The organism is Teichococcus vastitatis (assembly GCF_003604215.1).
Taxonomy (GTDB): domain Bacteria; phylum Pseudomonadota; class Alphaproteobacteria; order Acetobacterales; family Acetobacteraceae; genus Pseudoroseomonas; species Pseudoroseomonas vastitatis.
Genome location: NZ_QXGS01000007.1, coordinates 1 through 56,649, shown reverse-complemented (window position 1 = coordinate 56,649; position 56,649 = coordinate 1). Strand labels below are relative to the sequence as shown.

General features: G+C 71.0%; 49 protein-coding genes (1 of these 49 only partly in view). 29 read left to right on the top strand and 20 right to left on the bottom strand.

Annotated features, from left to right (window positions below; translation table 11 throughout):
* From mtaB to D2K64_RS11680, 4 genes are all read left to right on the top strand, one after another.
* On the top strand, positions 1-1,273 hold the 3' portion of the coding sequence (mtaB, locus tag D2K64_RS11695) for a tRNA (N(6)-L-threonylcarbamoyladenosine(37)-C(2))-methylthiotransferase MtaB (RefSeq protein ID WP_120008544.1). 11 nt of this gene lie to the left of the window's left edge; only the last 1,273 of its 1,284 coding nucleotides appear in the window; its start codon lies beyond the left edge, outside the window; its stop codon occupies positions 1,271-1,273.
* A 672-nt stretch (positions 1,274-1,945) separates the two neighbouring features.
* Entirely contained in the window at positions 1,946-2,911 is a 966-nt protein-coding gene (gene ftsY / locus D2K64_RS26445) for a signal recognition particle-docking protein FtsY (RefSeq protein ID WP_306418943.1), read from the top strand.
* 159 nt (positions 2,912-3,070) lie between these two features.
* A complete protein-coding gene (locus D2K64_RS11685; protein ID WP_120008543.1) occupies positions 3,071-3,982 on the top strand; it encodes an endonuclease/exonuclease/phosphatase family protein in 912 nt (303 codons plus the stop codon).
* On the top strand, positions 3,979-5,457 hold the full coding sequence (locus tag D2K64_RS11680; RefSeq protein WP_120008542.1) for a phospholipase D family protein: 1,479 nt from the start codon (positions 3,979-3,981) through the stop codon (positions 5,455-5,457). Before D2K64_RS11685 ends, D2K64_RS11680 begins: the two co-directional genes overlap by 4 nt.
* A gap of 42 nt (positions 5,458-5,499) precedes the next feature.
* On the opposite strand, the gene D2K64_RS11675 is transcribed toward D2K64_RS11680, so the two are convergent.
* Together D2K64_RS11675 and D2K64_RS11670 are read right to left on the bottom strand one after the other, a co-directional pair.
* Complete coding sequence (locus tag D2K64_RS11675) at positions 5,500-6,501, bottom strand: D-2-hydroxyacid dehydrogenase (protein WP_120008541.1); 1,002 nt, start codon at positions 6,499-6,501, stop codon at positions 5,500-5,502.
* A 13-nt stretch (positions 6,502-6,514) separates the two neighbouring features.
* Positions 6,515-7,504 (bottom strand): Bug family tripartite tricarboxylate transporter substrate binding protein, encoded by a 990-nt coding sequence (locus D2K64_RS11670; protein WP_120008540.1) that lies wholly within the window; start codon positions 7,502-7,504, stop codon positions 6,515-6,517.
* A gap of 175 nt (positions 7,505-7,679) precedes the next feature.
* On the opposite strand from D2K64_RS11670, the gene D2K64_RS11665 reads away from it, so the two are divergent.
* Positions 7,680-8,474 (top strand): creatininase family protein, encoded by a 795-nt coding sequence (locus D2K64_RS11665; RefSeq protein WP_238384149.1) that lies wholly within the window; start codon positions 7,680-7,682, stop codon positions 8,472-8,474.
* A 195-nt stretch (positions 8,475-8,669) separates the two neighbouring features.
* On the opposite strand, the gene D2K64_RS11660 is transcribed toward D2K64_RS11665, so the two are convergent.
* From D2K64_RS11660 to D2K64_RS11650, 3 genes are read right to left on the bottom strand one after another with little or no spacing between them, the layout of a single operon-like run.
* Positions 8,670-9,119 (bottom strand): DNA polymerase III subunit chi, encoded by a 450-nt coding sequence (locus D2K64_RS11660; protein ID WP_120008539.1) that lies wholly within the window; start codon positions 9,117-9,119, stop codon positions 8,670-8,672.
* A complete protein-coding gene (locus D2K64_RS11655) occupies positions 9,116-10,435 on the bottom strand; it encodes a leucyl aminopeptidase family protein (RefSeq protein WP_120008538.1) in 1,320 nt (439 codons plus the stop codon). Before D2K64_RS11655 ends, D2K64_RS11660 begins: the two co-directional genes overlap by 4 nt.
* Positions 10,436-10,444: 9 nt before the next feature.
* Positions 10,445-11,926: a leucyl aminopeptidase gene (locus D2K64_RS11650; RefSeq protein ID WP_120008537.1), complete on the bottom strand. Its 1,482-nt coding sequence runs from the start codon at positions 11,924-11,926 to the stop codon at positions 10,445-10,447.
* A 173-nt stretch (positions 11,927-12,099) separates the two neighbouring features.
* Between D2K64_RS11650 and cysQ the strand changes: the two genes are divergently transcribed.
* The 12 genes from cysQ (at position 12,100) to D2K64_RS24375 (ending at position 24,937) form a co-directional block, all read left to right on the top strand.
* Positions 12,100-12,864, top strand: a complete 765-nt coding sequence (cysQ, locus tag D2K64_RS11645; protein WP_120008536.1) for a 3'(2'),5'-bisphosphate nucleotidase CysQ — start codon at positions 12,100-12,102, stop codon at positions 12,862-12,864.
* Between the two features lie 7 nt (positions 12,865-12,871).
* Positions 12,872-13,858 (top strand): L-threonylcarbamoyladenylate synthase, encoded by a 987-nt coding sequence (locus D2K64_RS11640; RefSeq protein WP_120008535.1) that lies wholly within the window; start codon positions 12,872-12,874, stop codon positions 13,856-13,858.
* A complete protein-coding gene (locus tag D2K64_RS11635; protein WP_120008636.1) occupies positions 13,851-14,963 on the top strand; it encodes a glycosyltransferase family protein in 1,113 nt (370 codons plus the stop codon). Before D2K64_RS11640 ends, D2K64_RS11635 begins: the two co-directional genes overlap by 8 nt.
* Before the next feature lie 46 nt (positions 14,964-15,009).
* Positions 15,010-15,747, top strand: coding sequence for a trypsin-like peptidase domain-containing protein (locus D2K64_RS11630; RefSeq protein ID WP_120008534.1), 738 nt, complete (start codon positions 15,010-15,012; stop codon positions 15,745-15,747).
* A gap of 107 nt (positions 15,748-15,854) precedes the next feature.
* The gene (gene lptF / locus D2K64_RS11625; RefSeq protein WP_120008533.1) at positions 15,855-16,994 is read left to right on the top strand and encodes an LPS export ABC transporter permease LptF; all 1,140 of its coding nucleotides are present in this window, start codon (positions 15,855-15,857) and stop codon (positions 16,992-16,994) included.
* A 4-nt stretch (positions 16,995-16,998) separates the two neighbouring features.
* On the top strand, positions 16,999-18,114 hold the full coding sequence (gene lptG, locus D2K64_RS11620) for an LPS export ABC transporter permease LptG (protein ID WP_120008532.1): 1,116 nt from the start codon (positions 16,999-17,001) through the stop codon (positions 18,112-18,114).
* Positions 18,115-18,198: 84 nt separating this feature from the next.
* A complete protein-coding gene (locus D2K64_RS11615; protein ID WP_120008531.1) occupies positions 18,199-20,610 on the top strand; it encodes an LPS-assembly protein LptD in 2,412 nt (803 codons plus the stop codon).
* A gap of 68 nt (positions 20,611-20,678) precedes the next feature.
* Positions 20,679-22,004: a peptidylprolyl isomerase gene (locus D2K64_RS11610; protein ID WP_120008530.1), complete on the top strand. Its 1,326-nt coding sequence runs from the start codon at positions 20,679-20,681 to the stop codon at positions 22,002-22,004.
* On the top strand, positions 21,964-22,830 hold the full coding sequence (gene rsmA / locus D2K64_RS11605) for a 16S rRNA (adenine(1518)-N(6)/adenine(1519)-N(6))-dimethyltransferase RsmA (protein WP_370764764.1): 867 nt from the start codon (positions 21,964-21,966) through the stop codon (positions 22,828-22,830). The genes D2K64_RS11610 and rsmA overlap by 41 nt, the downstream gene beginning before the upstream one ends.
* Positions 22,827-24,089: an MFS transporter gene (locus D2K64_RS11600; RefSeq protein WP_120008529.1), complete on the top strand. Its 1,263-nt coding sequence runs from the start codon at positions 22,827-22,829 to the stop codon at positions 24,087-24,089. Before rsmA ends, D2K64_RS11600 begins: the two co-directional genes overlap by 4 nt.
* Positions 24,086-24,673 carry a histidine phosphatase family protein gene (locus tag D2K64_RS11595; RefSeq protein WP_120008528.1) on the top strand — a complete coding sequence of 196 codons (588 nt, stop codon included), beginning with the start codon at positions 24,086-24,088 and terminating at the stop codon, positions 24,671-24,673. Before D2K64_RS11600 ends, D2K64_RS11595 begins: the two co-directional genes overlap by 4 nt.
* Before the next feature lie 102 nt (positions 24,674-24,775).
* Positions 24,776-24,937 carry a hypothetical protein gene (locus D2K64_RS24375; protein WP_157985820.1) on the top strand — a complete coding sequence of 54 codons (162 nt, stop codon included), beginning with the start codon at positions 24,776-24,778 and terminating at the stop codon, positions 24,935-24,937.
* A gap of 74 nt (positions 24,938-25,011) precedes the next feature.
* Here the strand turns inward: D2K64_RS24375 and D2K64_RS11590 are convergent, their stop codons facing one another.
* The 4 genes from D2K64_RS11590 to D2K64_RS11575 form a co-directional block, all read right to left on the bottom strand.
* Positions 25,012-25,449, bottom strand: a complete 438-nt coding sequence (locus D2K64_RS11590; RefSeq protein WP_120008527.1) for a PaaI family thioesterase — start codon at positions 25,447-25,449, stop codon at positions 25,012-25,014.
* Between the two features lie 31 nt (positions 25,450-25,480).
* The gene (locus tag D2K64_RS11585; protein WP_157985819.1) at positions 25,481-26,203 is read right to left on the bottom strand and encodes an aspartate/glutamate racemase family protein; all 723 of its coding nucleotides are present in this window, start codon (positions 26,201-26,203) and stop codon (positions 25,481-25,483) included.
* A 130-nt stretch (positions 26,204-26,333) separates the two neighbouring features.
* Entirely contained in the window at positions 26,334-26,678 is a 345-nt protein-coding gene (locus tag D2K64_RS11580; protein ID WP_120008525.1) for a hypothetical protein, read from the bottom strand.
* 116 nt (positions 26,679-26,794) lie between these two features.
* Positions 26,795-28,189 carry a helix-turn-helix domain-containing protein gene (locus D2K64_RS11575; protein WP_120008524.1) on the bottom strand — a complete coding sequence of 465 codons (1,395 nt, stop codon included), beginning with the start codon at positions 28,187-28,189 and terminating at the stop codon, positions 26,795-26,797.
* 156 nt (positions 28,190-28,345) lie between these two features.
* Here D2K64_RS11575 and aceA point away from each other — a divergent pair, with 156 nt between their 5' ends.
* From aceA to D2K64_RS11520, 12 genes are all read left to right on the top strand, one after another.
* Positions 28,346-29,683 (top strand): isocitrate lyase, encoded by a 1,338-nt coding sequence (aceA, locus tag D2K64_RS11570; RefSeq protein WP_120008523.1) that lies wholly within the window; start codon positions 28,346-28,348, stop codon positions 29,681-29,683.
* A 29-nt stretch (positions 29,684-29,712) separates the two neighbouring features.
* Positions 29,713-29,874, top strand: coding sequence for a hypothetical protein (locus D2K64_RS24370; RefSeq protein ID WP_157985818.1), 162 nt, complete (start codon positions 29,713-29,715; stop codon positions 29,872-29,874).
* A gap of 152 nt (positions 29,875-30,026) precedes the next feature.
* Positions 30,027-30,908: a DMT family transporter gene (locus D2K64_RS11565; RefSeq protein ID WP_120008522.1), complete on the top strand. Its 882-nt coding sequence runs from the start codon at positions 30,027-30,029 to the stop codon at positions 30,906-30,908.
* 159 nt (positions 30,909-31,067) lie between these two features.
* Positions 31,068-32,981 (top strand): DNA/RNA helicase domain-containing protein, encoded by a 1,914-nt coding sequence (locus tag D2K64_RS11560; protein WP_238384148.1) that lies wholly within the window; start codon positions 31,068-31,070, stop codon positions 32,979-32,981.
* 94 nt (positions 32,982-33,075) lie between these two features.
* Complete coding sequence (locus D2K64_RS11555; RefSeq protein WP_120008521.1) at positions 33,076-33,846, top strand: SDR family NAD(P)-dependent oxidoreductase; 771 nt, start codon at positions 33,076-33,078, stop codon at positions 33,844-33,846.
* 132 nt (positions 33,847-33,978) lie between these two features.
* The gene (locus D2K64_RS11550; RefSeq protein WP_120008520.1) at positions 33,979-34,935 is read left to right on the top strand and encodes a sugar-binding protein; all 957 of its coding nucleotides are present in this window, start codon (positions 33,979-33,981) and stop codon (positions 34,933-34,935) included.
* 6 nt (positions 34,936-34,941) lie between these two features.
* Entirely contained in the window at positions 34,942-36,462 is a 1,521-nt protein-coding gene (locus D2K64_RS11545) for a sugar ABC transporter ATP-binding protein (protein WP_120008519.1), read from the top strand.
* On the top strand, positions 36,459-37,442 hold the full coding sequence (locus D2K64_RS11540) for an ABC transporter permease (RefSeq protein ID WP_120008518.1): 984 nt from the start codon (positions 36,459-36,461) through the stop codon (positions 37,440-37,442). The genes D2K64_RS11545 and D2K64_RS11540 overlap by 4 nt, the downstream gene beginning before the upstream one ends.
* Before the next feature lie 111 nt (positions 37,443-37,553).
* Entirely contained in the window at positions 37,554-39,338 is a 1,785-nt protein-coding gene (locus D2K64_RS11535) for a thiamine pyrophosphate-requiring protein (RefSeq protein WP_120008517.1), read from the top strand.
* A gap of 121 nt (positions 39,339-39,459) precedes the next feature.
* The gene (locus D2K64_RS11530; RefSeq protein ID WP_120008516.1) at positions 39,460-42,207 is read left to right on the top strand and encodes an FtsK/SpoIIIE family DNA translocase; all 2,748 of its coding nucleotides are present in this window, start codon (positions 39,460-39,462) and stop codon (positions 42,205-42,207) included.
* Positions 42,200-42,703, top strand: coding sequence for a GNAT family N-acetyltransferase (locus D2K64_RS11525; protein WP_120008515.1), 504 nt, complete (start codon positions 42,200-42,202; stop codon positions 42,701-42,703). Before D2K64_RS11530 ends, D2K64_RS11525 begins: the two co-directional genes overlap by 8 nt.
* A gap of 83 nt (positions 42,704-42,786) precedes the next feature.
* On the top strand, positions 42,787-42,984 hold the full coding sequence (locus D2K64_RS11520) for a hypothetical protein (protein ID WP_120008514.1): 198 nt from the start codon (positions 42,787-42,789) through the stop codon (positions 42,982-42,984).
* A gap of 5 nt (positions 42,985-42,989) precedes the next feature.
* Here D2K64_RS11520 and mdoH read toward each other — a convergent pair whose 3' ends face one another.
* From mdoH to D2K64_RS11465, 11 genes are all read right to left on the bottom strand, one after another.
* Positions 42,990-44,687, bottom strand: coding sequence for a glucans biosynthesis glucosyltransferase MdoH (gene mdoH / locus D2K64_RS11515; RefSeq protein WP_120008634.1), 1,698 nt, complete (start codon positions 44,685-44,687; stop codon positions 42,990-42,992).
* A gap of 143 nt (positions 44,688-44,830) precedes the next feature.
* Positions 44,831-45,919 (bottom strand): malate/lactate/ureidoglycolate dehydrogenase, encoded by a 1,089-nt coding sequence (locus D2K64_RS11510; RefSeq protein ID WP_202910638.1) that lies wholly within the window; start codon positions 45,917-45,919, stop codon positions 44,831-44,833.
* Positions 45,920-46,020: 101 nt separating this feature from the next.
* Positions 46,021-46,788 carry an SDR family oxidoreductase gene (locus D2K64_RS11505; protein ID WP_120008512.1) on the bottom strand — a complete coding sequence of 256 codons (768 nt, stop codon included), beginning with the start codon at positions 46,786-46,788 and terminating at the stop codon, positions 46,021-46,023.
* Positions 46,785-47,885: an ABC transporter ATP-binding protein gene (locus D2K64_RS11500; RefSeq protein ID WP_120008511.1), complete on the bottom strand. Its 1,101-nt coding sequence runs from the start codon at positions 47,883-47,885 to the stop codon at positions 46,785-46,787. Before D2K64_RS11500 ends, D2K64_RS11505 begins: the two co-directional genes overlap by 4 nt.
* Positions 47,886-47,930: 45 nt before the next feature.
* Entirely contained in the window at positions 47,931-48,827 is an 897-nt protein-coding gene (locus tag D2K64_RS11495; protein ID WP_120008510.1) for a carbohydrate ABC transporter permease, read from the bottom strand.
* 1 nt (position 48,828) lies between these two features.
* On the bottom strand, positions 48,829-49,764 hold the full coding sequence (locus tag D2K64_RS11490; RefSeq protein ID WP_120008509.1) for a carbohydrate ABC transporter permease: 936 nt from the start codon (positions 49,762-49,764) through the stop codon (positions 48,829-48,831).
* 90 nt (positions 49,765-49,854) lie between these two features.
* Positions 49,855-51,210 carry an ABC transporter substrate-binding protein gene (locus D2K64_RS11485; protein ID WP_120008508.1) on the bottom strand — a complete coding sequence of 452 codons (1,356 nt, stop codon included), beginning with the start codon at positions 51,208-51,210 and terminating at the stop codon, positions 49,855-49,857.
* A 142-nt stretch (positions 51,211-51,352) separates the two neighbouring features.
* A complete protein-coding gene (locus D2K64_RS11480; protein ID WP_120008507.1) occupies positions 51,353-52,480 on the bottom strand; it encodes a helix-turn-helix transcriptional regulator in 1,128 nt (375 codons plus the stop codon).
* Between the two features lie 95 nt (positions 52,481-52,575).
* Complete coding sequence (locus D2K64_RS11475; RefSeq protein WP_120008633.1) at positions 52,576-53,730, bottom strand: GNAT family N-acetyltransferase; 1,155 nt, start codon at positions 53,728-53,730, stop codon at positions 52,576-52,578.
* An 80-nt stretch (positions 53,731-53,810) separates the two neighbouring features.
* Positions 53,811-54,848, bottom strand: a complete 1,038-nt coding sequence (locus tag D2K64_RS11470) for a DUF697 domain-containing protein (protein ID WP_120008506.1) — start codon at positions 54,846-54,848, stop codon at positions 53,811-53,813.
* Positions 54,845-56,272: a YcjX family protein gene (locus tag D2K64_RS11465; protein ID WP_120008505.1), complete on the bottom strand. Its 1,428-nt coding sequence runs from the start codon at positions 56,270-56,272 to the stop codon at positions 54,845-54,847. The genes D2K64_RS11470 and D2K64_RS11465 overlap by 4 nt, the downstream gene beginning before the upstream one ends.
* Between the last annotated feature and the right edge of the window lie 377 nt (positions 56,273-56,649).

Below are 56,649 nucleotides of genomic sequence, written 5' to 3'. Positions count from 1 at the left end.
CGAGGCGCTGGACCAGGGCCCGCTCCGGGTGCTGAGCTTCGGCTGCCGCCTCAACACCTCCGAAAGCGTCGCCATGCGCGACCTGGCCCGGCGCGGCGGCCATGCCGAGGCGCTACTGGTCAATACCTGCGCCGTCACCGCCGAGGCCGAGCGCCAGGCGCGCAAGGCGATCCGCCGCGCCGCGCGCGACAATCCCGGCACCCCCATCCTGGTCACCGGCTGCGCGGCGCAGCTGCGCCCCGCCGAATGGGCCGCCCTGCCCGGCGTGTCCCGGGTCATCGGCAATGCCGACAAGCTGACGCCCGAGGCGTGGAATGCCGCGGCGCCGCCCGCCCCGGTCAGCGACGTGATGGCGGCGCGGCAGGCGGCGGCGCACCTGGTCACTGAATTCGCCGGCCGTGCGCGGGCCTTCCTGCAGGTGCAGCAGGGCTGCGACCACCGCTGCACCTTCTGCGTCATCCCCTTCGGGCGCGGCCCGTCCCGGTCCGTGCCGCTCGGCGCCGTCGTCGAGCAGGCGCGCGCCGCCGTCGCCGCCGGCTACCGGGAGGTGGTGCTGACGGGGGTGGACATCGCCTCCTTCGGACCCGACCTGCCCGGCCGGCCGAGCCTCGGCCAGGCGGTGCGGCGGCTGCTGGCGCTGGTGCCGGAACTGCCGCGGCTGCGGCTGTCCTCGCTCGACCCGGCCGCCATCGATGAGGAGCTGTGGCGCCTCCTCGCCGAGGAGCCGCGGCTGATGCCGCACCTGCACCTGTCGCTGCAGCATGGCGACGACCTGATGCTGAAGCGCATGAAGCGCCGCCATTCGCGCGCCGGGGCGCTGGCGGCGGCCGCGCGGGCCCGCACCCTGCGCCCCGGCATCGCCCTCGGCGCCGACCTGATCGCCGGCTTTCCCACCGAAACCGAGGCGCATTTCGCCGCCATGCTGGATTTCGTGACCGAGGCAGGGCTGCACTTCCTGCACGTCTTCCCGTATTCCGAGCGGCCCGGCACCCCGGCGGCGCGGATGCCGCAACTGCCGGTGCCGCTGCGGCGCGAACGGGCGGCCCGGCTGCGGGCGGCCGGCACGGCGGCGGCGGAACACTTCTACCAAACCCGCCTCGAACAGGCCCGTCAGGGGCAAAAGGAAACCGTGCTGATGGAAGCCCCCGATCGCGGCCACACCGAGCATTTCGCACCGTTGCGGCTGGTTCGCGGCGAAGCCCGGCATGGTGCCGTTCTGCAGGCCAGGGTGCTTGGCGCCGATGCGCGCGGCCTGCTGGCCGAGGTGGCCTGACGCATGGCGCTGCGTGACCTCTGGGCCAAGCTGACCGGCCGCGAGAAGCCGGCCGAGCCGACGCCCTCCCCGGCCGAGGAAGCGCCCTTCGCCATCCCGGACGCCGAGTCCCCCCCGGGCGAGTCCGTTTCTGCCGAGCCCCCGGCCGATGAGGCGCCGCCGCTGCAAAGCCAGCCGGCCGCCATGGCGCCCGCCCCGGCCGAGACGCGCAGCCCCGACCCGGCCCCGGCGCCTCCAGCGGCCGTGCGGTCCGATGTGCATGATACGGTGGCGCCGCCCGAAACCCGTTCACCGCCGCTCTTCGAACTGACGCGGGACGGCTTGCCACCCGCGCCCCCACCCGGCGACCTGCCGCAGGTGCCGACCGAGATCCCGCCCCCGCCGCGACCTGGCGAGGGGCCGCTGACCGGGCAACCGGTGCCGGCGGATCTTCCGCCCTCCGCGCCACCGCTCGAGCTTCCAACCGCCGCGCCGGCCGAGCTGCCGGCGCCCCCGCCTGTGCCGCAGCCCTCGCCGCCGGGCTGGCAGACAACGCCGCGGGAACTGCCTCCCGCTTCCACGCCACCGGAACTTCCCCCGCAGCCGCCCCGGCCGGAAACCCCGCCACTCCCGGCCGAACCCGAGGTGCCGCCGCCCGAGGCGGCGGACCTGCCGCCCGCCCTGACCGCCTTGCTGCCGGGCGAGCCGGTCACCGAGACCTCTGATGCCCCGGCCGAGGAGCGCGGCGGCTGGTTCGGCCGGCTGCGCGCCGGGCTGTCCCGCTCCACCGCGCGGCTGACCGGCAACATCACCGGCCTGTTCACCAAGCGGCGCCTCGACGATGCGGCGCTGGAGGAGCTGGAGGAGGCGCTGATCACCGCCGATCTCGGCGTCGCGGCCGCGGGGCGCATTGTCGAGAATTTCCGCCGCAGCCGCTTCGGCCGCGAGGTCACCGACACCGAGGTGAAGGAAGCCCTGGCGGCCGAGATCGCCGCCATCCTGGAGCCGGTGGCGCAGCCCCTGGTGCTGGATGACGCCAGGCGCCCGCATGTGGTGCTAGTGGTGGGCGTCAACGGCACCGGTAAGACCACCACCATCGCCAAGCTCGGCCAGCAATTCCGCGAACAGGGCCGCTCCGTCACCTTTGTCGCCGGCGACACCTTTCGCGCGGCGGCGGTGGAGCAGCTGCAGATCTGGGGCAGCCGCACCGGCTGCGACGTGGTGGCGCCGGCCAAGCAGGGTGCCGATGCCGCCGGCCTGGCCTTCGACGCGCTGAAGCAGGCCGAGGCCCGCGGCACCGAGGTGCTGCTGGTCGACACCGCCGGGCGGCTGCACAACAAGGCCGCCCTGATGGAGGAGCTGCGCAAGGTGGTGCGGGTGATGCAGCGCCTCGATGCGACGGCGCCGCATTCCGTGCTGCTGGTGCTGGACGCCACCACCGGCCAGAACGCCACCCAGCAATGCAAGGTGTTCGCCGAGATGGTCCATGTGACCGGATTGGTGGTCACCAAGCTGGACGGCTCGGCCAAGGGCGGCATCGTGGTGGCGCTGGCGCAGGAATTCGGCCTGCCGGTGCACGCCGTCGGTGTCGGCGAGAAGGCTGCCGACCTCCGCCCCTTCTCGGCGCGGGATTTCGCCCGCTCGCTGCTCGGGCTGTAGCGGCGGGCTGCGCGGCCAGCGCATCGCGGGGCGGCGCATGCCTGTCCCGGCGCTTGGAAACCCGCTCCCGCTTTCCTAGGTTTCTTTTTATGGATAGCGGCGCTCCAGCCGCGATCCTTCCAAAGGAGCGAGATCTGGCGTGTTGTTCCGGAGCCTAGCATGACCCCCCCCGACGCCGAGCAGGGCGCCCGGGGCAGGGCCGGTCGCTCCCCGCGCGCCAGGACGCAGAAGCTGTTCGGCACCGGGCTGGCCCGCAACCTCGCCGGCAGCCTGGCCGCGCTGCGCGACCGGCACGGCGTGCCGGTCCTGCCCTCGGTTCCGCTGCCGCCGACCACGGGGCCCGAGATCACCGTGGCGTCCTACAACGTGCACAAATGCGTGGGCACCGACCGCCGCTTCGATCCCTCGCGCATCGCCCAGGTGATCGGGGAGATCTCGCCCGACATCCTCGCCGTGCAGGAGGCGGATCGCCGCTTCGGCCGGCGCACCGGCCTGCTCGACACGGCGGCGCTGCGCGATTGCGGCCTGCAGATGGTGCAGGTGTCCCGCCTGCCGGACGGCCATGGCTGGCACGGCAACGCGCTGTTGGTCCGCCAGGGCACGGCGCTGCAGATCCACCGCCTGAGCCTGCCGGGGGCCGAGCCGCGCGGCGCCGTGCTGGTGGAGATGGAGTTGCCCGGCGGCCGCCTGCGCGTGGTGGCGGCGCATTTCGGCCTGCTGAAGCGCTGCCGGATGCGGCAATCCGCCGCCATCCTGGAGGCGATCGGCCGCGGCCCCACCATGCCGACCCTGATGCTGGGCGACCTCAACGAATGGCGCCCCGGCCGCCGCTCCTCGCTGCGGCCGCTCGAATCACTGTTCGGCGGCGTGTCCTTCGGCCCGCCCAGCTTCCCGTCGCGCATGCCGGTGTTCGCGCTGGATCGCATCCTGGGCTGGCCGCACGGGCTGGTGCGGGAGGTGCGGGCGCATGACACGCCGCTCGCCCGCATCGCTTCCGACCACCTGCCCCTGAAGGCGCAGCTCAGCCTTGCGCAGGCGGCGGCGGGCGAGAACGTCGCGGAGGCGGCATGAGCCAGGCCCTGGTGCCCTGCGCCCCACCATCGCCCGTGACGGTCGGTGGAACCGCTCCGGCCAGTGCCATGGACGAGGCGCTGAACCGGCTGCTGGACGAGGCAGGCTCCACCACCGGGGTGACGCTGCTGCCCGCCGGGCTCGAAGCCTTCATGTTGCGCGCCCACAGCGCCCGCATCGCCGGGCGCACGCTGGACGTGCAGTATTACCGCTGGTCGGACGACATCACCGGAGGCCTGCTGGCGCGCGAGGTGCTGGCCGCCGCCGACCGCGGGGTGCGGGTGCGCATGCTGCTGGACGACAGCTACGTGCTGGGGGTGGAGCGCCGCATCGCCCTGTTGTCGGCACATCCGCGCATCGAGGTGCGGCTGTTCAACACCGCGCGGCTGCGCTGGCTGGGGCAGTTCGGGCTGGCGGTGGAATTCGCCCTCGGCGGCTGGCACCTGAACCACCGCATGCACAACAAGAACTGGGTGGTGGATGGCCGGCTGGCGCTGGTGGGGGGCCGCAACATCGCCGACGCCTATTTCGACGGCGCCGGCGATTTCAACTTCCGCGACCTCGACCTGCTGATCGCCGGCGCGGCCACCGGCCAGGCCCAGGCGGTGTTCGACAGCTACTGGGCCTCCTCCCTGGCGCGTCCGGTGGAGCGGTTCCGCGTCGCGGCGGGCCTCAGCACCGAGGCCCTGGCCGCCTTCCGCGCCGGGCTGGACGCGATTCCCGATTCCGACAAGGCGCGTCCTTATTTGAAGGCACTGGCCGCCAAGCGGGCGGTGCTGCTGGGCCAGAACCACCGCCTGCTGCCGGCCGCCGACACGGTGCGGGTGATGTCCGATCCGCCGGCCAAGGCGAAGGGCCGCGCGCACCGCGCCGGCATGGCCCCCGCCATCCTCAGCCGGCTGCGCGAAACGCAGCGCGAGGCGGTGCTGATCTCGCCCTATTTCGTGCCCGGGCGGGAGGGCATGGCGCTGATCGAGACGCTGGTGCGGCGCGGGGTGGAGGTCACCGTGGTCACCAACTCCCTGGCCGCCACCGACGTGGTGGCGGTGCATAGCGGCTATTCCCGCTACCGCCCCCGCCTGCTGGAGCTGGGCGTCGCGCTGTTCGAGCTGAAGCGCATGGGCTCGAACGGCAGGGGCGTGTTCGGCTCGCGCGGCGCCAGCCTGCACACCAAGGCGATGATGCTGGATGGCGAGCTGGTGTTTGTCGGCTCCTTCAACCTGGACCCGCGCTCAGCCAACCTGAACACCGAGATGGGGGCCTTTGCCCGGCATCCGGGCCTGGCCGAGCAGCTGGCCCGCGAATACCGGCGCCTGGTGGATCCGCGCCGCTCCTATCGCGTCAGCCGCACACCAGCCGGCCGGCTGCGCTGGACCGACGCCACCGGCACCACGCCGCATGAGCCGGAGGCCGCCTGGCCGCGCCGCGCCATGGCACGGCTGGTGCGATGGCTGCCGATCGAGGCGCAGCTCTGACAGGCATAGCCCTGACAGGGGCTTCGCATCGGCCGGCGCGGGTCAGTAGCCGCGCGCCGGGTCCACCAGCTGTTGCAGCGGCGCTCCGGCCTTGAAGCGCCGCAGATTGGCAAAGAAGCCGTCGAGGCAGCGGCGGGCATAGGCCGTCGGGTCGTACAGGCCGCAATGCGGCGTGATGATCAGGTTGGGTACGTCCCAGAGCGGCGAATCCCCTGGCAAGGGCTCGTCCGGCAGGGCATCCAGCACCGCCCCGCCCAGGCGGCCATCCCGCAGCCGGGCCGCCAGCGCGTCATGGTCCAGCAGGGGGCCGCGGCCGATATTCACCACGCCGCTGCCGCGCGGCATCAGGTCCAGCTCGCGCGCGCCGATCAGGTTCCGGGTTTCGGCGGTCAGCGGCAGGGTGATCAGCAGGATGTCGGCGCGCGGCAACAGCGCCGGCAACTCGGCGATCGGATGGCTCTCCGCCACCGCGGGATGCGGCCGGCCGGAGCGGCTGACGCCGATCACCGTCAGTCCCGCGGCCTCGAGCGCCGCCGCCGCGGCGCCGCCCAGACCGCCCAGGCCCAGCACCAGCGCCGTGCGTCCCGCCACGGTGGGGCTCGGGCGTGGGTCCCAGCGATGCGCCCGCTGCGCCGTGAACAGCGCCGGCATGTTGTTGCTGAGCATCAGCGCACAGAGCAGCGCGAACTCGGCCGTCTTGGGCGAATGGGTGCCGCTGGCATTGGTCAGCAGCAGCTCCGGCGGCAGGCTTTCCCGCAACAGCCACTCCACCCCCGCGGAGGTGTGGTGCAGCCAGCGCAGCCGGGGCGCCCGCAGGGCCAGGCCGGCCAGGCCGGCCTGGCCGGTGAGCACCAGGATGTCGGCCCCGGGCAGCGCCGCCTCCAGCGCCGGACCGGTGTCGCTGAAGCCGAGCGACACGCCGTCCAGCACGCCGGGATGGCCGTCCGCCGCCTCCAGCACCGCCTCCCGGGTGAAGGCGTTGCGCAGGGCGGAGCCGGCGCTGACCGCCAGCTGCACATGCAGGCGGGGCTGGCCCTGGCTCATGCCGTCGCGCTCCTCAGTCCGGCTTGATGTTGTTGTCGCGGATCAGACGGCCGTAATTCTCGGTTTCGCGGTCCAGCCAGGCGCGCATGCTGTCCGGTCCTTCGGGGCGCGGCTGCCCGCCCAGCTCGGCGATGCGGGAGGCAATGGCGGGCTGGGCCAGCACCTCCTTCACCGTGGCCGAGATACGCCCGATCATGGCAGGCGGCGTGCCGCCAGTGGTGATGATGCCCTGCCAGGTACCGGCATCCGGGTTGCTCCAGCCCATTTCCCGGAAGGTCGGGACATCGGGCAGCGTCTTGAAGCGTTCCGCCCCGGTGACGGCGATGGCCTTCATCTGCTTGTTCATGACGTAGGGCAGCGCCTGGGTGGCGCCCACCACGGTCATGTCGGCCTCGCCGGTCACCAGGGCAGTCAGGCCCGGCGCGCCGCCGCGATACGGCACATGGGTGAAGGGCGCCTTCCACTGCTCGGCCAGCGCCACCTGCACCAGGTGGCTGGCGGTGCCGGTGCCGGAATTGGCGGCGTTCAACTCGCCCGGATGCGCCTTGGCATAGGCCTGCAGCTCGGCCGCGCTGTTCACCGCCAGGGCGTTCTTCACCGCCAGGATGTAGGGCGCGTAGATCACCATGGAGACCGGCGCCAGATCCTTCTTGGCGTCGAACGGGATCTTCGGAAACAGCGACGGATTGATCGCCAGCACGGACAGATCCAGCAGCGCCAGGGTGTGGCCGTCCGGATCGGCCTTGGCCACCGCGTCGGCGCCGATGTTGCCGCCGGCACCGGCGCGGTTCTCCACCACCACGTTCTGGCCGAAAGCCTTCGACAGTTCGGGCGCCATCAGCCGGGCGAGGATGTCGCTGGTGCCGCCGGGCGCGTTCGGCACGATCAGGCGCACCACATGGGTGAAGCCGGGAGCCTTGCCCTGGGCCCGCACCGCGGGAGCAGCCAGCGGGGAAAGCAGGGGCGCCGCCAGGGTGGCGCACAGCAGACTGCGTCGTTGCATCGGTCCGTTCCTCCTGCGGGTTGCTTGTTCCCGCCGTTGCTTGGTCGAAACCTAGACCCGGATAATTCATCAGGCAATACGACAAGTGTGAAAGGGAGATTGTGCTCCGCCTTGGCGCGGCCGGCGCGGCATGGTTGGCTCGGCCATCGATGCCGAAGCCCCGTGGGAGATACCGATGACTCTGCTGCCCGAGGACGCCGTACGGTGGGAACGCCTGACGGCGCCCGAACTGCATAACCTGGCCGAGCGGGACGCGCTGGTGGTGCTGCCGGTGGCGTCGCTGGAGCAGCATGGCCCGCACCTGCCGGTCTGGACCGACAGCCTGATCGGCCATGCCTGCTGCCTGATGGCGGCGCGCAAGGCCAGCGCGGCGCGGCCCGTGGTGGTGTTGCCGCCGATGTGGACCGGAATGTCGGAGCACCACCTGCCCTTCGGCGGCACCATCACGCTGGACTACGCCGCCTTCCGCGCCGTGCTGACCTGCATCTGCCGCTCGCTCAAGGCGCAGGGCTTCAAGCGGTTGTTCCTGGTGAACAGCCACGGTGGCAACATTGACCCGCTGGCCGTTGCCGCGCGGGAGCTAGGCGTCGAATTCGCCATGCCGGTGGTCGCCGCCACGGTGTTCCACGTCGCCGGCGAGAAGCTGGGCGCGCTGCTCGACACTCAGCCAGGCGTCATGCATGCCTGCGAGGCGGAAACCAGCTTCTGGCTGCATCTCGATCCCGGCCAGGTGCGGCAGGAGGCGGTGGCGAACGCGCTGTCCGGGCCGCCGACCAGCGTGCCCGGCCCCTTCAGCCGGTTCTGGTCCTTTGCCGAGCGGGCACCGGGCACGGGGGTGATGGGGGATCCGCGCGCCGCCACGGCCGAGAAGGGTGCCAGGCTGCTGGAGGTGGTGTCGGACGCCCTGGCGGAGGCGATGGGCAATACCGGTCTGTGGCAGGTGCCCGCGGCGGTGTGGGCACCGCGATGAAAAAGGCCCGCCTCCCGTCAAGGGAGGCGGTCGAGTTCAAGGAGGAATGCCACTGGAGAGATGCTCACGATCCCGTGAACGAGGCCATTTGTAGCAGGAAGGCGCTTTTTCCTGCAACGGAAATCCGCGCAAATCCCGGCGTTTTTCCCCTGCGAACATGAACTTAACCTTGAGGATGATGGGCCGGCATCTGCCTCAGGCCTTTCGCGTCCAGCCTCGCTCTTCCTGCTGCCAGTAGGCCAGGCCATGGCCGGCGGCGCGGGCCGCGGACCAGCGTTGCCGCGCCGCCTGCACCGCTGCCTCGTCGCCGCCATCGAACAGGTCGAAGACCCGGTCAAAGGCTTGCAGGCGGGTGCTGGCGGCACCCTCCACCAGAAACAGGAACCGGGCACCGTTGGGCGCCTCGTCCTCAGCCGTCAGCCAGATCGGCTGCAGGGTGGGATGGCCGATGCCGCGGGCCGAGCCGTGCGGCAGCCAGTCCGGGTCCTGGCACAGCCAGAGCGCGGCATCCAGGGCGTCGAGCCGCGCCGGGTCGCCCAGTTGCACCACCGCCCGCCCGCCCTGCGCCAGCACGCGGCCGAGCAGCTTCGGCAGCGCCGCTTCCAGCGGCGTGCGGGTCAGGTGATAGAAGCCGATCTCGCTCATATCCGGTGCGGGTCCTCGAAGCGGCGGACGATCAGCATGTCCAGCAGGCGGACGCCGAATCCACCGGGCACGGTCAGCGGCGCATCCTCCGAGCGGGCCTCCTCGCCGATCGTGCCGGCGATGTCCAGATGCGCCCAGGCCGGCGGACGCGGCCCCAGGAATTGCTGCAGAAAGGCGGCGGCGTGGCTGGCATCGGGCTGGTGCCGCTCCGGCGAGCATTGCCGCAGGTCGGCGATGTCGCTGCGCAGCGCCTCGTTGGCGGCTTCCGTTACCGGCAACGGCCACAGCCGCTCGCCCACCGCCTCCCCGGCGGCGCAGAGCATCGCCGCCAGGGGCGGATCATTGGTGAAGATCGCCGCCCGCTCATGGCCCAGCGCGGTGATGGCGGCGCCGGTCAGCGTCGCCAGGTCCACCACCGCCTCGGGGCGGAAGGCGCGCACGGCGTAGTTCAGCGCATCGGCCAGCACCAGCCGCCCCTCGGCATCGGTGTCCACCACCTCCACCGTCCGGCCGGACAGGGTGGTGATCACATCGCCGGGGCGGTAGGCGGCGGCGCCGGGGCTGTTCTCGGCCAGCGGCAGCACGGCAGCCAGCGGCGCCGGGCTGTTGCGCAGCGCCGCCGCCAGCATCGCACCGGCACAGGCGGCGGCGCCGGCCATGTCCCCGCCCATCGCCTCCATGCCGGGCCCGCGCTTCAGCGACAGCCCGCCCGTGTCGAAGGTGATGCCCTCGCCCACCAGCACCAGCGGCGCCACCGGGATGCGACCCGCCCAGCGCAGCACAACCAGGCGGGGCTTGTTGGCCGCGCCCTGCCCCACCGCCAGCAGGGCCCCGAAGCCGGCCTGGCGCAACTGCTTCGGCCTCAGCACCTGCACCGCGATGCCGTGCCGTTCCAGCCGCTTCAGGCGGCGGGCGAAGGTTCGCGGCGTCAGCGCATTGGCGGGCATGGCCACCAGCCGCTGCGCCAGGGCCACGCCCTTCAGCACCGCGCAGGCCCGTTGCCAGGGCGTCGCCAACGCCTGCGGGTTCCCGTGCCAGAGGTCCAGCCGGAAGCCACGCGGCGCGCGCAGCGCCAAGCCGGTGGCCATGGCCACCGCGGCTTCCGCCGAGAGTTCGCGGGCATCCAGCACGGCGCGCCGCGTGCCATCCGGCAGCGCCGCCAGGGCGGCGGCGCCGGCGCGCTCGGTGGCTGCGCCGCCGATGCGCAACATCCCGTCCCACCAGCGCAACGCGCCATCCGGCAAGGCGGGATCGGGCAAGATGCGCAACCGCGCGGCGGCCCTGGGGTCCAGGCTGTGCCGCAGCCGCAGCCGCATCAGGGCCGGTCAGTCCTCGTAATGCTCGGCCACCAGCCGGTCGAGCAGCCGCACGCCGAAGCCCGTGGCGCCCTTCGGCACCGTGGCGAAATCCTTGGTGGCCCAGGCGGTGCCGGCGATGTCGAGGTGCGCCCAGGCGACGTGCCCGTCCCGCGTGTCGATGAAGCGCTGGATGAACTGCGCCGCGGTGATCGAGCCGCCCGGCCGGCCGCCGACATTCTTCATGTCGGCGATGTCGGACTTGATCTTCTTGTCATAGGCATCGCCCAGCGGCATGCGCCACAGCGCCTCGCCCGTCGCGCCGCCGGCGGCGGCCAGCTGCTGCGCCAGCGTGTCGTCATTGGCGAAGAGCCCGGCATGCTCATGCCCCAGCGCCACGATGATGGCGCCGGTCAGGGTGGCAAGGTCCACCATGAAGCGCGGCTTGAAGCGTTCCCGCGTGTACCAGAGCACATCGGCCAGCACGAGCCGGCCCTCGGCGTCGGTGTTGATCACCTCGATGGTCTGGCCGGACAGCGACTTCACCACGTCGCCCGGGCGCTGCGCGGTGCCGGAGGGCATGTTCTCGGTCAAGCCGACCACGCCCACCGCGTTGACGCGGGCCTTGCGCCCGGCCAGCGCCGCCATCAGTCCGATCACCGCGCCGGCGCCGGCCATGTCGAACTTCATGTCCTCCATGCCGGCCGCCGGCTTGATCGAGATGCCGCCGGTGTCGAAGGTGACGCCCTTGCCGATGAAGGACACCGGCGCCGCGCCCTCGGCGCCGCCCTTCCATTGCATCACCACCACCCGCGGCTCCTGCGCGCTGCCCATGGCCACGCCGAGCAGCGCGCCGAAGCCGAGCTTCGCCAGCGCCACGGGCTCCAGGATCTCCACCGAGACGCCGAGCTTTTCCAGCGCCTTGCAGCGGTTGGCCATCTCGGTCGGGTGCAGCACGTTGGGCGGCTCGCTGACCAGGTCGCGCGCCAGGAACACACCCTTGGCGATGGCCGCCAGCGGCGCGTGCGCGGCCCGCGCCGCCTCCGGCTCCGGCGTCGCCAGGGACAGGCGGGTCAGCTTCGGCTTGTCGTCGGCGCCTTCCTTGGTGCGGTACTTGTCGAAGCGGTAGCCGCGCAGCGTGGCGCCGAAGGCGTAGCTGGCGGTCAGCGCGGCATTCAGCCCGTCGGCCGCCACCAGCACCTCCGGCTCGGCCGCGAGCAGCGGGTAGGTGGCGCCGCCGGCTGCCTCGGCGGAGGCGGCGTCCGGGGTGGCACCCAGCCCCACCGCGACGATGCGCGACAGGTGGTCCTTGCCGCCGCCGGGAGCCCACAGGGTGCAGCTCTGTCCCTTCTTGCCCTTGAAGCCTGCCGCCTCCAGCCCGCGCTGCACCGCGCCGCCGGTGGCCTCGTTGATCTGCTGCGCCAGGCCGGACAGGGTGAAGCCCTCCGCGAGCGGCAGCACCAGCGCGCCGGCCCGGGGCAGGGCGGGTTTCACGAAATGAATGTCGGGCATGCGGAACTCCAGAGCTGCGGCGCCAGCGAAACCCCCCGGCGGATACGTGGCGAAGGGCCGAATGGCGAAACGATACCACCCGCAGCCGGGATCGCCAGGGGAGGCGCCGGATCGGGGTTTTTTTGCCGCGGATGCGGCGATGCGCGGCCCGGGGTGCTACACCCCTGCGCACGATGACCGATGCCGAACTCCTCGCCCTCGCCGCCCGCCTCGCCCAGAGCGCCGCCGCCGCCATCCTGTCCGTGCGCGATGCCGGCTTCGCGGTGGAGCGCAAGGACGACATGAGCCCCGTCACCGCCGCCGACCGGCTGGCCGAGGCGATCATCGCCGAAGGGCTGCGCGCCGCGGCGCCGGGCATTCCGGTGGTGGCGGAGGAAGAATGCTCGGTCAGCGAGGTGACCACCGATGCCGAGCGCTACTGGCTGGTGGACCCGCTGGACGGCACGCGCGAATTCGCCGCCGGCCGCGCCGAGTTCACCGTGAACATCGGCCTGGTGGATCGCGGCCGCCCGGTGCTCGGCGCCGTCGCCATCCCGGCCTATGGCGAGTTGTTCACCGGCATTATCGGCGTCGGCGCCTGGAAGCGGAACGCCGACGGCACGGAGCGCCCGATCGCGGCCCGCCGCGTGCCGGCCGAGGGGCTCACGGTGATGGCCAGCCGGCATTACGGCGACGACCCGCGCCTGACCGAGTTCCTGGGCGAGCAGAAGGTGGCCGAGATCGTCAAGATCGGCTCGGCGGTGAAGTTCTGCCGCCTGGCCGAAGGCGTGGGCGACGTGTATCCGCGCTTCGGCCGCACCATGGAATGGGACACCGCGGCGCCCGAGGCGGTGCTGCTGGCGGCCGGCGGCCGCTGCACCACCTTCGACGGCGCGCCGCTCGGCTACGGCAAGCCGCTGTGGGAGAACCCGCCCTTTCTGTGCCGCGGCGCCGCCTGACCGCGCCATGACCACCCGCCTGCCGCCCGCCGAGCTGCCGCGCGCCGCCGCCCTGCTGCGGGCCGGGGAGCTGGTCGCCTTTCCCACCGAGACGGTGTACGGCCTGGGCGGCGATGCGCGGAACCCGCGCGCGGTGGCCGCCATCTACGCCGCCAAGGGCCGGCCTTCCTTCAACCCGCTGATCAGCCACTTCGCCTCGGCCGGGGCCGCGTTTCGCGAGGTGGCCGCCGATGCGCGTGCCCGCGCGGTGGCGGACCGCTTCTGGCCCGGGCCGCTGACCCTGGTGCTGCCCCGCGCGCCGGACGCCACCATCGACCTGCTGACCGGCGCCGGGCTGCCATCGCTCGCGGTGCGGGTGCCGGCGCACCCGCTGGCGCGGGCGCTGCTGGCGGAAGCCGGGGTGCCGGTGGCGGCGCCCTCGGCCAACCGCTCCGGCGCCGTGTCGCCCACCACCGCGGGGCATGTGCTGGACGGGCTGGAAGGACGGATCGCCGCGGTGCTGGATGGCGGCCCCTGCGCCGTGGGCGTGGAAAGCACGGTGCTGGACCTGACCGGCGCGACGCCCGTGCTGCTGCGCCCCGGCGGCGTGCCCGAGGCGGCGCTGGCGGCGCTGCTCGGCCCGATCGGCCGGCCCGCGGCAGTGGCCGAGGCGCCGGGCGGGCTGAAGGCGCCGGGGATGATGAGCTCGCACTACGCCCCCGGCCTGCCGGTGCGGCTGGATGCCGTCACGGCGAAGGGCAGCGAGGCCCTGCTGGCCTTCGGCCCGGCCCTGCCCGGCGCCGGCCTGGTGTTCCAGCTCAGTGAAAGCGGCGACACGGTGGAGGCGGCGTCCCGCCTGTTCGCCGGGCTGCGCTGGCTGGATGCGGAGGGGCAGCGCCGGGGCCTCGCCGCCATCGCCGCCATGCCGGTGCCGGAGGATGGCCTCGGCGCCGCCATCCGTGACCGGCTCGGCCGCGCCGCCGCACCGCGCCCGGAGCGCCACCCGCATGGCTGACACCGCCCTGCCGCCGATCGTCATCTTCGCCTTCAACCGGCCGGAATACCTGGAACGGTTGTGCCGGTCGCTGAAGGCGCAGCAGGGCGTGGCACTGGACCCGCGCAACATCCACCTGATGCAGGACGGCGCCGTGTCGCCCTGCTCCGGCATGCGCTTCGCCGAGGACGAGGCGATCGCCGCCAACATCGCCGCCTTCCAGGCCGAGTTTCCGCAGGGCAAGGTCCATGCCGCGCCGCGCAACCTCGGCATCGCGCTGAACCTGCACCGCGGCGAATCGCTGGCGTTCGAGCGGCTTGGGGCCGAGGTCGGCTATTTCTTCGAGGAGGATCTGGAGCTCGGCCCGCACTACCTGGCCATGCTGGAAGCGATCCGGGCGCAGCTGCCCGAACATCCGCGCCTCGGCTACTTCGCCGCCTATGGCAACCACCGGCAGGCCGCCGACCCGGCGAAGCCCGGCTTCATTCCGCTGGAACACCATTGGGGCTTCGGCCTGACGCGGAACTGCTGGCGGGCCATGCAGCCCTGGCTGGCCCCGTTCCACGCGATCTGGAACGAAACCGACTACCAGGCGCGGCCGCATCTTCGCCTGGTGGAATGCTACCTGGACAAGGCAGTGGCCAGCGCCCAATCCTCGCAGGACGTGGCCAAGACCATGGCGGCGGCCGATCTGGGCTTCGGCCGCGTCAACACCGATGTCTGCTATGCCCGCTACATCGGCAAGCAGGGCCAGTCCTTCCGCGAGGCCAATTTCCAGCGCCACGGCTTCGATGCCATGGATTACGCGACGCAATGGCCGGCCGAGCCGCCACGGCTGACGGCGGCCCTGCTGGACGGCCTCATCGCCGCGAAGCGGGCGCATCACGCGCGCTTCCGCGCGGAACGCTTCGGGTCCGAGCTGGAGGCGATGCGCCAGCGCCTGTTCAACCCCGACCGGCCGGCCACGCGGCAGGACGTCATGGATCTGTGGCGCCTGCTGATGGACCGCCTGCCGGATGACGAGGGCTATTACGAGCGCAATGTCGGCAAGAGCACGGTGCGCCACATCCGCACCAGCCTGCTGCGCGGGCGGGAAGCGCGCTGCAAGAGCTTCTTCATGAAGTGATCGGATTCCGGCTGCGCCGGGCCGCGTGCCGCGTCAGGATAGCGCCATGCGCCGCCTCGCCCGCCATTCCGCCTGCCCACCGCGCCGCCCGGCGGCTGCCCTGGCGGGCGCGCTGCTGCTGGCCGCCTGCGCCGTGCCCGAATGGCCGCAGGAACGCGACAGCCTGGCCGCCGTCAGCGCCGGCACCGCGCCGAACTGCCGCTCCAGCGGCGTCGCCGTGCATATCGGCCGGCAGCGCTTTCTCACCGCTGCGCACCTCGTGGACGGCACCCAGGCGCTGCTGCATGGCTGCGCCCCCCCCTCCGGCAGACATGCCGGTGTTGACCTGGACCGCAGCCCCGGCCCCGCCTCACTGAGCTTCGCCGGGCGGGAATGGCCGGCCGAGGTGCTGCGCACCGGGCAGGCCGACCTCGCCGCCGGTATCGGCACCTTTTATGTCGGCGGGCGCGACGTGGCGCTGCTGCGCACCGGCCCGCTGCCGCCGGGCGCGCCCGCCCTGCCGCTCTGCGCCACGGCGCCGCGGCCGGGCCAGCGGGTGATGGTGGAAACCCCGCGCCGCCGCACCGTGACCGAGATCGCGGCGCTGGTGCGCGAGGCCAGCCCCCTGCATGGCGGCTATGCCGAGCTGCCGCTGCGGCTGGAGCCGGGCGAATCCGGCGGCGCCGTGGTCGACGTGGCCGGTGCCTGCCTGGCCGGGCTGGTCAGCCACCGGCAGGAGCGGGACGGGATCTGGCGCACCCGCTTCGTGCCGGCGCCGGTGCTGCGCGCCTTTCTCGGCGAGTAGCCGGACGGGGCTCGGCTTGGCGGCCGGGGCGCGGGGGCCTACATGCAGCGCAGCGCCGGCCCGGCCGCGCCCCTGCCCGCCCTGCCAGAGGATCGTTTCCGGCCCGCATGACCCGTCTCGACCGATACCTGTTCCGCCAGCTCGGCGTCGCCCTGCTGGCCGTGACCATCGGCCTCGCCGCCCTGGTCTGGCTGACGCAGAGCCTGCGCTTCATCGAGCTGGTGCTGGATCGTGGCCTGTCCCTGGCCGTGTTCATCGAGCTGACCGGGCTGCTGCTGCCCTCCTTCTTCGCGGTGATCCTGCCGATCACCACCTTCGTGGTGCTGTTGTTCACCTATGTCCGGCTGACCGCGGACCGGGAGCTGGTGGTGATGCGCGCCGCTGGCCTGTCCGACTGGCGACTGGCCCGGCCGGCGCTCGCCGTTGCCGCGCTGGCCACCGCCCTGTGCCTGTTCCTGCAGCTCTGGCTGGTGCCGGTCAGCCACGCCGCCTTCCGCGCCTGGCAGTTCGAGATCCGCAACCAGATGGCGGCCGTGCTGCTGCAGGAAGGCGTGTTCTCCGCCCTGGGCGACGACCTCACCGTTTATGCCCGGCGGCGCGACGGCGACGGCACGCTGCGCGGCATCCTGGTGCATGACACCCGCGAGCCCGCCGTTCCGGTCACCATCATGGCCGAGCAGGGCCGGCTGCTGACCACCCCGGCCGGCCCGCGGGTGATCCTGCTGAACGGCGTGCGCCAGCAGCTGGAGCCGGCGGCAGATGGCCGCCCGGCCCGCTTCTCCACCCTGTCCTTCGCCGAGAATAGCCTGGACCTCGCGGATTCCAACCGCAGCGGGCCGGAAGCGGTGCGCAACCGCGATTCGCGGGAGCGCTTCGTGCCCGAGCTGCTGCACCCCGACCCGGCCGAGAACCTGCCGGAACGCGACATCACGAAGTTCCGCGCCGAAGGGCATGGCCGCCTCGCCTCGCCCTTCACCGCCCTGTCCTTCGCCATGGTCGGGCTGGCGGTGGCGCTGGCCAGCGGCTTTCGCCGCTATGGCGACTGGCGGCCGGCGGTGATCGGCGTGGCCATCGTGGTCAGCCTGCTCGCGATCGGCCTGTCGGTGGGCAATCTGGCGGCGCGCGACAACCGCTTCATTCCCCTGATCTGGCTGCACGCGCTGCTGCCGATCCTGGCCTCCGCCTGGGTGTTGTCGGGCCAGCCCGGCCTGCCGCGCCGGCGGCCGCTGCCGGCGGAAGGACGCTGACGCCGTGCCGGTCTTCTCCACCACCCTGTCGCTCTACATCGCCCGCCGCTTTGCCGGCATGGCGGTGGCCATGATCCTGGCGCTGGCCGCCCTGGTCGCCCTGTTCGACTTCATCGAGCTGCTGCGCCGCGCCGCTACGCGCGAGGATGCCGGCTTCACCCTGGTGGCCAGCATCGCGGCGCTGCGCCTGCCCTATGTGGTGATGCAGATCCTGCCCTTTGGCATCCTGCTGGGCGGCATTGTGGCTTTCTGGCGGCTGTCGCGCGCCTCGGAGCTGGTGGTGGCGCGGGCGGCGGGCGTGTCCGCCTGGAGCTTCCTGTTCGGCCCGATCCTCGTGGCGCTGCTGCTGGGCACCCTCGCCATCACCGTGGTGTCGCCGCTGTCGGCGGCGATGTTCGCCCGCGCCGAGCGGATGGACGCCACCTATCTGCGCAATGCCACCGGCCTTAGCTCCCTGGCCGGCGGCCGCCTCTGGCTGCGGCAGGCCGACGACACGCTGGAGCCGGGCGGCGTCGCTATCCTGGCCGGCGTGCCGGAGCTGGCGCCGGGGCAGGGCTTCGTGCTGCGCAACGCCTCGCTGTGGCGGCTCTCGGCGCAGGATCGCCCGCTGGCGCGGGTGGAGGCGCCGGTGGCGCGGCTGGCCTCGGGCGCCTGGGAGCTGAGCGGGGCCATCACCTACGTCACCAACCGCCCGCCCACCGCGCCGGATGCGCTGCGGCTGCCCACCACCCTGACGGCCGACCGGATCGAGGAAAGCTTCGCCTCGCCCGACACGCTGTCCTTCTGGGCCTTGCCGGGCTTCATCAAGGTGCTGGAAAGCGCCGGCTTCTCGGCGGTGCGGCACCGGCTGCACTTCGAGTCGCTGTTGTCCACGCCGCTGCTGGCGGTGGCCATGGCGCTGCTGGCCGCCGGCTTCTCCATGCGGCATTCGCGGCGCGGCGGCGTGGCGCAGATGCTGGGGGCCGGCGTTGCCGGCGGCTTTTCCTTGTTTCTGCTCGACAAGGTGGTGGAGGAGCTGGGCCAGGCCGGCACCCTGCCGGTGGTGCTGGCCGCCTGGGCGCCCTCCGTCGCCGGGCTGATGTTCGCCCTGACGCTGCTGCTCTACGTCGAGGATGGCTGAGCCGGGGACGCATCGCAAAAGGCCGAGCTGGGGCCTCTCGCCGGCGCCGGCCGAAGCGGCTATGCAGGCGGCATGGAGCAAGCCATGCGCAAGGCCTCGGCGTTTCCCGCGGCGAACCGGATTGCCGGACGGAGCCGCGCGGCTCCGGGCTGGCGTGCCCTGCTGCTGGGCGGCGTCGCCTTGCTCGCCGTGGCCGCTCCGGCCGGACGTGGCCAGGCGCAGGAAGATGCGCGGGGCGGCGGCGCCGCCGTGCTGCCGTCCGGGGGTCCCGGCCAGATCCCCGGCGCGCCGGGCGTGTCCGGCCCCGACGCGCTGGGCCAGCCGGCCACCGCCGGCGGCGCCGGCCTGAGTTCCGGCCCGACCAGCGCGCCGGCGCCGCTGCCGCCGGGCGCCGCGAATCCGGAGCAGACCGGCAACAACGCCCCCGTCACCTTCACCGCCGAGCAGGTGGAATACGACCGGAACAACAACCTGGTCACCGCGTCGGGCGCGGTGGAAGCCTGGCAGAACGAGCGCATCCTGCGCGCCGACCGCTTCACCTACAACCGCGAGACCGGCATCGCGGTGGCCGAGGGCAACGTCCAGCTCCTGCAGCCGGATGGCCAGGTGCTGTTCGCCGACCGCGCCGAGCTGACCGGGAACATGCGCGACGGCGTGCTGCAGGGCCTTTCCGCCCGGCTGGCGCAGAATGGCCGCATGGTGGCCAACGGCGCCCGCCGCACCGATGGCACCATCCTCGACCTGTCGCGCGTGCTGTATTCCTCCTGCGACCTGTGCGCCGACGACCCGACGGCGCCGCCGCTGTGGCAGTTGCGCGCCCGCTACGCCACGCATGACCAGGCGGAGAAGCGGCTGCGCTACCGCGATGCCTCCCTGCTGCTGGATGGCTGGCCGGTGTTCTGGACGCCCTACCTGTCGCATCCCGACCCGTCGGTGCCGCGCCAGTCCGGGTTTCTGACGCCGAGCTTCGGCACCACCTCGTTTCTCGGCGGCTTCCTCGAGACGCCCTATTACTGGGCGATCGACCAGAGCTCCGACCTGACGCTGTCGCCCACGCTGTCCACCAAGCAGGACCCGGCGCTCGGCATCGACTACCGCCGCCGCTTCAATTCCGGCCAGCTGCAGCTGAATGCCTCGGCCGGCCAGCGGGACGGCGCGCGGGACGAGGAAGGCCTTGGCGCTCACATCTTCTCCAAGGGCCTGTTTGCCATCGACGAGAACTGGCGCGCCGGCTTCAACCTGAACCGTGCCAGTTCCGAAGCCTATCTGCGCGCCTGGCGGTATCCCTCGCAGCGGCAGCTGGCCTCCGACCTGTTTGTGGAAGGCTTCTGGGGCACGGAAAGCTATGTCCGCGCCGACACCCGCTTCTACCAGGGCCTGTCGGAGGTGGACGACACGGGGCAGATCCCGTTCGTGTTCCCCAACCTGTACGCCGATCGCTGGTTCGGGCGCGACCGCTTCGGCGGCTATGCGACCTGGGACGTCAATGCCTTCGCCATCACCCGCACCCAGGGCACCGACACGCGCCGGGTGGCGTCGCGCCTCACCTATGAGCGGCCGTCGATCGACAGCATGGGCGCCGTCTGGACGCTGCGCGGCCAGGCGGACGGAATTGGCCGCTGGGTGGATGATTTCGACCAGGCGCCGAACAATGGCAGCCGCAGCTCGGTGACCAACACCCAGGGCAATGTACGCCTCGGCCTCGACTGGCGCCTGCCGCTGACCCGCAGCGCAGGTGATTACGGCAGCCAGCTGGTCGAGCCGCGCGTGCAGGTGGTCACCGGCCCGGCTACCGGGCGGCAGACGCTGATCGCCAACGAGGACACTTACGGCTTCGAGTTCACCGACGCCAACCTGTTCCAGCTCAACCGGTTCAACGGCCGGGATCGGCAGGAAGGCGGCACGCGGGTCGACGCGGCGCTGCGCGGGGCCTGGTTCTTCCCCAATGGCGGGCAGGTGGAGGGCCTGGTCGGCCGCTCCTTCCGCGCCAGCGAGGAGGAAGTGTTCCGGGAGGAATCCGGCCTGCGCGACCAGGAATCCGACTGGGTTGGCCGGGTGCGGCTCTCGCCCACCCCCTGGCTGGACCTGATCGGCCGCACCCGCCTCGACAAGGAAGGGCTGGATGCGCGGCTGGTGGAAACCCAGGCCCGCGTCAGCTTCGGCCGCGCCAGCGTCGGCGCCAGCTACCTCTACACCATTCCCTCCGACGCGCTGGTCACGACCCGCGAGCGGCGCGAGATCGCAGGCAATGTGCAGGCCCAGATCAGCCGCTACTGGAGCGCCGGCACCTATGGCCGCTACGACCTGGAGCTGAACCGCGCCGTGGGCGTTGGCGCCAACCTGACCTACGAGGATGAGTGCCTGATTTTCGGCGCCCATTTCGCCAAGAGCTATGCGGAGCCGAGCAGCCGGGCCAATTATTATCCTTCCGAAACCGTGCTGCTGTTCCGCCTGTCCTTCAAGACCATCGGTGATTTCGGCTTCCGTGCTATCTGAGCACCGGCCGGCGCGGCTGCCGCGCTGGCCGGTTTCCGTTTGGCCGGATCTGCATTAGGAAACGGGCCATGCGACGCGCCTCCGCCCCCCTCCGCGCCCTTTTCCCCGCCCTGGCCCTGGCGGCCCTGCTGCCGCTGGTGTCGCCCGCGCCCGCCTGGGCGCAGCGCGGCACCGCGGCCGGAGCCAGCGGCATGGCCGGCGCCGAAACCAACCGCATCGTCGCGGTGGTGAACGGCGACATCGTCACCGCCAGCGAGGTGACGAACCGGGCGCGGCTGTTCGCGCTGAACGCCGGCATGGGTCCGGCCCCCGAGGTGCTGACCCGGCTGCGGCCGCAGGTCACGCGCCTGCTGGTCGATGAGCGGCTGCGCCTGCAGGAAGTGCAGCGCCGCCGCATTCCCGTGGCCGATGCCGATGTTGCCGCCGCGGTGGCGGAGATCGAAAGCCGCAACGGCCTTCCTTCCGGCGGCCTGGCGCAGCAGCTGCGCGCCAGCGGGGTGCAGCCGCGCGCCCTGTACGACCAGATCCGCAACCAGATCGGCTGGTCGCGGCTGGTGCGCCAGCAGCTCGGCGCCCAGGGGCAGATCAGCCAGGCGCGGGTCGACGAATACATCGCCGGCCACAATGCCCGCATCGGCGAGCCGGAATTCCTTGTGTCCGAGATCTTCATCCCGGTGGACGATCCGGCCGCCGAGCCCGAGGTGCGCCGCTTCGTGGATGACGTGGTGGGCCAGCTGCGCGCCGGCGTTCCGTTTCCGGCCGCCGCCACCCAGTTCAGCCAGAGCCAGACGGCCCTGCAGGGCGGCGATATGGGCTGGGTGCGCGCCGACGAGTTTGACCCCGCCGTGGCCGACGTGGTCAACCGCATGCCGCAGGGCGCCATCGCCAACCCGGTGCGCGTGCCCGGCGGCTTCCAGATCGTGACGCTGCGGCAGAAGCGCGAAACGGGACGGGACCTGGCCACGCTGGTCACGCTGCGCCAAGCCTTTTTCGGCTTCGCCACGCCGCTCGACCCGCAGGCGCCGACCCAGCAGCAGGTCCAGGCAGTGGAGCGCGCGCGGGCGCTGGAAGGCCGCGCCTGCCCGGCGGTGGAAGCCGCCGCCCAGGGCGGCAACCGCCCCGCTGACCCGGGCGGCGCATTGCGCCTCGATGCGATGCAGCCGCCGCCGCTGCGCAACATCGTCGCCGGCCTGCCGGTGAACCGCGCCAGCCAGCCGCTGATCACGCCCGAGGGGGTCCTGGTGATCGCGGTCTGCTCCAAGGAAACCCGCAACATGGCCGAATTGACGCCGGATCAGGCGCGACTCGCCATTCTGCGCGACCGGATCGAGCTGACCTCCCGCCAGCTGCAGCGTGACCTGCGCCGCCGCGCCTCGATCGAGATGCGGAGCTGAGCGGCTGCTTCCGCCGCTCTCCGATGTTGTCGCCCGGCACGGGCTGGCGCCGCGCAAGTCGCTCGGCCAGCATTTCCTGCTGGATGCCACGCTGTGCGGCCGCATCGCCGCCCTAGCCGCGCCGCTGGACGGGCGGCAGGTGCTGGAAGTCGGTCCTGGCCCCGGCGGCCTGACCCGCGCGCTGCTGGACAGCCCGGCCGCCGCCGTGGTGGCGGTGGAGCTGGACCGGCGCGCCATCGCCGCGCTGGAGGAACTCTCGGCCGCGCATCCCGGCCGCCTGCGGATCGTCGAGGGCGACGCGCTGCGCATCGATCCGGAGATGCTGCTGCCGGCGCCGCGCAAGGTGGTGGCCAACCTGCCCTACAATGTCGGCACGCCCCTGCTCATCGGTTGGCTGCACCAGGCCCGGCTGTTCGAGAGCCTGACCCTGATGTTCCAGCAGGAGGTGGCCGAGCGCATCGTCGCCGCCCCCGACACGGAGCATTACGGGCGGCTCGCGGTGTTGTCGCAGTTCCGCTGCCACTGCCGCATGGCGATGCGCCTGCCGCCGGGCGCCTTTTCGCCGCCGCCCAAGGTGTGGTCGGCCATCGTCCACCTCGTGCCGCACGCCGAGGCGCCCGATCCGGCATTGATGGCGGCGCTGGAGAAGGTGACGGCGGCGGCGTTCGGGCAGCGCCGCAAGATGCTGCGCTCCAGCCTCAAATCGTTGGGCGAGGCGGAGGCCCTGCTCGGCGGCGCCGGGCTGGATGGCACGCGGCGGGCGGAGACGCTGTCCGTTGCCGAGTTCGAGTCGCTGGCCCGGCAGCTGCTGGCCCGCGCCGGATGATGGCGGGGCGGGGAAAGGTTTTCGCCTGGGCCCTGTATGACTGGGCCAACAGCGCCTTTCCCACCGTGGTTTCCACCTTCGTGATCGCCGCCTATTTCACCCAGGGCATCGCCGCCGATCCGGCCACCGGGCAGGCGCAATGGGGCTGGATGCAGGCCGCGGCCGGCATCGCCATCGCGCTGCTGTCGCCTGCGCTGGGGGCGGTGGCCGATGCCGGCGGGCGGCGGCGCTTCATGCTGCTGTGCTGCACCGTGGTGACCGCGATCGCCACCGGGATGATCTGGTTCGCCACGCCGGGGCCGGGCTCCACCCTGTGGGCACTGTGCTGCGTCGGCGTCGCCACGGTGGGGTTCGAGCTGGGCACGGTGTTCTACAACGCCATGCTGCCCAGCGTGGCGCCGCCGGAAAAGCTGGGCCGCGTGTCCGGTCTGGCCTGGGGCCTCGGCTATGCCGGCGGGCTGGGCTGCCTGCTGGTGGCGCTGTTCGCCCTGGTGCAGCCTGACCCCTCGCCCTTCGGCCTGGACCGCGCCGCGGCCGAGCATGTGCGCGCCACCGCCGTGCTGGTGGCGGTGTGGATGATCGGCTTCGGCTGGCCGGTGCTGCTGGCCCTGCCCGACCCGCCGCCGCCGCGCCCCTCCTGGGGCGACGCGATCCGTCGCGGGCTGAGCGAGATCGGCCGGTTGTTGCGCGGCCTGCCGCGCAATCCCGCCATGGGCCGCTTTCTTCTGGCGAGGCTGTTCTACACTGACGGGCTGAACACCTTGTTCGCCTTCGGCGCCATCTACGCCGCCGGCCGCCACGGCATGGCGTTCGAGGAGATCCTGATGTTCGGTATCGCCTTGAACATCACTGCCGGGCTGGGCGCCGCCGCGATCGGGCTGCTGGAGGACCGGCTGCTCGGCGCCCGCAACACCGTGCTGGTGTCGCTGGCGGCGATCATCGCCGTGGGCACTGCCCTGGTGCTGGTGGACAGCAAAACCGCCTTCTGGGCCCTGGCCCTGGTGCTGGGGCTGTTCATGGGGCCGGCGCAATCGGCCAGCCGCTCCTTCATGGCGGCGCTGGCTCCGCCCCGGGACGTCACGGCGCATTTCGGCCTGTTTGCCCTGTCCGGCCGGATCACCGGCTTCCTGGGCCCGGCGGTGCTGGCCGGCGTCACCGCCGCCAGCGGCAGCCAGCAGGCCGGCATGGCCACCGTGCTGGGCTTCCTGACGCTTGGCGGGGCCATCCTGCTCACCGTCCACACTAGGTCCCCTGCATGAGCCGCGCCATCCTGCTGACCCACCCTGAGGTGGCGATCGACCCCGCCATCCCGGTGCCGGATTGGAGGCTGTCCGATGTCGGCCTGGCACGCATGCGGGCGCTGCTGGAACGCCCCTGGATCGGCGGGATCCGCCACATCGTCAGCAGTGCCGAGCGAAAGGCGCGCGATACCGCCGGCGTGGTGGCGGCGCAGCTCGGCCTGGAGCCGCGGGTGATCCCCGGCCTGGGAGAGAATGACCGCTCCGCCACCGGATACCTGCCGCCCGAGGAGTTCGAGCGCGTCGCCGACGCCTTCTTCGCCCAGCCCGAAGCCAGCATCCGCGGCTGGGAACGCGCCGCGGACGCCCAGTCGCGCATGGTGGCGGCGGTGGAGCAGGCGCTGGAGGCGCCGCCCGGCGACGTGCTGATCGTGGCGCATGGTGCGGTGGGGGCGCTGCTGCTGTGCCACCTGGCGGGGCGCCCGATCGGCCGCGACGCCGACCAGCCCGGGCGCGGCGGCGGCAACCTGTTCGCCTTCCGGCGCAGCGACCGCGCCCTGTTGTGCGGCTGGCAGCGGATGGAGCAGGCCGCGCTGCCCGGCTGAGTACTCCGCGGCAAAATCCCGGGCAGGAGCATTGTTGCCGCATCCAAGCCCTGCCCGGCGCGTTCTGTGCTTGCTGCTAAAACAGGAAGCGGGCCCTCCCCCATGACCGAGATGACCATCGAGTTGCCGGACGAACTTGCCGAAGCCATCGAAGAAACCGCCACGGCCATGGGCACCACCCCGGCCCAGCTGTTGTCCGTGGTGCTGAGCGACGCCGTGGCCGAGATCCCGGCGACCGACGCCGAGGACTGGCGCTACCGCTGATACCGGACGCCGGACCGGGAGCGGGCTGGGGAGCCCGCCACCGCCGGTGCCTCGCCCGAAGCCCTGAGCCGGAACTACGCCTCGGCTGAAGGGCTGCCCTCCACCGTCTCGCTGCCGGCACGCCAGCGATGCGTGGAAGCGCCGAAGGCGACCAGGGTGCCGCCTTCATCGAACACCTCGGTGCGCACGAAGAAGATATTCCGGCCGCGCGACACCATCTTCGCCTCGGCCACGATGCGGCCGCCTTTCACCTGGCCGGTGAAGCGGCAATCCAGGTCGATGGTGACCGCCTTGCGGGTGTTGCCCGGCACGCTGCACCACAGTCCGGCATAGCCGGCCGCCTGATCAATCATCGACAACAGCACGCCGCCGTGGACGATGTTGCTGCGGTTCATGTGCTGCTCGCCAAGCTCGCAATAGAGGCGGGCGAAGCCGTCGCGCCATTCCTCCAGGTGCATGCCGATCAGGTCGTGATAGGGGGCGGAATGCTCGCCCGGGATGATCTTGCTCATGCCGCCATGGGGGCGGCTTCCGGCGCCAGGGTCAAGGGGCCAGCCGCGCGGCCAGCGCCGGCGCCAGGCCGATCACGGGCGCGCGCGCTGGCCCCGCCGGCATCGGCCGTGCCCGCGCAGCGCCCCGCAGCAGGCAATCCAGGCTATCCAGCACCGGCACGGACAGGCGCGGTGCCAGACATGGCGCCAATCCGGCAAGCCCCGCGCCGCCCAGCACCACTACGCCGGCGCCGTCGGCCACCGCCTGCGCGGCGGCCTCCTCCAACAGGTCCATCGCGCGTTCCGGCTCCCGCGCGATCATGTCGCCGGTGGGACCAACGGCGCGCACCATCACCCGGTCCGGCGGATGCCCCCGGGAGGCGGCAAATTCCCGCAGCATGGGCACCCAGGCCGTGCCGCCGGTCAGCAGCGCAATGCGGGGGGCCAGGGCCAGGGCCTCGTCCAGGCTGGAATCGGCCATGCCCGCCACCGGGATGCCGGTCAGCTCCCGCGCTGCATCCAAGGCCGGGTCGCCGAAGCAGGCGATGGCCACGGCGTCCACGCTGCCTGCATGCTCGGCCACCTGCTCGAGCACCGCGTGCCCGGCGATGGCGGCGGCGCTGCGGCTGGCAATGTAGCGGGCGCCGAAGCGGGCGGTGGCGGGCACCAGTTCCAGATGCGGCAGGCCGAGTCGCGGAAGGGACTGCCGCCCGAGCGCCAGCATGCGCTCCGTCATGGCCATGTCGGTGTTGCCGTTCAGCAGCAGGATGCGCATCGGTGCAGGGGCCTCCGCCAGGCAGCCTGACACCGGGGCCGGTCCGGGGGAAGTTGCGCAAGGCATCGCGGAGGAAGCCCGCCCGGCAGGCGGGCTTCCTCGTTTCAGGGGCCGCGGCGCCCTGAGACTCTCAGCGCGCCGGCGGGGCTCCGCCGGTGGCCGGCGCGCCGGTGGACTGCCTTTGCGAGCCGGTCATCGCCGCGCCCGACCCCAGATTGCCTTCCGGGCGCTGACGCGCCGGGGTGTTGGCCGCGCCCGAGGGGCGCGGGCTGTGGGTCTGCGACGGTGGCTGGGTCGCGGTGCCCGAGTCCGGCGTTCCGGAGGAACGCCGCTGCGCATCGTTCATGGCAGCGCCAGATTGCAGATTGCCCTGCGGCGTCTGGCCGGAGGATCCTTGCGACGACTGCGCCATTCCGATGGCCGGGGCGGTGAGCAACGCGGCGAGCAGCGCCAAACCCGCGGTCGTGGTTCTCATGGGCGTTCTCCTCGTTCTTGTGCTTCGCAGGCGTTCACGCCTGTGGCCATAGAGAAACGCGGGCGCGAGCGGGAAGGCTGCCGCTGCCCGTCAAAAAGAAGCGCCGGCCGCAGGGTTCAGTGCCCCGGCTTGCTGAACCGCCACGGCACGGCGCTTTCCTCCAGCGGGTCCAGCGCCAGCCGGTGCTCCAGCGGCGGAAAGGCGCGGGAGCGGCAATCCTCCCGGTCGCAAAGCCGACAGGACAGGCCGATGCCGGTGCGCGCCCGTGCCATGTCCAGCCCGTCGGCATACACCACCTCGGCGGCGCGGCCGAGGTCGCAGCCCATGGCGACGACGTGCACCGGCAATGGCTCGCCCCAGCGCAGCGCCGGGCCGGCCGTGGTGCGGGCGAAGCAGAGAAAGGCGGCACCGTCCGGCAGCTCGGCCAGCTGCACGCGCATGCTGCCGGGCGTGGCGAAGGCAGTGTGCGGCACCCAGCGCGGGCAGGAACCGCCGAAGCGGGCAAACGGAAAGCCGGCCGCCGAGAAGCGCTTGTCCACATTGCCGGCCGGATCGACGCGCAGAAAGAAGAACGGCACGCCGCGCGCGCCGTCGCGCTGCAGGGTGGACACGCGGTGCGCCACCTGCTCGAACGACACGCCGAAGCGCGCGGCCAGCAGGTCGAGGTCGTAGCGCAGCGCGGTGGCGGCGGCGAGGAACGCCGCATACGGCATCAGCAGCGCCCCGGCGGCGTAGTTCAGCAGGCCGATGCGGATCAGCGCTGCGGCTTCCTGCGTGCTGGGGGCGGGATCGAGCAGCGCTTCCACCGCGTCGCGCGCTTCCAGCAGCATCAGCTGAAAGGCCATCTGGAAGCCGCGGCTCTCGCGGGGCAGGAATTCCGACAAATCCAGGATGCGGCTCGCCGGATCGTAGCGGCGCAGCGCGCCATCCAGCGGGCCGACGCGCACATGCACCGCGTGGCGGTGGCGCAAACGCTCGGCAATCGCGTGGTTCAGCTCGGCGGGCGCGGCGCCGAGCTCACGGCCGATGGCTTCCGCCACCTCCTCCAGCCGGGCGAAATGATTGGCGTGGTTGCCGAAGAAGTCGCGTGCTTCCTCCGATGGCAGCATCATCAGCCGGCCGCTGGGCAGGGCGATGCCGCTGGAATCCTCCCGCGCCACGCGCCAGGCGCGGTACAGCGCCAGCACGGCGCGCGCCGCGTTGGGAGCGCTGCCGGCCAGCGCCTGCAATTCCTCCTCCGGCACCGCCTCCAGCCCCAACGCGGGATCGCGGAACACTTCCCGCAGGTGGCTCTCGGTCTGCCGCTCCTCGCTGCCGGACAGTGCCGCCAGATCGACCTGAAGATGATGCCCGAGCTTGATCAGCAGCGCCGCCGTGACGCCGCGCTGATCATGCTCGATCAGGTTCAGATAGCTGGCGGAAATACCCAGCCGCGCGGCTAGGGCCTGCTGCGTCAGCTTCTGTTCCTGGCGCAGCCGGCGAATGCTGCGGCCGATCAGCGGGCGGGACATTTACATTCTTTACAGATTTACCGGAGCGTCGGTGAAGATCCGCACCTTGTTGCAGCCTCATCGAGAGAATGCGGGGTGAATTGAGTGCCCGCAATGTGAATTATTGACGCATGGAACGGCGAGCCAGAACGCCGCAACCCCGTACCGGAGAACAGCATGCGTCCCGAGATCAACACCGCCCCGGAAGGCCTGTCCTCACCCCCCGGCGGTGAGCGCTTCGCCGGCATTCGCCGCGACTACACGCCGGCCGATGTGGAGAAACTGGCCGGCTCCTTCCGCGTCAGGCACACCCTGGCCGAGAGGGGCGCCCGGCGGCTGTGGCAGTTGCTGCACAGCGAGCCCTATGTGAACACCCTGGGCGCGCTCACCGGCAATCAGGCACTGCAGCAGGTGAAGGCGGGGCTGAAGGCGATCTACCTGTCCGGCTGGCAGGTGGCGGCGGACGCCAACACGGCGGCGACCATGTATCCCGACCAGTCGCTGTATCCGGTGAACTCGGTGCCCATGGTGGTGACGCGCATCAACAACGCGCTGCGCCGCGCCGACCAGATCGCGCATCTGGAAGGCGCCAACGGGAAGAATGGCGGCGACACGACGCACTGGATGGCGCCGGTGATCGCCGATGCCGAGGCCGGCTTCGGCGGCGCGCTGAACGCCTATGAACTGATGCGCGCCATGATCGAGGCGGGCGCCGCCGGCGTGCATTTCGAGGACCAGCTGGCGTCGGAGAAGAAATGCGGCCATCTCGGCGGCAAGGTGCTGGTGCCGATCTCGCAGCACATCCGCACGTTGAACGCGGCGCGCCTCGCCGCCGACGTGGAGGGCGTGCCCACCGTGCTGCTGTGCCGCACCGACGCCGAGAGTGCGCAGTTGCTCACCGCCGATGTGGACGAGCGCGACCGGCCCTTCATCAGCGGCGAGCGCACGCAGGAAGGCTTCTTCCGCATCAAGCCCGGCGTCGGCAAGGACTACGCCATCGCGCGTTCCCTCGCCTATGCGCCCTACGCCGATCTGCTGTGGTGGGAAACCTCCGATCCCGACCTCGACGACGCGCGCGCCTTCGCGGAAGCCATCCATCGGGAATTCCCGGGCAAGCTGCTGGCCTATAATTGCTCGCCCTCCTTCAACTGGAAACGCAAAATGGGCGAGGCGGCGGCGGCGCGGTTCCAGCGCGAGATCGGCGCCATGGGCTACAAGTTCCAGTTCATCACCCTGGCCGGCTTCCATTCGCTGAACCACGCGATGTTCCAGCTGGCGCGCGGCTACAAGGAACGCGGCATGGCCGCCTATTCCGAGCTGCAGCAAGCCGAATTCGCTGCGGAAGCGGATGGCTACACCGCGACACGCCACCAGCGCGAGGTGGGCGTCGGCTATTTCGACGCGGTGGCCACGGCGGCCTCGGGCGGCACCTCCTCCACCACGGCGCTGGCGCACAGCACCGAGACGGCGCAGTTCCACGACGACCCCGCGCCGGCGCCCGTGGCGGCGCAGTAGCAACACCCCACCGAAACAGGAGAACAACCATGATCAATGAGCAGGACTATGATGACGGCCTGGTGCACGGTCATTCCTGGGCCACCGAGCCGCCGATGGCGCCGTCCCAGCACGGCATGAAGCCGGCCGCCAATGCCGCCGCGGTGCCGACCCCCAGCACCGCTTTCCGCGACGACCAGATGGGTCACTGAGCCTCAGCCCTCCCTCACTGAACCTCAACCGGGGGAGCGATCCCCCGGTTTTTTCGTGCCTTCGCACCGTGCAGCCGCGCGCATCGCGGCCGATGGCGCGCCGGCGGCGGGTCTGACATGGTGCGCGCCCCTGCCCCGGAAACAGGTCGCGCATGCTGGTTGCCTATCTTCAGCTGGCCACGTCCATGGCGCTGGTCGGCGTCAACGTGGCGGTGGCCAAGCTGCTGGCCGGTGCCCTTCCGGTGGCCATGATCGTCGGGCTGCGCTGCCTTCTGGCCTGCGTGGTGCTGTGGCCGCTGGCACGCGCCCGCGATGGCCAGCTGCGCCTGCCCCCGGCCACGCTGGCGAACCTGGCGGCGCAGGCGCTGCTCGGCACGCTGCTCTACAACACCGCCCTGCTGGCCGGGCTGCGCCACACCACGGCGCTGGAAGCCGGGCTGGTGCTGGCGACGCTGCCGGCGGTGATCGCCCTGGGTTCGGCCCTGTGGCTGCGGGAGCGTCTGGCGCCGCGGCAATGGGCTGCGGCGGCGCTGGCCGCCTCTGGCATGGGTGCGCTGACCTTGGCGTCCGGGGCGCAGGGCGCGGCCAATGGCGGGGGCAGCCTGTTCGGCAACGCGCTGGTGTTTCTCGCCGTTTGCGGCGAGGCCGCCTATGTGCTGCTTGCCAAGCGCATCTCCGGCCGGGTTCCCGTGATCACCGCCAGCTTCTGGATGCAGGCGTTCAGCACGCTGATGCTGCTGCCCTTCTGCCTGCCGGTGCTGGCTTCGGCGGCGGCGCTGGGACAGCCCATGATCTCCGGCCTGCTGGTGTTCCACAGCCTGACCGCCTCGGTGCTGTGCCTGCTGCTGTGGTATCAGGGATTGTTGCGCGCCCCGGCGGGGGTGGCGGGCGTGTTCTGCGCCCTGTTGCCGGCCAGCGCCGCGCTGGTCGCCGTGCTGGTGCTGGGTGAAACCTTCCGGCCGCTGCACGGCGCGGGCCTCGCGCTGATGCTAGGCAGCATCGGGCTGGCCACCTGGCCGCGCCGGAAACGCTGAACCCATATCCACCCAATGCCGGGAAGGCCATTTACCCGAGGGTTGATCCGCCGGTAGGATCGCCGCATGGAAGCCTGGATCTGCGCCTCCGGCGCCGAATTGCTGCGCCATGCCGCGGATCATTGAGCGGGGCAACTGGCCTTCGCCCAGGCCGGCCAGATGCCGGAGGTGCAGCGGGCCCAGCGGGAAAGCTGGCGCGCCCTGATCGAGACATTACAGCAGGCGGTGCAACAGGCCGGTGGGTCCGGCTGGACTATGCTGCTGGAATGCGACCTGCTGCGGCTGGAAAAGCGCATCGATGCGGTGCTGCTGACCGACCGCGCCATCCTGGTGCTCGAATACAAGCATGGCGCCGCCGGCTTCACGGCGGCGGATCTGGCGCAGGCCGAGGATTACGCGCTAGACCTGCATGACTTCCACGCCGCCAGCCGGGCCTGGCCGGTGGTGCCGCTGCTCCTGTGCAGCGAGGCCGCCCCGCCCGTCAACCAATGGCCGATCTTTCACGCGGTGACGCCGGTGCTGCGCGCCGGCCGCGGCGGACTGCCAGGGCTGCTGCGCAACATTCAGGCTTCCATCCCCACGCCGGAGCAGCCCCTGGATCCCGCGGCCTGGCGCGCTGCCCCCTACAAGCCGGTGCCCGGCATCATCGATGCGGCGCGCCGCCTGTTCGACCGGCACGACGTCACGGCCATCGCCTCCGCCCGCGCCGATGCCGCTAATCTGACGCGCACCACGGAGGCCATCCGCCGCGCGATCCGCGGCGCTGCGGCGGCCGGCGAACGGCGCGTAGTGTTTGTCACCGGCGTGCCGGGGGCCGGCAAAACCCTCTGCGGCCTGCATCTCGCCTTTGGCGGCGGGGCCGAAGGCACCACCTTCCTGACCGGCAATGCGCCGCTGATCGCGGTGCTGCGCGGCGCGCTGGTGCAGGATGCACAGCAGCGCCAGGGTCGCGGCCAGCGCCAGCCGCGTCGGGAAGCCCGCGCCGTGCTGCAGAACGTCCACCGCTTCCTGGAGCACCATGTGCGTCACCCCGCCGAGGCGCCGGCCGAGCATGTGGTGATCTTCGACGAAGCGCAGCGCGCCTGGGACGCGGCGCAGGCTGGCCGCGACACGCAGCGCCGGAGTTCCATCCTGACCTTGTCCGAACCCGGCCACATGCTGGAGATCATGGCGCGGAGGGCTGGCTGGTCGGTGATCGTGGCGCTGATCGGCAACGGGCAGGAGATCAACACCGGAGAGGCCGGGCTGCGGGAATGGGGCCGGGTGATCGCCGCCAGCCGGGGAAGCTGGCAGGCCAGCGCGGCGCCGCATGTTCTGGCAGCCCCCGAGCCGATGCAGCGCCTAGCCGAGGATGCGCCGTCCTGGCTGGCACTGGACCCTGCCCTGGATCTTCGGGTGCCGATCCGCACGGTGCATCACGATGCCGCGGCCGCCTGGGTGGATGCCGTGCTGACGGACCAACCGGAAGTGGCGGCCGCCATCGCCGCGGAATCGCCGCCGCCCTTCGTCCTGACGCGCAACCTCGCCGCCCTGCGTCACGCGTTGCGCCACCAGGCGCGCGGCCTGCGCCGCGCCGGCCTGGTGTGTTCTGCCAAGGCCAAGCGGCTGAGGGCGGAAGGGCTGGGCGCACAGCTTCAGGGCGCCGACGCCGAGGTGGTGAACTGGTTCCTGCGCCGCTGGCCGGATGTGCGCGGTTCCGATGCGCTGGAAGTCTGCGCCACGGAATATGCCTGCCAGGGGCTGGAACTGGACTGGGTCGGGCTCGCCTGGGGCGGCGATTTCGTCCGCGGTCCGGATGGCTGGCAGGCACGGCGGTTCGCCGGCACGGGCTGGCAACGGGTTCAGGCGCCGGAAGCGCGGCGTTACATCCGCAACACCTACCGCGTGCTGCTGACCCGCGCCCGGTTCCAGACCGTGATCTTTGTGCCGCCCGGCAGTTCCGACGATCCGACTCGCCCCGTTGCCGAAGCCGACGCCGTGGCAGCCTATCTGTGCCGCTGCGGTGTGCCGACCCTGGCGCCGGAGACCAGCATGGCCCCGTGCCAGCCCATGGGCGAGCCCCTGCTGCTGTAGGTCGCGCCCCGTTGCAGGCGGCGGCAAAGCGGCCCACTCTGGCTTTGCGGCGCCCCGCCAGAGGGAGCGGCAAGGGAAGCGGAGACGGAAGCAGATGCAGCAGAACGCCACCTACCCGGACCTGGCCGGGCGCAGCGTGTTCATCACCGGCGGCGGCAGCGGCATCGGCGCCGCGCTGACCCGCGCCTTCGCACGCCAGGGCAGCAAGGTGGCCTTCGTGGACATCGCCCGGGATGAAAGCGAGGCGGTGGTCGAGTCGATCGCGGCGGAGGGCGCTCAGCACAAGCCGTTGTTCCTGTACTGCGACCTGCGCGACATCGAGGCGCTGCGCGACTCGGTGCGCCGCGTGGGCGAGGCGCATGGCGACGTCACCGTGCTGCTCAACAACGCGGCGCATGACGAGCGCCACGCGGTGGAGCGCGTGACCCCGGAATACTGGGATGACCGCATCGCCGTGAACATGCGCCCGGTGTTCTTCGCGGCGCAGGCCGTGATCCCCATGATGCAGCGCGCCGGCGGCGGCTCCATCATCAATTTCGGCTCGGTGTCGTGGAAGCTGCGGCAGGGCGGCATGCCGGCCTACACCATGGCCAAGGCCTCGATGCAGGGCCTGACGCGCGGCCTGGCGCGGGATTTCGGCAAGCAGAACATCCGCGTCAACACGCTGGTGCCCGGCTGGGTGATGACTGAGCGTCAGCTGAAGCTTTGGGTCACCCCTGAGGCCGAGCGCGAGATCGATGCCGGGCAGGCGCTGGCCGGACGGGTGCGGCCGGAGCACATCGCCGACATGGCCTTGTTTCTGGCCTCAAATGCTTCCGCCATGTGTTCCGCGCAGGAATTCGTGGTGGATGGCGGATGGACCTGACGTTATCCACTTCACAGCTTCGTGCGGCCGCTTCGTGGCCCGGTTCGGCGCGAAAAGCATCTGCTAGCCTTCGCGCAACAGCCCTGTTCAGGGCTGAGGCCCGCCAACGGGCCCGCAGGGAGGAAAAAAGCGATGCAAAGGCGTTCACTGCTGGCCGCTCCGGCCGCGATCGCGCTGGCTTCATGGCCCCGGATGGGTGCCGCGCAGGAGAAGCGCAGCCTCGCCTTCGTGGTCAATGTTTCGGCCGATTTCTGGACCATCTGCCGCCGCGGCATCGAGAAGGCCAATCGCGAGCATCCCGACTTCGCCATGGAGATGATCGTGCCCGGCCAGGCCAGCGCCGCCGAGCAGCGCCGCATCATCGACGAGCTGCTGGCGCGCAAGGTGGCCGGCATCGCTATCTCGCCGATCAACCCGGCCAATTCCACCGAAACGCTGAACCGCGTGGCCTCGCAGGCGATCCTGTTCACCTCGGACAGCGACGCGCCGAACAGCAACCGGCTGGTCTATATCGGCACCGACAACGTCGCCGCCGGGCGCGAGGCGGGCAAGCAGATGAAGAAGGCGCTGCCGCAGGGCGGCAAGGCGATGCTGTTCGTCGGCACTATGGACGCCGACAATGCGCGCGAGCGCGTGCAGGGCATCCGCGAGGAGCTGCAGGGCAGCGAGATCAACATCATCGATATCCGCACCGATGAGAGCGACATCGCCCGCGCCAAGCGCAACGTCGAGGACACGCTGGCGCGCTATTCCGACATCAACCTGCTGACCGGCCTGTGGGCCTACAACACGCCGCAGATCTATCAGGCGGTGAAGGGCGCGGGGCGCGAGGGCAAGGTCAAGATCGTCGGCTTCGACGAGGATGCGCTGACGCTGCGCGGCATCGCCGACGGCACCATCGAATCCACCGTGGTGCAGCAGCCCTTCGAGTTCGGCTACCAGAGCATGGTCGGCATGGTGAAGGTGCTGAACGGCGACAAATCCTTCATCCCCGCCAACAAGCAGATCATCATCCCGACCCGCATCATCGACAAATCCAACGTCGCCGACTTCCAGAAGCAGATGCGGGACCTCCTGCGGGGGGCCTGACGCCGCATGGCACCGCTGCTGGAACTGGAGGGGATCGGCAAGACCTATCCCGGCGTCCGCGCGCTTGACGGTGTCAGCCTGCACCTCGACCGCGGCGAGATCCTCGGGCTGATCGGCGAGAACGGCGCCGGCAAGTCGACGCTGATGAAGGTGCTGGGCGGCGTGGTGCCGCCCAGCGAGGGAACGCTGCGCATCGACGGGCAGGTGCAGGAATCCTGGGATGTGCCGGCGGCGACGCGCGCCGGCATCGCCTTCGTGCACCAGGAGCTGAGCCTGTTCGACAACCTCGATGTCGCCGGCAACGTGCTGTTCGGGCGGGAGCCGCTGCGCGGCGGCCTGCTGCGGCTGGTGGACCGCCGCGCGACGCGGGAGAAGGTGGCGCCGATCCTGCAGCGGCTGGGCGCCGACTTCACCCCGGACACGCCGGTGGCGGAACTCTCCATCGCGCAGCGGCAATTGGTGGAGATCGCCCGCGCGCTGGCGGCCGAGGCGCGCATCATCATCCTGGACGAGCCGACCTCCTCCCTCACCCTGTCGGAAACCGCGCGGCTGCTGACGGTGGTCAAGGAACTGCGCGCCGACGGCGTCGGGTTGATCTACATCACCCATCGGCTGGGCGAGATCGTCGACTGCGCCGACCGCGTGGTCTGCCTGCGCGACGGCAAGATGGTGGGCGCGCTGCGGCGCGAGGACATCGCCCACGGCACCATGATCCGGCTGATGATCGGGCGCGAGCTGCGTTCGCTCTACGCACCGCCGGCGAATCCGCCCGGCGAAGGCGGATTGGCGGTGCGCGGGCTGGTGACCACGGCGTTCCCCGGCAGCGCGGTGGATCTGCATATCCGTCCGGGCGAGATCCTGGGCCTCGCCGGGCTGGTCGGCGCCGGCCGGACCTCGCTGGCGCGCACGCTGTTCGGCATCGACCTGCCGCTGGCCGGCGAGGTCCGCCTGGATGGCAAGCCCCTCACCCTGCGCGGGCCGCGCGACGCGGTGGCTGCCGGCATCTACCTGGCACCGGAGGACCGCAAGAAGGCCGGCCTCGTGCTCGACATGCCGATCACCGAGAACGTCACCCTGGCCAGCGCCCCGGACTACACCCGCGGCGGGCTGATGGTGCACCGGCTGGAACGCTCGGCGGCGGAGAAGCAGCGCCAGGGGCTGCGCATCAAGGCGCCGAACTGCTCGGTGCGCGCCGGCACCCTGTCGGGCGGCAACCAGCAGAAGGTGGTGCTGGGCAAGTGGCTGTCCATGGCGCCCAGGGTGATCCTGTTCGACGAGCCGACCCGCGGCATCGATGTCGGCGCGAAGGGAGAGATCTACGCGCTGATGCGCGCCTTGTCCGACCGCGGCGTCGCCATCCTGATGATCTCCTCCGACATGGAGGAGGTGCTGGGCGTCAGCGACCGCATCGTGGTGATGCATGAGGGCCGTATCAGCGGCGGGCTGGACCGCGCCGGCTTCAGCGAGCAGGCGGTGCTGCGCCTGGCGATCGGGTCCCGGCACGAGGCGGAGGAAGCGCACGCATGAGCAAAAAGGAACTGGGCCTCGCCCTGCTGCTGGTGGTCATCGGCGGCATCACGGCGGCGCTGAACCCGCTGTTCCTGTCCGGGGTGAACCTTCTGAACATGGCCAACCTGATCGGCCTGTTCGGCATCTTCGCCATCGGCCAGGGGCTGATCATCATCACCGGCGGCATCGACCTGTCGGTGGGTTCGATGTTCGCGCTGCTGGGCGTGGTCCTGGTGGACCTGCTGGTGAATTTCGAGCTGTTCTGGCCGCTGGCCGTGCTGGCGACGATCGGCATCGGCCTGGCGCTGGGATTGCTGCACGGGCTGCTGGTGACGCGGCTGAAGCTGCAGCCCTTCGTGGTGACGCTGTGCGGCCTGCTGATCTACCGGGGCATCGCCCGCTACTACACGCAGGATTCCACCAGCGGCTTCGGTTATGCCGGCGACATCGACACCGTGTCCTGGCTGGCGTCCGGCCGCTCCTTCGGCATCCCGAACCCGTTCATCATCATGGTGGTGGTGGCCATCATCATGGCCGTGGTGCTGCACCGCACGGTGTTCGGCCGCTATCTGTACGCCGTCGGCCGCAACGAGGAGGCGGCGCGGCATTCCGGCATCAACACGGACGCGGTGATCACCGGCGCCTACCTGCTCGGCGGCGCGCTGGCCGGGCTCGCCGGGGTGCTGCTGGTGTTCTACACCTCCTCCGTCTCGCCATCCTCCTTCGGCAGCTTCTACGAGTTGTATGCCATCGCCGCGGCGGTGCTGGGCGGCTGCTCGCTGCGGGGGGGAGAGGGCAGCATCCTCGGCATCGTGCTGGGCACGGTGCTGCTGCAGATCCTGCAGAACCTGGTGAACATCCTGGGCATCCCGTCCTCGCTCAACTTCGCGGTGATGGGGGGCGTGATCCTGCTCGGCGTGATCGCCGACCAGCAGCTGGGGCAACGCAAGCAGCGCATCCAGCTCAGCCGGGCACAAGGGCACGCCCCGGCCGAATAGCACCTGATCTGCCGCCGAGGCTTCCTGGCAGCAGCAGGCCGGGCGGCAACATCCCCTTCCCACTCCGCGTTGGTCCAGGCACTGCCCCACCACCCTGAAGGAAGCCTCCCCATGGCCAAGACCGTTGCCGATTTCGTCTGGGAACGCCTGGGACAATGGGGCGTGAAGCGGGTCTACGGCTATCCCGGAGACGGCATCAACGGGCTGATCGGCGCGCTCGACCGCGCCAAGGAGCGGATCCACTTCGTGCAGGCCCGGCACGAGGAGATGGCCGCCTTCATGGCCGGGGCGCATGCCAAGTACACGGGGGAAGTCGGCGTCTGCCTCGCCACCTCCGGCCCCGGCGCCATCCACCTGCTGAACGGGCTGTACGACGCCAAGGCCGACCACATGCCGGTGCTGGCCATCGTCGGCCAGCAGGCGCGCGCCGCGCTCGGCGGCCATTACCAGCAGGAAGTGGACCTGTCGGCGCTGTTCCGCGACGTCTGCGGCTATGTGCAGCAGGCCAGCGTGCCGGAACAGATCCGCCACCTGATCGACCGCGCCATGCGCATCGCCGTCAGCAAACGGCAGATCACCTGCATCATTATGCCGAACGACATCCAGGAGTTGCCGGCGGTGGAAACCCCGCCGCATGCCCATGGCACCATCCACACCGGCGTGGGCCATTCCGAGCCGCATGTGGTGCCCACGGACGCGACCCTGCGGCAGGCGGCCGAGGTGCTCAACGCCGGCAGGAAGGTGGCCATGCTGGTGGGGGCCGGCGCGCTCGGCGCCACGGACGAGGTGTTGTCGGTGGCCGGCGTGCTGGAGGCGGGGATCGCCAAGGCGCTGCTCGGCAAGGCCGCGGTGCCGGACGACCTGCCCTGGGTTACCGGCTCGATCGGCCTGCTCGGCACCGAGGCCTCCTGGAAGCTGATGCAGGAATGCGACACCCTGCTGATGGTCGGCTCCTCCTTCCCGTATTCCGAGTTCCTGCCGAAGGAGGGCGCCGCCCGCGGCGTTCAGATCGACCGCGATCCCGCCATGCTCAGCCTGCGCTATCCGATGGAGGTGAACCTCGTCGGCGACGCCGCCGCCACGCTGCGCGCCCTGCTGCCCCTGCTGCAGCCCAAGGAGAAGGGCCGCTGGCGCGAGCGGATCGGCGGCTGGACTGAGGATTGGTGGCGCCTGTCCGAGAAGCGGGCCATGGCCAAGGCCGATCCGATCAATCCGCAGCGCGTCTTCACCGAGCTGTCGAAGCGCCTGCCGGAGGACGTGATCATCGGTGCCGATTCCGGCTCCTCCACCAACTGGTATGCGCGGGACGTCAAGCTGAGGCGGGGCATGCTGGCCAGCCTGTCGGGCGGGCTGGCCAGCATGGGCTCGGGCATGCCGTACGCCATCGCCGCCAAATTCGCCTATCCGGAGCGGCCGGTGATCGCCATCTGCGGCGACGGCGCCATGCAGATGAACGGCATGAACGAGTTGCTGACCGTCAGCCGCTATTGGCGGGACTGGGCCAGCCCGCGATTCGCCGTGCTGGTGCTGAATAACCGCGACCTCAACCAGGTGACTTGGGAACAGCGGGTGATGGGCGGCGATCCGAAATTCCTCGGCTCGCAGAGCCTGCCGGAATTCTCCTATGCCCGCATGGCCGAGCTGGCAGGGCTGCGCGGCATCGCGGTGGATGATCCGGAACAGCTCGGCGCCGCCTGGGACGAGGCGCTGCGCTCCGACGTCCCCGTGGTGCTCGACGTGCGCACCGACCCCAACGTGCCGCCCCTGCCGCCGCACATCACGCTGAAGCAGGCTCAGGCCTTCATGCGCAGCATGTTCGGGGAGCCGGAGCTAGGCTCGGTGCTGGGCAACACGGCGCGGCAGGTCGCGAGTCGCATCCTGCCCGGCGGAAGCTGAGCCGGCGGCGAGCGGCGGAAGCAGCGGGCCGCGGGGTTTTTCCCGCATCACTTTCCTTCTGTTCCAAACCTTTGCCGTGTTAGCTTCCGGGCCTCACTGAGCAACAGCCATGTTGAGGCCAATGCCGCGCGCCCTAGCCGATCGCCGTTCCCCGTCCCGCACCCCCTCGCAACCCGAGCGCGGCAGCGCGCCGCGCCGCTTCGCCTCGCCCGCCGTGATCGCCACCCTGCGGCGCCGCGGCGCGGAGATGCTGGGGCTGGTTCTGGGGCTCGTCGGGCTGGCCCTGCTGGTGGCACTGGTCAGCTACAACCCCGCTGATCCGTCGCTCTCCACCGCCACCGCGCGGGCGCCCACCAACCTGGCCGGCCCGGCCGGCGCGATCACCGCCGACCTGCTGCTGCAATCCTTCGGCTGGGCGGCGCTGTTGCCGGTGGGCGTGTCACTGGGCTGGGCCTGGCGCCTGGCGACGCATCGCGGCCTGGCACCCTTTCCCGGACGCATCGCGGCCGTGCTGGCGGCAGTGCCGATGCTGGCCGCCGCGCTGGCGCTGGCGCCGCTGCCATCCGGAGCGCCCGCCGCCACAGGACCCGGCGGCGCCATGGGCCTCTTGCTCGCCAACGCCGTGCAGGGCACCGGCAGCGCCGTGTTCGGCCCCTTCGGCACCGTGGTGGCGCAGGTGGTGATCATCGCCCTGGCCGGCTGGCTCAGCTTCTCGGCCCTGGCCGTGCCGCTGATGGTGTGGCGTCAGGCCGGCAAGCAGGCCGGCCGCGCCGCCGGCGGCGCGGCGCGGGGCGGCGTCGATCTGACCTCGCGCCTGTTCGCCCGCGCCGCCACGCCGGCGCCGCAGCCTGCCCCGGGCTGGCAGCCGGAACCGGAAGCGGACGAGGCCGAGGATGCCGGTCCCAGCGTCGCCACCCGGCTGGCCCGCCCCTTTCTGGCGGTGGGCGGCGCCGTCGGCGGCCTGCTGAACCGCCGCAGCGAGGCTCCGTCGCCGCAGCTGGCCGCCATGCTGCGTGCCGCCGACGAGGCCGTGGCCGAAGCGGCGCCGGACGCCGGCAGCCGCCGCGAGCGCCGCGCCCCGGTGCTGCACGCCCCTGGGGAGCGCCGGGCCGCCGAGCCGTCGATCTCCCGGCTGGCGCGCGAGGCGGCGGCGCCGCCGCTGGTGCGCGATGCCCGCAAGGAGCCGCCACCGCCTTTCGATGAGCCGGAGGAGGATGAGGCGGACGACCTCGCGCTGCTGGCACCCGAGCCGCCGCCGCGCCCGAAGCCCGAGGCTTCCCCGGCCCCCGGGCCCGGCCCGCGCATGCTGGACCGCGTGCTGCCGCGCCGCGCCAGGCCGGAGCCGGCGCGTGAGGCCGCGCCCTTCCAGTTGCCGCCGCTCGACCTGCTGGCACCGCCGCCCGTGCGCCGCGCCGCCGGCCCTTCCGAGGAAGCCCTGCAGAACAACGCCCGCCTGCTGGAATCCGTGCTGGAGGATTACGGCGTGCGCGGCCGCATCGCGGAGATCCGCCCCGGTCCGGTGGTGACGCTGTACGAGTTGGAACCGGCGCCCGGCACCAAATCGGCCCGCGTCATCGGCCTGGCCGATGACATCGCGCGCTCCATGAGCGTGGTCGCCGTGCGCATCGCCACCGTGCCCGGCCGCAACGTCATCGGCATCGAGCTGCCGAACGCCAAGCGGGAGATGGTGTTCTTCTCCGAGATGATGACGGCCGAGGATTGGCGCCGCCATTCCGGCAAGCTGCCGCTGGCGCTGGGCAAGGACATCGGCGGCGCGCCGGTGATCGCCGACCTCGCCCGCATGCCGCATCTGCTGATCGCCGGCACCACCGGCTCGGGCAAGTCGGTTGGCATCAACACCATGATCCTGTCGCTGCTCTACCGTTTCAGCCCGGACGAGTGCCGCTTTATCATGATCGACCCGAAGATGCTGGAGCTGTCGGTCTATGACCGCATCCCGCACCTGCTGGCACCGGTGGTGACGGAGCCCACCAAGGCGATCGGCGCGCTGAAATGGACGGTGCGCGAGATGGAGCGCCGCTACCGCGCCATGTCGCAGCTCGGCGTGCGCAACATCGGCGGCTACAACGAGAAGGTGCAGGCCGCGAGCGCGCGCGGCGAGGTGCTGAGCCGCCGCGTGCAGACCGGCTTCGACCCCGACACCGGCAAGCCGGTGTTCGAGGACCAGCCCCTGGCGCTGGAGCCGCTGCCGATGATCGTGGTGGTCATCGACGAGATGGCCGACCTGATGATCGTCGCCGGCAAGGAGATCGAGGCCGCCGTGCAGCGCCTGGCGCAGATGGCGCGCGCCGCCGGCATCCACGTCATCATGGCGACGCAGCGCCCCTCGGTGGACGTTATCACCGGCACCATCAAGGCCAACTTCCCGACCCGCATCTCCTTCCAGGTGACCTCCAAGATCGACAGCCGCACCATCCTGGGCGAGATGGGCGCCGAGCAGCTGCTGGGCCAGGGCGACATGCTGCACATGGCCGGCGGCGGCCGCGTCGCCCGCGTACACGGCCCCTTCGTGTCCGACAGCGAGGTGGAGAAGGTGGTGGACTGGCTGCGCGAGCAGGGCGAGCCCGCCTATATCGAGGAAGTCACCGAATCGGACGAGGAGGAAGGCGGCGACAGCGGCCTGTCCGGCATCGCCGGCGCCTCGGATGGCGAGAAAGGCCTGTTCGATCAGGCGGTGGCGCTGGTGACGCGGGAAGGCAAGGCTTCCACCTCGTTCATCCAGCGGCACCTTTCCATCGGCTACAACCGCGCTGCCAAGCTGATCGAGCAGATGGAAAAGGAAGGCGTGGTGGGCCCGGCCAACCATGTCGGCAAGCGCGAGGTGCTGGCGCGGCGCAGCGATGACTGACCGCTTCCGCATCCGCCGCCTCGGCGTGGCGGATGCGGAGGCGTTTCGCGCCATGCGGCTGGAAGCGCTGGCGGCGCATCCGGAAGCGTTCGGCAGCAGCGTGGCGGAGGAAGCGGCGCAGCCCGCCGGCGTCTTCACCGCCCGGATCGCCGACGGCGCCGTCTTCGGCGGCTGGCTGGACGGCGCGGAGGAAATGGCCGGGATCATGGCTCTGGCCGTGCCACAGGCCGAGAAGCAGCGGCACAAGGGCCTGCTCTGGGGTGTTTATCTGCGCCCGGCGGCGCGCGGCAGCGGGCTGGCGCCGGCCCTGCTGCGGGCCGTGCTGGTTCATGCGCGGCAGCATGTCGAGGAAGTCCGGCTGTCCGTGACCCGCGGCAATGCCGCGGCCAGAGCGCTGTACCGGCGCGCCGGCTTCGCCGACTGGGCGCTGGAGACGCGGGCGCTGAAGATCGGCGCTACCTACCATGACGAACACCTGATGGTGCTGCGGTTCTGAGCCATCCTGTGGCTTGGCCGGCAACCCGGCTCCGGTTGCCGCCGTTGATGTTGTGCAGGAACCACCGACGGATCGCCGCCAGCATGAGAACCATCACCCTGGCCGATCTGGCCGTCACCGCCGTGCTGGCGCTGCTGGCGGTGCCGACCCTGGCGATGGCGGTCGCCGAACTGCCGAAGGCGTGGCAGGGCGGCGTGCCGGCCGGGGCCGTCACGGGCGGCCACCCCCATGCCGCCGACTATCCCGCTCCTCCCGGCTGGACCATCCGGCCGCAGGGCTGACCGGCTCAAACGATCTCCTCGGGCGTATGGCACAGCTGCGCGCGCCGGATGCGGTCCGAGAAGCCGGGATGCGCCGTGAGCACGGCAAAGGGAATGCCGAGCAGCAGCGGCCCCGCCACCGGCAGCCCCCATAGCCAGGCGCTGCCGCCCGCGGAGGCCAGCCCGCCCAGCGTCACCGCCCCTAGCACCGCCTGCGGCCAGAGCAGCCGTGCCGCATCGCGCCAGCGCACGCCGCGTGCGTCGCGGTTCTGCGGCAGCCAGCCGGTCCGCGCGCCGAATGGCAGGCGGACCAGGAACAGCGCCTTGTCCGCCATCGTCAGCGGGTCGCAGAAGGTGGTGAACACCAGCTCCGCCAGGATGCCGCGGGCCACCGTCCTCCGGCCGCCGAAGCGCGCGGCCTGATCCGGCCGCAGCAGCAACTCGGCATAGCCCAGCAGCTTCGGTGCATAGAGCGCCAGCCAATTGGCGGCCAGCAGGACGAACAACGCCCCCCCGCCAAGGGCCGCCCCCGGGGTCGCCCCTGGGGCCGCCCCCAGGATCGCCGCGCCACCGGGCGCGGCGGCGTTCAGCACCGCCGCCAGCAATAGCACCAGCCACAGCGGCGCCGAGGCGAACAACAGGATCGCCTGCAACAATTGCCAGCGGCCCATCGGCCTGAGCCCCGGCAGGCGCAGCAGCGCCCAGTACTGCATGTTGCCCGCCCCCCAGCGCTGGTCGCGGATCAGGAAGTCCGGCAGGGTCGGCGGATTGCCTTCCAGGCTGCCCTCGTCATCCGGCAGGCAGCGCACCTTCCAGCCGGCGGCGTGCAGTCGCACCGCCTCGATCTGGTCATGCGACAGGATATGGCTGCCATCCGGCAGGGGCTCCAGGCGCGCATGCGCCCGGAAGGGCGCGATCCGCAGCAGCGCATTGTGACCCCAATAGGGCCCTTCGTCGGCCTGCCACCAATCCTGACCGGCGGCCCAGACCCGCATCCCGGCGCGCATGCCGAACTGGAACATCCGGGTGAAGGCGGTGGCGGCCGGGCGACCGGCGATCAGCGGCTGCAGGATAGCCAGCAGTGGATCGGCTTCCATGATCGCCACCAGCCGCAGCACCGCCGCCGCGGACATCTCCGAATCGGCGTCGAGGCAGAGAAAGAACTCCAGGCCGCCGGCATGGTGGTCCAGGAAGTCCATGACGTTGCCGGCCTTGAAGCCCGGATTCCCGGCGCGGCGCCGGTAGCGCACCGGGATCAGGCGCTGCGTGCGCAAGGCTGCGAAGGCGGCCACCGCCGCCTCCTCGCGCCCCACCGCCACCGGGTCCTGCGAGTCGGAGAGCAGCCACAAGACGAAGCGGTGCCCTGCCCCGGCCGCTTCCAGCCCGTCCAGCAGCGGCACCAGCCGGGCCAGGGCGGCGGCGGTGTCCTCGTGCCGCAGGCACAGCGTGATGGCGGTGGTGCCGCGCGGCGGGCCAGGCGGCGCGGCGTCGGAAACCGGCCGCCGCAGCCGCAGCGCGAAGCCCAGCAGCGCATTGGCGGCGCACAACGTTGTCCAGGGCAAGGTGCCGAGCCAGGCCAGCAGCAGCAGCACCTCCCAGCCGGTCCAGCCGCCGGGCGCCAGCACCCGCAACATCAACGCGAGCAGCCCCGTGCCGATCAGCAGGCACAGGCCGAGAAAGGCGAAGCGGCGGGGTGCGACGCCGGCACCGGGGGCACCGGACATAGTCGGTGCGAACAAGCAGGACAGCAAGGGCGGGGCGGCCTTCAACACTGCGGCACGGCGCGAACCACCGGCCTCGGCCAGACCTAGCGCATTCGGCCGCACGGTGCGAAAGCCAAGGCGGGCCTGCCGGCCCGCCACCTGCCTCAGGCCGGCGCCGCCACCCCCAGCGCGGCGGCTGCCTGCACCAGGCTGGTCCAGGTATCAGGCTGCAGCGGCACGCCCTGCGCCAGGCGATCGGCACGCGTGCGGGCCTCGGGCTGGCCCGGCAGCAGCACCGGCTCGTCCGCCTTGGCCGGACGGCTGCTGGTGAACCAGTCGACATACTCGCGGCCGATGCGGTGGAAATCCGCTTCCGTGCCGAAATGCGCCGGAGACAGGTAGATGGACAGCATGCCGTTGCTGATGCGGCCGCGGCCTGCGGTGGGGCCGGCGCAGCCGCCGCCGGTGAAGGCACCGGCCAGCAGCTCGCACATCAACGCTAGGCCCGATCCCTTGTGGTCGCCGAAGGCGCGGATGGCACCCGATCCCTTACCCGCCTCCCGCAGCCCGACCGGCGGGTAGTCGCCATACAGCGTGTGCGGATCGCCGGACAGGGTGCCGTCCGGCTCGATCAGCGCGTCCGGCGGCAGGGGCTTGCCGCCGTTGGACGCGACCAGCACCTTGCCTTCCGCCACCCGGGAGGTGGCGAAGTCGAGCACCACCGGTCGTTCCGGCAGCGGCACGCCGACGGCGAAGGGCGCGGTGGACAGCCGCCGTTCCACCCCGCCATAGGGCGCGACGAGGTTGGACCCGGCGACGTTGACGAAATGGACAGAGATCAGCCCGGCCTCCATCGCCATCTCGGCATAGTGGCCGATGCGGCCGACATGGCCGGCATTGCGCAGCGCGATCACCGCCGCGCCGTTCGCCCGCGCGCGGGCAATGCCGGCCTCCGCCGCCTGCTTGGCCATGGGCTGGCCGAAGCCGAACTGCGCGTCGAACAGCACGAAGGCGCCGCCATCCATCACCGTCTGCAGCTCGCGCCCGGCATGCACGAAGCCCGACCGCATCCAGTCGAGGTAACGCGGCACCCGCACCACCCCGTGGCTGTCATGCCCGGCCAGATTGGCGCCAACGAGATGGGAGGCGATGATTCCCGCCTCCCCCGGGCTGCAGCCAGCGGCGGTGAACATGTCGCGTACCAGCGCCTCCAGCACCGGCACCTCGATCATGACAGGGGGGTGAGCGTCCATTCCGTTCCTCTCCGCGCGTGGCCCGGCTTCGTGTGTGGCCGGGGAGAGGAACAGCATGGCGCCGTCGCGCCGGGAGGGCCACCCCTCCCGGCGCGGCCACGTCACGGCATGGCGGCGACCTGCCTCGCCCATTCGGCGCCGAGGCGCTCATAGGTCGGCATCACCAGCATCTCCGTCAGGCAGACGCGGTCGGGCAGCCCGGCCACGAACAGCACGGCGGCGGCGATGTCCTCGGCCTGCAGCAACCGGGCGCGGTCCTCGGCCGACACCGGCACCGGGCGCTTGTCGAGGATCGGCGTCGCCACCTCGCCCGGGCAGATGCAGGTGGAGCGGATGTTGTGGATGCCGTTCTCGGCGTTCAGCGTGGCGGACAGGGCCACGAAGCCCGATTTCGCCGCGATGTAGCCGGGCCCGGACACCGCCGAGGTGCCCTTGCCGGCGATCGAGGCGATCTGCACGATCAGCCCACCGCCGCGCGCCTTCATCGCCGGCAGCACGGCCAGGCTGGTCATGAAGGGCGCGGTGAGGTTGGCGTCCAGCACGCGTTCCACGTCCTCCGGCACCAGCTGATGCCAGTGGCGCCGCGGCACGTTGGAGCCGGCGTTGTTGACCAGCAGGTCCGGCCCGCCCAACTCCTCCGCCACGCGCTTTGCCGCGGCCTGCACGGCGGCGGAATCGGTGACGTCGAGCGGCAGCACCAGCGCGTTCCCGCCGATCATGCCGGCAGTCTCGCGCAGCTTCTCCTCGCGCCGGCCGGACAGCGCCAGCCGATAGCCGGCCTTGGCCAGCGCCACCGCCGTCGCCTGACCGATGCCGGAGCCGGCGCCGGTGATCCAGGCGGTCTTGCCGCTCGTGGTGCCGCCGCTCACAGAACGCGGCCCGATTGCGGATCGAGGATGTGCATGTTGCTCATGTCCACTGCCATGGGAAGGGGGCGCCCGGGATGCGCCGACGCGCCGGGATCGACGCGGCCGCAGATCTCGGCGCCCTGGATCTTGAAGTGCACCAGCGTTTCCATGCCCATAGGCTCGGTCACCTCCGGCGTCGCGGTCATCGGCGCCACATGCGGGCGGTCGAGGTTCTTGGCTTCCGTCAGGTGCTCGGGGCGGATGCCGAACAGGATCTCGCGGCCGGCCAGCGCCTTGTAGCGGTCGGTGCGCTCGGCCGGCACCGGCAGGACGATGTCGCCCGGCAGGTGGATGCGCAACGCGCCGGCGCCGTTCTCCAGCCGGCCGGGAATGAAGTTCATCGCAGGGGAGCCGATGAAGCCGGCGACGAAGCGGGTCTTCGGGTTGTGGTACAGTTCCTGCGGCGGGCCGACCTGCTCGATGATGCCGCCATTCATCACCACCACGCGGTCGGCGAGCGTCATCGCCTCCACTTGGTCGTGCGTCACGTAGATCGTCGTGGTGCGCACCGTCTGGTGCACCTTCTTGATCTCGGTGCGCATCTGCACGCGCAGCTTGGCGTCGAGGTTGGACAGCGGCTCGTCGAACAGGAACACCTTGGGGTCGCGCACGATGGCGCGGCCCATGGCGACGCGCTGGCGCTGGCCGCCGGACAAGGCCTTTGGCTTGCGCTCCAGCAACGGCCCGATCTCCAGGATGCGCGCGGCGTTGTCGACGCGGCGCTTGATCTCGGCCTTGTCGAACTTCCGCAGCATCAGCCCGAAGGCCATGTTGTCGAACACCGTCATGTGCGGGTAGAGCGCGTAGTTCTGGAACACCATGGCGATGTCGCGGTCGCGCGGCGGCACGTCGTTGACGACGCGTCCACCGATGGCGATCTCGCCGTCCGAGATCTCCTCCAGCCCGGCGATCATCCGCAGCGTCGTCGACTTGCCGCAGCCCGACGGTCCCACCAGCACCACGAATTCGTGGTCGGCGATGTCGAGGTCGATGCCCTTCACCGCCTGCACACCGCCATCATAGGCCTTGACCACTTTTCTCAGTGTGACCTGAGCCATTCTCTTGGATCTCCCTGCGCTTGATCTCTGACCGTCTTCGCGGCCTCAGCCCTTGGTGGCGCCGGCGGTGAGCCCGGCGATGTAGTAGTCCATCAGGAAAGCGTAGACGAGCAGGGGCGGCAAGGCCGCCATCAGCGCGCCGGCCATGATCTTGCCCCACTGGAAGGTGTCGGCGCGGATCAGGTCGGACACGATGCCCACCGTCAGTACCATCTGGTCAGAGGAGACCAGGAAGGCGATCGGGTAGATGAATGCCGCCCAGGATACGGTGAAGGCAAAGATCATCGCGGCGAGGATCCCCGGCAGCGCCACGGGAATGAAGATCTTCCACAGCATCTGCAGGTGGCCGGCGCCGTCGATCAGCGCCGCCTCGTCCAGTTCCTTCGGGATGGAAGCGAAGTAGCCGATCATGATCCAGGTGCAGAAGGGCACCGTCATGGTCGGGAAGATCAGCACCATGGCCCAGAGATTGTTGTAGAGGCCGAGGCCGCCGATGATCTGAAACATCGGGATGAACAGCAGCGTCTCCGGCACCAGGTAGGTGAGGAAGACACCGGTGGCGAGCGTCGTGCTGCCCCAGAATTTCATCCGCGCCAGGGCGAAGGCCGCCAGGGTCGAGATCACCATGGTGATGGCAACCGTGCAGGCGGTGACGATGATCGAATTGCGGAAATGGATGAGGTAGTTCCCCTCCGTCATCAGCTCCCAATAATTCTGCAGCGTCGGCGCACTGACGAGCCAGGGGTTGCCGGAGAGGTCGGCGATCTCGCCGCTGCTCTTCAGGCTGGTCATCAGCATGTGGAAGGGTGGCATCATGAAGAACACGACGAACACCGCCAGCGCGATGTATGCGCCGATCATCGCCCAGCGGCGCTCCCGCTTGAGGCTGCCCTGCTTGCGCTCGACGGGTGTATAGGTGGAGGTCGCGGCTGTGGCGCTCATCTCAAGCCATCTCCTTGTTGCGCCGGTTCACCCCACGCAGGATGAAGATGGCGAAGACCGCGAGCAGCGGGAACATGAACAGACTGATGGTGGCGCCAAGCGGGATGTCGCCCGATTGGATACCGACCTGGAAAGCGTAGGTCGCGAAGACATGCGTCGAGTCCAGCGGGCCGCCATTGGTCAGGATGCGGACGATGTCGAAGTTGGCGAAGGTGACGATCAGGCTGAACAGCACGGTGATCGAGATGATGTTGCGCATCATCGGGAAGGTGACAAAGCGCAGCTTCTGCCATCCCGTGGCGCCGTCGATCGCCGCCGCCTCGTAGAGCTGGTCAGGCACCGACTTCAGCGCCGCCAAGTACATAATCATGAAGAAGGGCGAGCCGTACCAGACGTTGACCAGAATCACCGAGAAGCGCGCCCAGCCGCTGGTGCCGAGCCAAGGGACCGGATCGACGCCGATGCCCATCAGCGCCCAGTTGAAGGCGGAGTAGGAAGGATCGAACAGCCACCACCAAGCCAGCGTCGAGATGGCGGGCGGGATCACCCAGGGCACCAGCAGCATGCCGCGCCACTTGCGCTGCCCCTTGGCCGGAAGCGCGTGCAGCACATGCGCCAGGATGAAGCCGATCAGCGCCTTCAGCACCACCGCCGAGACGGCAAACAGCACCGACTGGAACACCACGTCCCAGAAGGTCTGCCGTCCGAACAGGAAGGTGAAGTTGTCCCAGCCGATGAAGCGCGTCATGCGCTTGTTCAGCGTGGCGAGGTAGAGCGCGTAGAAGAATGGATACACCACCAGTCCAAGCACGAGCAGGATCAGCGGCAGGGTAAGCAGGAAGGCCACGGTGGAATTGCGCCGTGCCAGCCGCCGCAGCGTGCTCTGCGGCGAGACGACGGCCGGCGCGACGGGGCTGGATAGCGTGCCTTGGGACATGTCAGGTTCCCTCGCGGTGGCGGGAGATGAGACTTCGCGCGCGGGAATCAATCTCCCCCGCGCGCGTCCTCACGGTTTCTCCGGTACGGCTCAGCCGCGCTGGAATCCTTCCAGCTCCTGTTCCGCCCAGCGAATGGCGCTGTCGATCGATTCGTTGTTCTGCGACACGCGTGCGATCATCTTTGCCTGAATCGACTGATTGTACATCTGCACCGCCATCGCCGGCGGCGCCGGATTGCAGGCCACGAACTGCTTCGCGTTGTGGTGCGGCCGGACAGGGTAGTTGTAGACGACGCCTTGCGGCGGCCCCTCCGTGCGCCAGGTGTCGAAGTCGGTCATGCTGTCGAAGGGCGGAATGTCGTAGCCGTTGCTGGCGGCGACCATCGCCTGCGCCTGCTCGCGCTGGCTGAGATGCTCGATCAGCGCCTTGGCCGCGCCCTTGTTGCGGCTGAAGCTCCATACCCCCCAGAAATAGGGCAAGTAGGGCGTGAAGCGCCCGTTGCTGCCGGCCGGCGCCGGGAAGGTCCAGCACTGCTTCGCGACATCCGGCGCATCGCGCTGCGCCACTGCCCAAGCGCTGGGCGGGTTGAAAATCAGCGCCGACTTGCCGGAGATCAGCGCCCGGTTGTTGGAGGCGTCGTCCCAGGAGAACACGTCGTTCGGCAGGAACGCGCAGAGCCGCTTTGCGTAGTCCAGCACCTGGCGCACGCTGTCCGACTTGGCGGTGATGTCGCCATCCTTATTGACCAGCGTCGCGCCAAAGGACTGGAACAGGCTGCCGATCCAGTCGGTGGCGTCGGGGAACTGGCCGACTGGCAGGCCGAATGGCGTGCCCGCCTTCTGCATCGACTCGGCCGCCTTCAGGAAGCGGTCCCAGTTCCATTCATCGGCGCCCGGGCCGGCCTTGTCGGCGGCCGGGTACATTGCCTGCACGTCCAGCCCGGCATGCTGCTTCAGCAGGTCGAAACGGCCGATCGCCGGCTTGTTCTGGCTGCCGGAGATGGCCGGCACCGCCCGCCACGTTCCCTCGACCTTGGCGAGATACTCGGTGATCGGGTTCAGCCCGCCATACTTCTCCTGCAGGCGGCCCATCACGTCGTCGAGCGGCTCCAGCAGGTTGGACTTGGAATGCACCTCCCAGGTCGGGAAGGAGAGCATGTCGTGGCCCTGCCGCGCCTGGCTCTCGGCGGCGATGGTCAGCAGGTTCTTGCTGCCGACCGAGGTGATGAAGTCGAGCTGGATCTCGACCCGGTTCTTCTGCCCCCAGTCCATGACGATCTTACGCATCGCGTCATTGCCGGCGGGAACCCAGTGGTCCCACAGGCCCAGCGCCAGCCTTCCGCCGGAGCTCTGGCCATGCACGTTCACCAGGGGCAGGGTGCTGGCCGCGACGCCTAGCGCACCAGCGCGCAGCACGCCACGACGGGAAATCCCGTTGCCTTCCATGTCCGAAAACCTCCTTGCACGGGCGGCCTCTGCCGCCACGGGCCTTATGGCCACTCGTTGCAGCGCGAGGTTAGGCGGTGGCGCCGTGTTCTTGCAATGCTTCAGCGCAGCCGGCTGAAGCGGTGCCGTTGACGATGTTGTTTTAGCCGCCGAGCCGCAGCACCAGCGCCACCAGCTCGGCCTGGCGCCGGCATCCCGTCTTGCGCCGGATCGCCGCCAGGTGGCTGCGCAGGGTTTCGCGCGAAACCCGCCTGCGGCGCGCCTGCTCCGCGATGTCGCGGCCCTGCGCCAGGGCGGCCGCCAGATCGGCCTCCGCCGGCGTCAGGCCGAGGAGCTTCTGCAGCAGCAGCGCCGAGGGTGGACGGCGCGTGGCGCCATCGGTCACCACCGCCACGGCGCCCTGCAACCCGGCGAGGCTGCCCTGCTCGGCGCGCCGCAGCGGCAACATCTGCACCAGCCAGGGCGCCTTGCCGGAGGGGCGAGGCACCGCAAAGCTCATCCCGTCCGGCAACAGGCGGATCCGCCCCCCCGACACCGCCACCGCGATTCCCAGCGCATGCCGCGCCTGGGCCATGGTGGCCTGATCGGTCAGCAGCAGGCCGTCCGGGCCGATGGCCAGCCCGTCCCGCTGCGCGGCCATGGCTTCCAGCGCGGCATTCGCGTGGCACAGCCGGCCGGCGGCGTCCAGCACCGCCACACCCTGGCGCATCGCGTCCAGCCCGGCCTCCAGCCACGCCTCCCGCCGCTGCTCCGATCCCAGCCGCGCCCGCGCCAGCAGGGCTTGGCGCAGATGCGGGTAGAGCGTGGCCATCAGCTGCTCTTCCGCGGTCCCGAAAGGGGGCCGCTCCGGTGGGCGATGCACGATCAGGGAACCATGCAGGTCTTCCGCCTCGATGAAGCTGGCGGCCAACGTGTGCACGCAAGGCTCCTTGTGGGCGCCGAATTCGTTCCAGTAGGTCGAGCGGAGAAATTCCGACACCGGGCAGAGGCGCCCGAGATTGACCACGCCTTCGGTTTCCCAGTGCATGGCCGCGGCCCGGGGGTCATGCGGCAGCCAGTCGCGGGCATATTCGTGCAGCGTCTCGATCGACAAATGGTGCGACGTGAAGTCGGTCGCATCAACCGGCCGGCCATGCTGCAGCCCGAGCCGCGCGATGAAGCCGGTCTGGGCATCAAGTGCAGCGGCGATGGCGCCCAACGACTTTTCCAGTGGTTGCCCCTGCAACACGGCGTCGTAGAGACCGAGCGCCAGATCCCGTGGATCAGCCATGTCATTCCACCTCCGAGGCTGGCGTTTCGCCTGTTCCTCAGAGTGTTAGCCCAACGGAACGAAAGCAGACTCACCCAAATCGGTGAGATGCGGTATCAGCCCACCTCACGAAACGGCGAAGCATCGGCCAACTGGCCCATTTCCTCGATCATGGCGGGCCGCTCGGCGTCCAGGAACTCGGCTACCGCCCGGCGCAGGCCGCGGTGGCGGATCCAGTGGGCGGAATAAGTCGGCACCGGCAGATAGCCGCGCTGGATCTTGTGCTGACCCTGCGCTCCCGCCTCCACCCGCTTCAGGCCCTGGGCGATGGCAAAGTCGATGGCTTGGTAATAGCAGAGCTCGAAGTGCAGGAACGGCGCCTCAACCACGGCGCCCCAGTTGCGGCCATATAACGCGTCCCGGCCCATCAGGTTCAGCGCGCCCGCCACCGGCTCGCCGTCCCGCTCGGCGGCCATCAGCACCACGCGGTCGCCCAGCCGCTCCGACAGCAGCGGCCAGAAGCGTTCGGTCAGGTAGGCGCTGCCCCATTTGCGGTCCACCGTGTCCATGTAGAAGCGGTGAAAGGCGTCCCAGTGAAGCGGCGTGATGGCGGCGCCCTGCAGGGTGCGGAAGGTGAGGCCGGCGGCTTGGGCGTCCCGCCGTTCCCGCCGCAGTTGCTTGCGCTTGCGGCTGGACAACGCGCCCAGGAAATCCTCGAAGCTTCCATAGCCCTCGTTCTGCCAATGGAACTGGGTGCCGATGCGCTGCAGCCAGCCGACCTCGCCCAGCGCCCGCCATTCCGCCTCCGTGCAGAAGGTGACGTGCGCCGAGGACAGTTCCAGCTGCTCCGCCGCCTGGGCCAGCGCTTCCCCCAGCCCGGCCAGCGCGATGCCCGAACCCGGCCGCACCAGCAGCCGCCCGCCCGGCACCGGGCTGAACGGAACCGCCACCTGCAGCTTCGGGTAATATCGGCCGCCGGCCCGTTCCAGCGCGTTGGCCCAGGCATGGTCGAACACGTACTCGCCATAGGAATGGCTCTTGGCATAGGTCGGTGCCACGGCCATCAGCCGCCCGGCCGCGTCGCGCAGCGCCGCGTGCTGCGGCAGCCAGCCGGTGCGCGGGCTGGCCGAGCCGCTGTCTTCCAGGGCGGACAGGAAGGCGTGGCTGGTGAACGGATTGTCCGGACCGGCGCACGCATCCCATTCCGCCGCGGGGATTTCGGCGATGGCGGGATGCAGGCGAAGGGTCAGTTCCTGCTGGCTGTCGGGCATGGCCTGGAGCATGTGCCCCCGGATGCGCCGCCCGCAAGGGTGCGGCGCAGCATCACCGTTATGCCATTAACGAGGGCGCATCAGCGCCGCGGCACCGGGCGGCAGGCCTCGGCGCACAGCGCCGCCAGCCGTGTCATGCGACGCGCCGCCACCGCGGCACCCGCCGCACCGCCCGCGAGCCTGGCGGCATGGCCCTCCACCAGCTGCTCCACGCCGGCCTCCACGGCCAGATCGACACCGGCGGTAAGTCCGGCGGAGAAGGCCAGCCGCCGCAGCAGGCGCCACAGCACCGCCGCGCCCGGCCTGACGCCGTGCAGCACCGCCACCTGCCGCATCAACCGGAGCCCGATCAGCGCCATGGCCGCCGCATCCAGCGCTGGCGACGGCAGCACGGCGGCGGTGAGAAACACCTGCCGTGCCGATTGCCAGCCTAGCGCCTTCACCCGCGCATCCAGGATCGGCATCAGCCCGGTGTGCAGCAGACCGCGCGCTTCCTCCATGGTGGCGGCGCGGCCGAGTTCCGCCACGGCGGCGGATGCTTCCGGCAGGCGCTCCGCCACGCCTTCGGCCCAGCGGATCAGGACGCGCGGCGGCGGGGTCTTGTCAGGCGCGTCGCGCACCGTGCGGGCGAGGTCCTCCAGCGCATCCAGCCGGCGCAGCGCCCGCCATTCGCGCCCCAGCCCCCACAGCATGGTGGCGCCGACGCCGATGCCGAGACCACTGCCGAGCCAGCCCAGCACCGGCGAGGCATTGAACAAATCGTCGATCATCAGCCCCAGCCCGAGGCCGAAGGAGCCGAGCACCAGCAGCGCCGCCGCGGCGCCGAAGCTGCCGAAGGAGGACAACCATCCCGCCGCCTGTCCGGCGGCGTCCGGCACGCCGAGCGCGGCCGGCTCGCCGTGGCGGATCAGCCCGCCCGCGGCCTCCGGCTCCATCAGCGCCGGCCCCGTGGCAGCATCGAGCGTGGCATCGAAGGAGGCGCGCAGCGTGTCGGCCCGGTCGCGCGTGGCGGTTTCGGGCTCGTCCGCCCAGCCGGGAGCCAGCGGAGCCGGAGCCAGCGGGGCGGGAGCGGCGGACCCCCCGGGGGCAGGACCGGTGTTGCCGGGTCGGTTGATCACAGCGCGTCCTCCAGCAGCCAGGCCAGCAGGCGGTCCATGCCGATCTGCGGCATACCTTCCCGTCCATCCGGATCGATCACAGGTGGGCGGAACACCGGCAATTCGAAATAGGGGCGGCGCCAGAAAGCGTCGCCCGGAGGCGGCGGCACGGAAGGAATGTGGCCGGGACGGAACGGGCGGCGCCGCTGCTCGCCCATCGGTACGCCATAGACCACCGGCGGCTCGCCCGGCCGGGTTTCGCCTTCCTCGGTGCAGCGCAGGGCTGACACGGCCAGGTGGTTGACCATGCGGCCGCCATCGCCGCCGCCCACCATGGCGCGGAACAGGTCCTCGAAGGCCGGGCGCTGCACATCCGGCGCGTAATCCGCTTTGCTGGCCACGAAGGCGACCCGCTTCAGCGTCGAGAAGCCGGGCAGCCAGCGCGAGCGGGAGCGTGCATCATAGGCGCGGGCGATCTGTTCCACCGCGTGCCGCGCATCCTCGAAGGCACCTTCCCCGGCGCAGAGCGCGCCCAGCGCGTCCACCAGCACCACCTGTCGGTCGAAGCGGGCGAACCACGGGTCGAAGTAGCTTTCACGCATATCGTCGCGATAGGCATCGAAGCGGCGCGCCAGCAATTCGCGGAGCGAGCCCGGCGATGGCGATCCCTGCCCCGGCAGCGGAAAGAACCACATCATCGGGCTGTCGCCTTTAGGACCGGGCACCAGGAAGCGGCCGGGCTGCAGCCAGCGCAGGCCAAGCCGGTCTCGCGCCGCCGTCAGCATTTCGCGGTACAGCATGAAGCCGCGCCGGGCCACCGCCTCCTCGGCCGGCGCATTGGCGTCGAGGCTGTTCAGGAAATGGAGGAAATCCCCGGCAATGGCGGCGCGCGGCGGGCGGCGCAGCAGGTCCAGCGTCGCGGCCGACCATTCCGCGTGGCCCTGGTCCAGCAGGGGCAGGTCGAGCAGCCATTCGCCGGGATAATCCAGCAATTCAAGGCGCACCCGCCGCGGCGGCAGCCAGGTGCCGAAGGTGCCGCCGCGCTCCACCGTCAAGGTCAGGCTCGCCGAAGCGAGGTCACTGGTGCGCGGCGGCCAGTGCGGGCTGGCTCCGGCGAGGTCGCGCAGCTTGTCGGCGGCATCGAACCAGTCCAGCGCCTGGGTACCGGCCGGTTCCAGCCGGACGGAGCGGATGCGCCGTTCCTCGCCGCCCTCGCGCATCATGCGCGACAGGGCTGGCAGCGTGTCCCGCCCGCGCCCCATGGCCAGCATGTTGGCGATCAGCGAGGTGATGAACACCGTCTTGCCCGACCGGCTCAGCCCGGTGATGGCAACGCGCAGGGTGGTTTCATTGAGCAGCCGCTCCGCCTCATCCGTGAGGCGGGTCAGGCCATTGCCGATCCAGTCGAGTCCGAGATTGCCCAACCCCAAGCCATTCGCCGCCATGTGCCTCCGCCCCAATGCCACGCCGCCGCATGTGGGGCCGCCGGGGCGCCGGGGAAAGGCGCACCGGCGGCCGCGTGATCCGGCGCAGCGCCGGGCGGGACGCGAAAGGGTCCAGCACCTGCGGCCGCAGGATCGGGCCGCCGGTCGGCGCGGCATCGAACAACAGGGCGAAGGGATGCACCACCCGCATCAGGAAGGCGGCGAGCCGATGAAGCCCACGTCTCGCCCTGTCCTGTCGCAGCGTGCCGCATCACCTGCGGGATGAGAGCATGGCCGAAGCTGGCTGCCCGATGGCAGTTGTTTTCCGCCTGATGGGGATGCCGTTGAAGAGCATCCGCATGACGGCGCTGGGCTGAACCAGCCACCGGTGGAAGGCC

Bases quoted from the DNA above. Each gene is read 5' to 3' on its own strand.
- D2K64_RS11685 (WP_120008543.1), top strand. From the start codon at position 3,071: ATGACCCCCCCCGACGCCGAGCAGGGCGCCCGGGGCAGGGCCGGTCGC.
- D2K64_RS11680 (WP_120008542.1), top strand. From the start codon at position 3,979: ATGAGCCAGGCCCTGGTGCCCTGCGCCCCACCATCGCCCGTGACGGTC.
- D2K64_RS11675 (WP_120008541.1), bottom strand. From the start codon at position 6,501: ATGAGCCAGGGCCAGCCCCGCCTGCATGTGCAGCTGGCGGTCAGCGCC.
- D2K64_RS11670 (WP_120008540.1), bottom strand. From the start codon at position 7,504: ATGCAACGACGCAGTCTGCTGTGCGCCACCCTGGCGGCGCCCCTGCTT.
- D2K64_RS11665 (WP_238384149.1), top strand. From the start codon at position 7,680: ATGACTCTGCTGCCCGAGGACGCCGTACGGTGGGAACGCCTGACGGCG.
- D2K64_RS11660 (WP_120008539.1), bottom strand. From the start codon at position 9,119: ATGAGCGAGATCGGCTTCTATCACCTGACCCGCACGCCGCTGGAAGCG.
- D2K64_RS11655 (WP_120008538.1), bottom strand. From the start codon at position 10,435: ATGCGGCTGCGGCTGCGGCACAGCCTGGACCCCAGGGCCGCCGCGCGG.
- D2K64_RS11650 (WP_120008537.1), bottom strand. From the start codon at position 11,926: ATGCCCGACATTCATTTCGTGAAACCCGCCCTGCCCCGGGCCGGCGCG.
- cysQ (WP_120008536.1), top strand. From the start codon at position 12,100: ATGACCGATGCCGAACTCCTCGCCCTCGCCGCCCGCCTCGCCCAGAGC.
- D2K64_RS11640 (WP_120008535.1), top strand. From the start codon at position 12,872: ATGACCACCCGCCTGCCGCCCGCCGAGCTGCCGCGCGCCGCCGCCCTG.
- D2K64_RS11635 (WP_120008636.1), top strand. From the start codon at position 13,851: ATGGCTGACACCGCCCTGCCGCCGATCGTCATCTTCGCCTTCAACCGG.
- D2K64_RS11630 (WP_120008534.1), top strand. From the start codon at position 15,010: ATGCGCCGCCTCGCCCGCCATTCCGCCTGCCCACCGCGCCGCCCGGCG.
- lptF (WP_120008533.1), top strand. From the start codon at position 15,855: ATGACCCGTCTCGACCGATACCTGTTCCGCCAGCTCGGCGTCGCCCTG.
- D2K64_RS11615 (WP_120008531.1), top strand. From the start codon at position 18,199: ATGCGCAAGGCCTCGGCGTTTCCCGCGGCGAACCGGATTGCCGGACGG.
- D2K64_RS11610 (WP_120008530.1), top strand. From the start codon at position 20,679: ATGCGACGCGCCTCCGCCCCCCTCCGCGCCCTTTTCCCCGCCCTGGCC.
- D2K64_RS11600 (WP_120008529.1), top strand. From the start codon at position 22,827: ATGATGGCGGGGCGGGGAAAGGTTTTCGCCTGGGCCCTGTATGACTGG.
- D2K64_RS11595 (WP_120008528.1), top strand. From the start codon at position 24,086: ATGAGCCGCGCCATCCTGCTGACCCACCCTGAGGTGGCGATCGACCCC.
- D2K64_RS24375 (WP_157985820.1), top strand. From the start codon at position 24,776: ATGACCGAGATGACCATCGAGTTGCCGGACGAACTTGCCGAAGCCATC.
- D2K64_RS11590 (WP_120008527.1), bottom strand. From the start codon at position 25,449: ATGAGCAAGATCATCCCGGGCGAGCATTCCGCCCCCTATCACGACCTG.
- D2K64_RS11585 (WP_157985819.1), bottom strand. From the start codon at position 26,203: ATGCGCATCCTGCTGCTGAACGGCAACACCGACATGGCCATGACGGAG.
- D2K64_RS11580 (WP_120008525.1), bottom strand. From the start codon at position 26,678: ATGAGAACCACGACCGCGGGTTTGGCGCTGCTCGCCGCGTTGCTCACC.
- D2K64_RS11575 (WP_120008524.1), bottom strand. From the start codon at position 28,189: ATGTCCCGCCCGCTGATCGGCCGCAGCATTCGCCGGCTGCGCCAGGAA.
- aceA (WP_120008523.1), top strand. From the start codon at position 28,346: ATGCGTCCCGAGATCAACACCGCCCCGGAAGGCCTGTCCTCACCCCCC.
- D2K64_RS24370 (WP_157985818.1), top strand. From the start codon at position 29,713: ATGATCAATGAGCAGGACTATGATGACGGCCTGGTGCACGGTCATTCC.
- D2K64_RS11565 (WP_120008522.1), top strand. From the start codon at position 30,027: ATGCTGGTTGCCTATCTTCAGCTGGCCACGTCCATGGCGCTGGTCGGC.
- D2K64_RS11560 (WP_238384148.1), top strand. From the start codon at position 31,068: ATGCCGGAGGTGCAGCGGGCCCAGCGGGAAAGCTGGCGCGCCCTGATC.
- D2K64_RS11555 (WP_120008521.1), top strand. From the start codon at position 33,076: ATGCAGCAGAACGCCACCTACCCGGACCTGGCCGGGCGCAGCGTGTTC.
- D2K64_RS11550 (WP_120008520.1), top strand. From the start codon at position 33,979: ATGCAAAGGCGTTCACTGCTGGCCGCTCCGGCCGCGATCGCGCTGGCT.
- D2K64_RS11545 (WP_120008519.1), top strand. From the start codon at position 34,942: ATGGCACCGCTGCTGGAACTGGAGGGGATCGGCAAGACCTATCCCGGC.
- D2K64_RS11540 (WP_120008518.1), top strand. From the start codon at position 36,459: ATGAGCAAAAAGGAACTGGGCCTCGCCCTGCTGCTGGTGGTCATCGGC.
- D2K64_RS11535 (WP_120008517.1), top strand. From the start codon at position 37,554: ATGGCCAAGACCGTTGCCGATTTCGTCTGGGAACGCCTGGGACAATGG.
- D2K64_RS11530 (WP_120008516.1), top strand. From the start codon at position 39,460: ATGCCGCGCGCCCTAGCCGATCGCCGTTCCCCGTCCCGCACCCCCTCG.
- D2K64_RS11525 (WP_120008515.1), top strand. From the start codon at position 42,200: ATGACTGACCGCTTCCGCATCCGCCGCCTCGGCGTGGCGGATGCGGAG.
- D2K64_RS11520 (WP_120008514.1), top strand. From the start codon at position 42,787: ATGAGAACCATCACCCTGGCCGATCTGGCCGTCACCGCCGTGCTGGCG.
- mdoH (WP_120008634.1), bottom strand. From the start codon at position 44,687: ATGTCCGGTGCCCCCGGTGCCGGCGTCGCACCCCGCCGCTTCGCCTTT.
- D2K64_RS11510 (WP_202910638.1), bottom strand. From the start codon at position 45,919: ATGGACGCTCACCCCCCTGTCATGATCGAGGTGCCGGTGCTGGAGGCG.
- D2K64_RS11500 (WP_120008511.1), bottom strand. From the start codon at position 47,885: ATGGCTCAGGTCACACTGAGAAAAGTGGTCAAGGCCTATGATGGCGGT.
- D2K64_RS11495 (WP_120008510.1), bottom strand. From the start codon at position 48,827: ATGAGCGCCACAGCCGCGACCTCCACCTATACACCCGTCGAGCGCAAG.
- D2K64_RS11490 (WP_120008509.1), bottom strand. From the start codon at position 49,764: ATGTCCCAAGGCACGCTATCCAGCCCCGTCGCGCCGGCCGTCGTCTCG.
- D2K64_RS11485 (WP_120008508.1), bottom strand. From the start codon at position 51,210: ATGGAAGGCAACGGGATTTCCCGTCGTGGCGTGCTGCGCGCTGGTGCG.
- D2K64_RS11480 (WP_120008507.1), bottom strand. From the start codon at position 52,480: ATGGCTGATCCACGGGATCTGGCGCTCGGTCTCTACGACGCCGTGTTG.
- D2K64_RS11475 (WP_120008633.1), bottom strand. From the start codon at position 53,730: ATGCCCGACAGCCAGCAGGAACTGACCCTTCGCCTGCATCCCGCCATC.
- D2K64_RS11465 (WP_120008505.1), bottom strand. From the start codon at position 56,272: ATGGCGGCGAATGGCTTGGGGTTGGGCAATCTCGGACTCGACTGGATC.